Source organism: Phytohabitans aurantiacus (assembly GCF_027923225.1).
GTDB classification, from domain to species: Bacteria; Actinomycetota; Actinomycetes; order Mycobacteriales; family Micromonosporaceae; genus Phytohabitans; species Phytohabitans aurantiacus.
Genome location: NZ_BSDI01000072.1, coordinates 1 through 45,052 on the forward strand (window position 1 = coordinate 1; position 45,052 = coordinate 45,052).

Sequence of the window (45,052 nt, forward strand, 5' to 3'; positions counted from 1 at the left end):
TTGGCGGAAAGGATCATGCCAAGACGACCGCTCCTATGTGGACCCCCACCCCCGAACACGACAAAAATCACAAACAGATCCTTAAATCCCCAGCTTTCCAACATCTATCTGGATCGGTTCGACCAGTTCGTTGAACAGCAACTGATTCCGGAGTACCACCGTGGCGGGCGTCGCCGTACTCACCCCGCGTATCAAAGCGTCGAGAACCAGATCGCGAAGGCGAAACGGCACGGTGACCGGGAGGCGGTGCGGGCGCTGCGGCGTCACCGCCGCACCCTGCCGAGCCAGGACCCGAACGATCCGGGATATCGACGGCTTCGATATGTGCGCTACTGCGATGACTTCCTGCTCGGGTTCGCCGGTCCCCGGCGCGAAGCCGAACAGATCAAGTCGAAGATCCGGGCGTTCCTGCGTGAGGACCTCAAGCTGGAACTGTCCGAGTCCAAGACGTTGATCACCCACGCCACCAGCCAGGCGGCGCGGTTCCTCGGCTACGAGATCAGGACACAACACGCCGATACGAAGATCACCCGGCGTCGCCGGGCGGTCAACGCCGCGATCGGCCTGTTCGTGCCACGAGACGTCATCCGGGGCAAGTGCGCCGCCTACATGAGCAAGGGAAAGCCCGCGTTCCGGGGCCCGCTGCTGCATGATGATGACTTCACGATCGTCGCGAAGTACGGGTCGGAATACCGTGGGCTCGTCCAGTACTACCTCCTCGCCCAGGATGTGTTCCGCCTGGCGTTGCTGCGCTGGGTCATGGAGACCTCGATGCTCAAGACCCTGGCCGCGAAGCATAAGTCCTCCGTCACGAAGATGGCCCGCAAGTACAAGGCGAGCATCGACACCCCCGACGGTCCCCGGGCTGGCTTCCAGGTCACCGTGCAGCGAGACCGAGGCAGAAAGCCGCTGGTCGCCCGCTTCGACGGGATCCCCCTCAAACGACAGCGCACCGCCGTCATCGCCGACCACAAGCCGATCATGGCCACCGTCCGACGCAACGAGCTGATCCATCGGCTCCTGGCCGGACAGTGCGAGCTATGCGAAGGGCGGATAGGGCTGCAAGTCCACCACATCCGCAAACTCGCCGATCTCGACAAGCCAGGACGGCCGGAGCGGCCTTCGTGGAAACGCCTGATGGCCATGCGTAAACGTAAGACCCTCGTGGTCTGCGAAGCATGTCACCAGGACATCCACGCTGGACGGGCCACAGCCATCACCCGGACATGACCACTGGAGAGCCGGATGCGGGGAAAGCTCGCCTGTCCGGTTCGGGAAGGGGCCGACGGAAAAGGACCCGAACCACGGGCACCTCGCCGGCGGCCCACTTCACTCTGAGGGGGGCCACGCGCAGCAATGCGCGTGGCCTACCCGGCCTGTCACCGCACGGATGCATCGGCAGCCCTCAGCCGAGGCCTTCCAGTGCGCGCGCCTCCTCGACGGGCAGGTGGATGTCGCGCGCGATGGCGAGCGCTTGGTGGTGTAGTGCTCGTGCCTGGTCGGGCTGCTCGATGAGTCGGTGCAGGGTGCCGAGGTGGTTGAGGGCTTCGGACTCGTCGTCCAGTGCGCCGGCCTCGCGGAGCATCGCGACTGCCCGCTGGAGGAGATCCCGGGCGTGGTGGTAGTCGCCGGTGAGGTACCGCACCGCGCCCAGGCGGGTCAACACCTTCGCCTCGCAGGGTGGGGAGCCGATGGTTCGGAACAGGGCGCGGGCCTGCCCCAACAGATCATTCGCGCCCGACAGATCCCCGGCCAGGTGCCGTAGTAGCCCCATCTCGCTCAGGCTGAGTGCCTCACCGTGCCGGTCTCCCAGAGCCCGGCACAGGGTCAGAGCTTGGTCCGACAGATCGGCTCCACCAGCGAGGTCTCCGGTCAGCCTGCGCAGGATCCCGAGCTCCCGCATGGTGATCGCTTCGCCTCGCCGGTTGCCGATCGTCCGGTGTGTGTTCAGGGCTTGCTCCAACAGATCAGCCGCACCCGGATAGTCTCCGGTCAGCCTTCGTATGATCCCCAGCTCGCGGAGGGTGTTGGCCTGGCCACGCCGGTCGTCAAGGGATTGATAGTTGACACGGGCCTGCCCGAGCAGGTCTGTCGCGCCCTGATAGTCGCAGGTCAGCCGCCGCACGAATCCCAGCTCGTGCAGGGTGTTGGCGAGACCGCCCCGGTCGTCGAGGGCGCGGTACAGGCTCAGGGCCCGTCTCAACAGGTCCACCGCCGACGGATATTTCCCGACCAGCCAACACGCGACGCCCAGTTCGTGCAGGGTGTTGGCTTGCCCGAGCCGGTCGTCGACAATTCGGTACAGGTCCAGGGCCTGTCTCAATAGGGTCCTCGCCGCCGCATAGTCTCCGGTCAGCCGGCGCACGATCCCCAGTTCGTACAGGGTGTTGGCCTGGCCGAGCCGGTCGTCCAGAGCCTGATACAGGTTCTGGGCCCGGCCCAACAGACCATCGGCGTACGGATAGTCCCCGACCAGCCATCGCAAGACCCCGAGGTCGTGCAGGGCGTTGGCGTGCGCGTGCCGGTCACCGCGTGCGTGGGCGGCGGTGGCGGCGGCGTGATGCAGGTCCGCGGCAAGACTCCAGGGACCGTCGGTGTGGAGCAGGGCGGCGATGCCGGCGGTGAGCCCGACGGTGTGGGGGTGCGATTGGTGAGTGGTGGTGTGGTGAACGCAGGCCAGGAGGTTGAGCCGTTCGGTGCGTAGCCAGGTCGCCGCCTCATCCCAGTCGTCGAGGTCGGGTGCGGCGGCCGATGCGGTCGCCGGTGCGGCGGCGGGACGGGTGTAGCGGGTGAGGCGTTTGTCGGCGCGGGCAGCGGTGTCGTGGTAGTAGTCCAGCAGCCGTTTGATCGCCTGTTCACGGACCTTGGGCGGGTCCTGGGTGGTCGCCAGTGTGTGGCTGTAGTCGCGGATCAGGTCGTGCATGCGGTAGCGGCGGTAGGAGGGTTCCTCCAGCAGGTGGTCGTTGTACAGGTCGTCCAGCTCTCGCAGCGCCTGCTCGTACGGGACGCCGGTGAGCGCGGCGGCGGCGTAGCCGTCGATGTCGACGCCCGGATGCAGGCCGAGCAGGCGGAAGAAGCGTTGCCGGGATTCGGGCAGGTGGTGGTACGACAGGTCGAACGCGGCTTTGACGGTGTGGTGTTCACCGGCAGCGGTCAGCCGCCGTCCCCGAATCTCCGCGACCAGCTGCGGCACGGTCCAGGAAGGTCGTCGGCTGTAGAGCCTGGCGGTGATGGCGATCGCCAACGGCAGGTATCCGCACACCTCGACCACCGCCTTGACCGCGTCGACCTGACCGCTGGCACGCGGCGCCAGGCGCAGAAACATGGTGATGGCGTCGTCCGCGGGCAGTGTGTCCAGGTACAGGTGGGTCGCGGTCAGGTCGGCCAGGCGGCGCCGGGAGGTGATCAGGACCAGGCAGCCGGGGGTGCCCGGCACCAGCGGGGAGATCTGGGCGGTACTGGCGGCGTTGTCTAGGAGGATAAGGGTGCGGGAGTTCGCGAGGCGGTCACGCCACATGCTGGCCCGCCCGTCCAGGCTGTCGGGCAGTTGACGGGGATCCACGCCGTCGGCGATGAGCAGATCGGCCAGGGCGTCGGTGGGGGCGGTGGGTGGTTGGTCGAAGCTGTGGGCGTGCAGGTCGACGAACACCTGCCGGTCCGGGAATCGTTCGGTGAGTTGGTGTGCCGCGTGTATGGCCAGCGTGCTCTTGCCGACGCCGGGCATGCCGTCGATGGCGTGGATGGCCAGCACACCACCGCGCTGAGCCGCGTTCGTCACGGTGGCGGTGATCGCGCCGAGCTCCTGGGTGCGTCCGGTGAACGCGATGGGGTCGGCCGGCAAGGTGAACCGCGCCGCCCGTCGCGGCCCCGATTGCGGAGCCGACTCGGTAGGCAGCAGCGTCAGTGACTGGCCTGGCGCGCTGAGCAGCCGCTGAGCGAGCTGATGGACCTGCTGGCCGGGTCGGGCGCCGACCATGGCGTGCATACGCTCGGCGGCACGGCTCAGCAGGGCGGGAATATCGGCATGCCGGCCCGCCCGGGCCAGGGCGTGCAACCCCAGCACGATCATCTGGTCGGTGGGTACCTCCTCGTGCAGCAGCCGCGCCACGGTGGTGTGGGTTCGAAGGTGGTCGCCGGCATGCAACTGCTGAGTGAGTAGCTCGTGGACGGTGGTGTGCCGTTCCTCGTGCAGCCGTTGACGCAGTCCGTCCCCACCGCCGCGGACGTTGGCCAGGGGCGACGCGGTCCACAGGGCGAGGGCCTGCTCGTAGACCTCGACCGCCGCGGCGTGTTCCCCGGCGACGGCATGTGCGCGAGCGGCGGCGACGAGTTTGCGGTGGCGCTGGTAGTCGACGTGCTCGGGATCGACGTCCAGGATGTACGCGCCGCTACGGCGGGCGTTCGGCAGCATCGCACGGCTTCCACCGGCCGCGGTCAACGCCCGACGCACTGCACTGACATAGTCGACCAGAGTTCCGGTGGCGATGTCACCGCTCTCACCGATGAGATCAAGCAGCCGCTGGACCGGAACCACGCGACCCACCTCGATCGCCAGAGCGGCGAGCAGCAGGCGCTCGCCGACCCGCTGCGGCACCACCGGCCCGCGTGGACCGTCGAGGACCACCTCGCCGAGAATGCGGATCTCCACCATCAGCAACCCCCATGTACCGATGACCCATCGATCCTACGGCCGCGTGGCGAAGTTCCACGACCGTCGGTCTACCTGCCGACCGGGCTGTCGGGTCAACTGCCGACCGTACCCGCGCACCCTTTGCGCCTTGGGCCTCGCAGCCTATGTGGACAGCGGGACCTGAACGCTCTATGTACCTGATCGCGGCAGAAGGGGGAGACTGTGCGAACAATCTGGCATAGAACGGCGGCCGTGGCGACGTCGATGGTGGCGGTGTTGGCCACCTCGGTGTTGTCCGGCGCAGGCGGTGCCGACGCGGCGCCGCCGGAGAAGGGGTCGCATCCGCTGGATGCGGCGACCATGGCGATGCCCGAGTTCGAGGACCTGGTACAAGGCTATCGGGCAGCCAACCCCACCATCACCGTCGCCGAGATCCGGCAGCGGGCAGCCGGCCAAGGTCGACGGACCGAACTCGTCGAGCGCCTGTCCAGCGAGCACGCGGACACGTTCGGCGGGACCTGGTATGACCTGGCTACCGACACACAGCACCTTCAGGCGACCACCGCACAGGCCGCCACCGAGTACGCCACCGCGGCGGCCGCCGCTGGGGTGCGGGCGAATACGCAGGTGGTGCGGCACACACTGGGACGCCTGGTCGAGGAGTTCACCGCCATCCGGTACGGGCGGCATCCGAAGCTCGGCCCTCAGGCCGCCACCGATGCCCGACTGGACGTCCCGGGCAACGCGGTGGTGGTCGAGGTCGACGATCCGGGGTCCATGCCGGTGCCGGGCGGCGTGGTCAGGTACGGGCAGCGCCGGGCCGCTCCGGCAGCCGAGCCGACCGCCTGTATCGATCGTTGGAACTGCGGTGGACCTATCAGGGCCGGCATCAACCTACGGCACCGAAGCGACGCGTCGGATGTCAACGTCTGCTCGCTCGGGGCGACCGCGACATCCGCGGACGGCACGAGCCGGTGGGTCATCACGGCCGGGCACTGCGCGGGCACGGCCGTACACACCAGTTGCAGCGTCGCGTCGCAGTGCTGGCGTCACGGCGAGCAGGACATCGGCCCCATGCGGGAAACGGCCTGCCCCCAGGACTTCCCGGTGGCCTGCCAGCATGATTACCCTTTCATCGATGTCGGTCGCATCCGGATCGACAGCACCTACTGGAAGAGCTTCAGCCAGGGATGGATGTTCAACGGCATTGACCCCACCACGGCGGTGGAGATCGACGGTGCCATCACCACGTTCACCCAACTGTCCAACATGGTCGGGCAGAGCCTCTGCATGAACGCGATGTGGAGTAACGAGGGTGCGAACTGCGGGCCGCTGTTCTCGGCCGCGTCGGGCACTTTCGCGATGCCCGAGGTATGGAGTGTGCGGGCCTGTCGAGGCGACAGCGGTGGCCTGTGGTACCGGCCGTCTGGGGGAATTCGGACCGCCGTGGGCATTCAGTCATCGGCTACCCTTCCTTACCCTGGCGGGCCCGACTGCCGTAGGGCCACCGGATCATCCTGGTTCGGCGCCTTCCCGGACATCAACGCCTTCTGGGACGCCTACGCGGGAGCCGGCGTACTGCGCATCGACACCCGCTAAGGTGGATCGCGGTCAGGTCGGTGGATGCCCGCGTGGGGTAGAAGCCGACCTGATGTGCGCTTCGGGCGGTTGAGCCAGCTCTGCAGCGCTGGTTCGCTGTCGAGGTGGTCGTATCGCAGCACACCGCCGGCGGATTCCTCGATCGTCCGATCGCACCGCCAGTCGCCGGGTCGCCGCGGAACCTGCCGGCGGTGTCGACAAATATGTGCCAGGGTCAGCTCGCCGGGTGCCAGTGGTGGCTGGGCGTACAGGATGATGCCTGAGCTGGGTGCAGGCGGGCGCGTACCGCGGCGGTCCGGGTCGTCGGCAGAGGGTCTCCCTGCCGTAGCCGGTCACGTGCACTAATCGTTGGCTGGCGGCGGCCTACCCGGTGCTGGCTTTGGTCGGGTCGGGGAGAAGACCTGGGCTGAGCGCTGAGAAGTCCTGCCGCGAGCAGCAGGGGACGACCGTGGTCACCGACTGCGGCTGCGCGCCCGGCACGACCTGGTAGAGGGTCCGGTGTTTGGCCTGGTGGTCTTGGTGCCGTACAACACTCAACGTTGTTGAGCTTCATGGTTCGCGGCGGTGTCGGTAAGGGGCTTGGAGGCGTAGCGATCGAGCCTGAGCAGTGGGTGGGCGCTCCCCAGTCCTCGAAGAGATCCGGCGCCGACTTTGCCGATATGATCTTGCCGACGGCGTGGTCGGCATCCGCAAACACGACCACGCCGTCCTCACCAGGCCGCTGATCGGGTGTGGCCAGGTGCGGACGGCTCGTTCGACGTGTCGTAGCCGTGGGTAGCCAGGATGGTTAAGAGTTGTGCCTCGCACGCTTGTTCGTCTAGATCGCGCCAGTGGTCCTGGTGCGGGCATTGCCAGCTCGGCGGCTGCTCAGCGGCCAGACAGGTCCGAGTACCCAGCTGCCGGTTGACGGCGGCCGCCCGTGCTTCCGGTACGGACAGACCGAACAGCAGGCGACGACCCGTGGCCCATCTACCGCCTGCTGCAAGCGACATACACAATTTAAGGAACGACGCACTACTGCTCGTCGCAGAAGACGTCATGCGTCCTCGGCCGGGGCAGGATGTAGGGCCACCAGGACAACTGCGTCTAGCAGCCGGAAGTAGTCCGCTTCCTTGAGGTCGTGGTTGGTGATCCGCGCGATGCGGGCAAGTAGTTCGAGGAGCCGTGCCGCGGTTGTGACCGGGTCTTCGGCGAGCGTTTCAGAGATGAGCAGGCAGTCTCTGCGGAAACGGGAGGTGCGGCCCACGCGTACGACGGCGGAGGACAGAGGTACGGTAACCGGCTCGGCCTCGACTGTGTTGTCGTCCATGAACTCGACCCTTGCCCGCGTACCCAGGGCTCCAGCAATCCGGTTCACTGCGTCCATGGTCGGATTGCCGCGGCCGTTCTCCAGGTTCGCTACGTAGGGCACAGACAGTCCGGCCTCGGTGGCTACCGCTGCCACGGTGCGTCCGCTCGCTGCCCGCAGTGCACGCAGGCGTCGTCCTAGCTCCTGTTTGTCCACCGGGCGTCCTCCCCTCATGTCTCCCCAGAATAGGTATCGGGATACCTATTCTGGGGAGACAGTTGGAGGAGGAGTGGAGTGATCGAAGCGCTGCGTTTGCGTGACTTCCGCCTGCTGTGGCTCGCTCGGCTGGTCAGCCTGCTTGGCTCATGGCTGCTGATCGTGGCGGTTCCCGCCTATGTCTTCGCGCTGACGGGCTCGCTGGTGGCGACTGGTCTGACGCTAGCTGCGGAGTTCTTACCCTCGGTGCTGCTTGGCCCGATTGCCGGTGTTCTCGCTGACCGGTGGGACCGACGAAGTGCCATGCTGGCGACACCGGGGCCGTGGGAGCCGCGGCTGGAGACGCGGTGGGGCACCGGCGGCGCGAGCTGTATCGATCTCAACCCCCGCCAAGACAGCGACAACGAACTCTTCCTCACCTACGCGCCCGACAACCCGGTCAGTCCCCACACCCAACTGGACGCCGACCTGGACTTCATCGCACACGCCCGCACCGACGTACCCAAACTCATCGCTGAGGTCCGCCGGTTACGTGCACATCCCGACCAGAACCCGACCGTGTCCGGGTAGGAACCACCAACAACCGTCCACCGGCCAGGAACTTGCGTCCGAGCGCACGGGTAGCGCCACTTCCATAGCGACCAACACTCTTCGACACATCGCCTGTGCGTCAACACATGGCACCGGTAGGCCGCTGGCGAGGTGCCCGTGCGGGTCCTTTTCCAGCGGCCCCCGGCCCGAACCCGCCGTGCCAGTTGTCCCAGCAACGGGCTCTCCAGCGACCATCACGTAGAACCGGTCAACGACCGGGCCTACGCAGGGGCATCACGGTCCGGCTCGGCGTTCGGCATTTCGCCTACCTCCCGGGTGGTGACGCCCGGTCACCTGGCCTGCTTCGCCCTGTGTCCGGCTCTCCCGGACTCCTTGGCAGGTCGTGACTCCTGCGACTACTACCAGGCCTCCGTCGCCATAGGACTCGCGTCCCGTAGGCGATCCCACGTTCGTCCTTGTCGTACGTGTCGAGCGGAACGTAGGTGGCCCACTCATCTCCTTGAATGCCCTCACTGGGCATCGCTCCGTGCTCCGGAGGTTGCGTCGGCAAATCAGCGATACCAACGCAGGACACGGCACCGGTCCAGACGTCTTTCCGGTGGATGTCGGCTTGCATCTGCTGGAGATTGGGCTTCAAGCAATCCAGCTTTCACCATATTCCGCGGGTCCCGCGGCACCCCGCACCCCGTACGCCTGGGCACGGCCACCGCTTTCCTGGCATGCTCTGGTCCCCTTCACCTTTCGGATCCAGGTAAGCCATCAGACCCAGGAACCTCCCTCCGAGTTCCTCCCGGCTGCACCGGGGATACAACAAGGCGCCTCGTGGCGCACCTGATCTGCCGATGTCAGTGTGTTGATCCTGCTGCACGTGCGCACCTCGCGGTCGCTGATCGGCGTTGGATCTGGGATCGGCGTCGGCACAATGGTGGCCGTGGAGGAACAGGTAGCGGGGTTGGTGGCGTCGGCTCGGCGTGACGGTCCGTATCTGGTGGTGGCGCTTGATGGGTTCACGGTTCGGTTTCTGCTCGGTGACGACGATCCGGCACCGACGGACGACGCGGAGAGTGAGGTCGCGGGAGCCACGGGCCTGAGCCGTGACGGCCGTCGCGGTAGCTCGAATGTGGATCTATCGCGGTACTCTGTGCGGCATGGATACGACGGCTGCGAAAGACGAGCGCGAACCCGACTCGACGTCACTGGCGCCTTTGCCCGATTCGACCCTCGCCGGTGAATGGACGGTTCTCGCCATCATCGGGGCCGTCGTCACGGGTCTACTCATCTGGCGTCGGCGGAGTCGGCGGGCTTAGCGGCGAACCGGCCCGAGGGTAGGAGGCGTTGCCGCACTGGTTGTCTGTCCAGAAGATGTGCTTGACGCGGAGACGGTCTGCGTCCTGGAACAGTCCGAGGATCCGGCCCAGCGCGTAGCCTACTGCGTCTCAGTCGGTCCAATCGTCGAGGTCTCAGCAAGCGCCATGATGTGCGGTATGAGCGAGCGGCACAGAAGGCTGACCAGCATCCTCTTCTGTCGCGATCCGGGTGTGCGGCGCCGGCCCTGCAACGGCTTACGCCGTCGACCGCGATTCTTCGTCTTGCCACCAAGCCACCGTCCTGACGGCGAACGTGGCGATCTCTGTATCGGTCAGCTCAAGACCGAAGTGGCCCTCGATCTCCTCACGTAGGAAGCCCACGACATCATCAACGTTCGCCCCGGAGGCGAACCTCGCCAGCAACGGCCCGAGCAGGCAGTCGTACTCGTCGTCGCCGGTGTAGAACTTCCCAACACCGATGAAGTCCCACTCGTTCAGCATCTGGCGTACGACCCTCATCCGGGTGCGAATCGGGTGCTGCATCACGCCATGATCCATGACGCTTGTCTTGGTTCGCCGCCCCCACGCCACGGAGATCTGACGGCCTACTCTCATGCCGCCCGATAGTGCTCGGCAAACGGTGGCTGGCCGTCGGCCCTGGAGCGTGATCAGCTACTGTAGCTTGCCCGGGTGGCTATCCAGGTGTTGGAGGGTGCGCTCATCGAGGTGGCGACGGCCGGTGTTGCGGGCCAGGACCGGCGTGCCTTTGGCGAGTTCGTTGGGCCGCGTGGCGAGCTGGCGTCGTACGCGTTTGGCTGGACCACTGGCTCGGGTCCGCACGTCGCCCGGTTGTCTATCGGGATCGGTGCCGGCAATCCCGGCGGTGGCACGTTCCACGCCCTTGTCTTCGCGAACGAGGACGGCCACGCGTTCTCGCTCACCGACGAACCGTTTGAGCGGGTCCCGCAGGGCGGTCCGGACCTGACCGCGGACCAGGCGCGCGTCCACGAGGATCTGCCGTTCGTCTGGTGGGTCACCGACCACCTCATGCGGCACGATCGACGAGCATGGTGGATGCGGCACTGGTTGCTGGGCACCATCTGCGTCCAGACGGTCGAGGTCTTCGAACGCCGCGAGCCTGTCCTGCTGGTCAGTCACGACGCGGACGGTGGGATCTGGCAGTTGATCGGCGCTTCCGACGCCGACGGCAGTACCGGCAAGGTCGGACACCTGCACCACGCCGTCGACGAGGACCCCAGCCTGATCGACGTCCTTGACCTACCGCCGGGGCGCGCAGCGGTACGCGCGGGCGTTGGAGAGCCCTGGACCGGCGGCCCGTAACCCGCGCGTTTGGCGGTCTCGCCTCCGGCCGTCTTCGTCGACCGGTACCGCACGGCGTTGTCCGTCCAGGCTGGGTCCAGCCACGGCCGCCCAGGTGCCGGGGATACGGCTGCGGCGTCGGTGCACCGCAGCCATCGAGGTCATGAAAGGACACGGTGTGTGGTCTTGGCCGCCGATGCTGAGCAATGCCTGTGGCGGGTGGGTGCTTATCGCGACGTCGCGGACGTAGCCGTCGTGGGCGGCGATCTTCGCCAGTCGGCTGCCGTCACGCAGGTCCCATCGCAGCAGGTAGCCGCGGTCGGTGCCGGGGGGCGTTGGCCGGTGGGGACCGGCGTGCGGAAGAACCATCAGTCGACGCGTGTCACCAGTCCGATGCGGCCATGCAATCAGCGGCGCACGATCGAACCCTCACCGGGTTTGCTCGACCTGTCGTCAGTGGGTCATGAGCCGCTGGCGCCAGTTCCCGGTGAAAGCGATCGTTGGCGGGTCAGCCGAGCAGGCGCGCTGCCCGGATGTGGTGGAGGTGGATCAGGATGTCGTAAGTCTTCCCGAGTGAGATCAGTTTGTCGGACTCGGGCCAGCCTGTTCCGATCGAGCGGGTCGGCCGGGACTCTCGCAGCCAGGCCCGTGCCTGCGCGGTGAGGCCGCGCATGTCGAGCAGGTAGTCGCGCGGAGGCACTTTGTCCAATGTGTACTCGTTGCTGCCGGGTGCCGCCGGGCCGACCGTGAACGTGCCCATCTCGTCGTTCTCGTCCTGTGCGTTGAAGGAGCCGCTGTCGAACGTGAAGCCGATGCTGATGTAGCGGGCGCCCATCCGGTCGCGCAGGAAGGCGCCTTGCATCCGTGGATACTGTTCAGGATCGGCCGACACGTACCCCACGTGCGCGTTGTGGGCGGAGAGCAGAATCTTCGCACCGGTCTGCTCGTGCCACCAAGCTGTGTTGTCGGCCATGACCTGGTCCCGGTAGCGCATGGCGGGCGCCACCTGCGCCGGATCGTCCAGGTCGAACGCGTACAGGATCGCCACTTGGGCGATGGCTCGCGCGTGCTGGACCGTCCACATGTGACGCGTCGTGCCTGGGCTCACGGCCGCCAACGCGTCCAGTGCCCGCTGTGCCTTCGCCGCGGAAGCCTGCCGCTGTGCCAAAGGCCGCCCGGGATAGGTTGCCATCCAGGTCCCGGCGTCGGTCGCGGGACGCACGTCCCGGTACGCGTCCTGAAACTGCGGCAGCAGGCTGGGATGGTGTTCGCGGACGTAGCCGGTGACCCNATCGAACAGTTCCGGGCCGGCATACCCGAGGTCGTTGCCCATGAACTGTAGCCGCGGACCGTACCGGGCGTTGTAGTCGCGCATCCACGCGATGAGATCCCGGTACTCGGTGGTGCGCCAGAACTGGTAGGCGCCTTGGAACTCCTCACGCATGATCTGGTCCGGGTCGCCCTTCCCGTACAGCACATACTCGTTCAGCCGGATGCCTCCGCTCCAGCCGGTCTCCAATGCGAACGTGGTGAACCCCTTCTCCTCCACCAGGTAACGGAAGACCCGATGCTTCATGGTGAAGAACTCGCGGGAGTTGTGGGTGGCCTCACCGAGCCCCACCACGGTGGCGTCGCCGACCATCCCGCCCAACGGCCGCAGGTCGCGCAGATCCCCGTGCGGCTCCAGGCTGTGCAGCGGTCGCGCGTCCCGGCCGAGCGCGGCGACGGGATCATCCGTGTGGCCGTGCGCCGCGACCGGCTGCGCGACGACCACCACCGCCGCCAGGCAAAGCGAAGCCAAACCCAGCAACGGACGTCGTATTGACAAGGATGCCATCGATCCCCCAGATGGTGTTTCTGAAATGGAATACGAACATCCACCAACGTGCCCGCGCCGGAGCGCAGGGGAAATGACACGACTACCCGTATCCGAGGTAGTGACAGCACTACCTGACAGTCAAGTGATCCAGGCATCCTCCGGCGGAATCCGTACCGTGCAAAAGCTCGGGAACCTGCATCGGTCGAGCCGCGCCGCGGCGGCCAGGGCCGCGCCGGCGGTGAATAACCTCCGGCGGCGCGTATCAGGGCAACACCAGCTCTTGGCGCAGAACAATCATGTAGGCAGAGTGAAACTCGGTCGGACACGTTACCGAGGTTCATGATTCAGGGTCTGGGATTTGTCGGTGGTGAGGTTGTTGTCAGGGTGGTGCGAGGCCTGTGGCGGCGAGGAAGTTGTCGACGAATCCGGGGCGGTATTGCATGCGTTTGAGGCGGTTCTTGGCGGTGCGGGCGAGGTCGGTGATGGTGCCGGCGGTGAGGTTGGCCAGGCCGCGGCGTAGGTTTGACCAGACGTTCTCGGTGGGGTTGAGTTCGGGGGCGTAGCCGGGTAGGACGTAGGCCCGTAGCCAGGATCGGGATGCGATCAGTTGGCGCATCGCGGCGGAGCGGTGGCCGGGTAGGCCTGTACCGTGCCAGAACTCGTCGCACCGTAGGTGAGCTGCGGTTTGCCGTCTGGGTGGATGATGCCGGGGTGGTGTTCCGGCTGGTGTACCTGGCGCTGGTTCAGGTCTTGGGTTGGCTGGTCTTGCTGACGCGTGGTGATGCGGCGAAGACGGCGGAGTTGCTGGTGCTTCGTCATGAGGTCGCGGTGCTGCGCCGTCAGGCTGGCAAGCCGCGGTTGGAGTGGTCGGATCGGGCGGTGATCTCCGCGCTGACGCGGGTGTTGCCGACGTGGTTGCGTGCCTATCGTCTGGTCGCCCCGGGCACTTTGCTGGGCTGGTACCGGCGGCTGGTTGCGTGGAGGTGGACGTATCCGAGCCGGCCGGGCCGTCCGCCGGTCAGCCAGGAGGTCCGGGATCTGGTGCTACGGCTGGCGCGGGACAACCCTGGATGGGGGGTACTGGAGGATTCGGGGTGAACTGGTCGGCTTGGGGTATCGGGTTGGTGTCGGCACGGTCCGCCGGATCCTGGCTGACCGGGGTATGGGTCCGGCGCGACGGGGAGCTGACACGGGTTGGCGGCGGTTCTTGCGTGCCGGGCGAAGGGATTGTTGGCCTGTGACTTCTTCCATCTTGACACGATCGTGCTTCGCCGAATCTATGTGCTGTTCGTGATGGAGGTGGTGACCCGCAGGGTGCACTTGGTCGGCGTTACCGCGCATCCGACGGGGGAGTGGAGCGTGCAGCAGGCCCGAAACTTGGTCTTCGACCTGGGGGAGCGGACCGCGTTGTTGCGGTTTCTGGTCCGGGGTTGGGATGCGAAGTTCACGCGCGCGTTCGATGCGGTGGTTGCTGGTGAAGGTGTGCGGGTGGTCAAGACGCCGCCGCGTACGCCGCGGGCGAACTGCTTCGCGGAGCGGTTCGTGCGCAGTGTCCGGCAGGAGTGCACCGACCACGTGTTGCTCTACAACGAACGCCACGCCCACCAGGTGCTGACCGACTATGTGCGGCATTTCAACGAACACCGTCCGCATCAGAGCCTCGCGCAGCGTCCGCCGCTGAACGAGCCAGAGCGGGTGATCGACCTGAACACGTCGATCCATCGAAGACGAGTGCTGGGTGGTCTGATCAACGAGTATCGGCGAGCGGCGTGACCAGGCGCATCGTCGCCCGTGACCTGCCGCGCAGGGTTTTGGCACGGTACACGGTCGGCTCCGCCAAGCCGGGTTTCCGCTGTTCGACGGCCCGTTGCGACGTGTCGCGGTGGCCGTACCGCCGTGGGCGGGGCTTGGCCCTGGGGGCGGTGAACGGGTTCGACTGCGGATTCACCAGTCGCTCGGCCATCACTGCGGCGGCAAGTACCGAAACACGTGTAGGCCACTGTCGCCGACCGCGCAAAAGGTATCTGATGTGCACCAGCAAACCCCTTGGACCTCGCACGCGATCCGCATCGATGCAACGTTGATGCCTGAACTCATGCTCCACACTCGAAGCGTCGCATCCTTGCTCCCGGTCACTAACCAGCGTTGGTCCGGCGATACGGCACAACATGTAACAGCCCGCGCATGCCCAGAGAATACGCCGACCCGGGTGTTAATGGTGGTCGATCGAATCTCTTGCACTCGGGCGGTGCCATCGTCGCCGCCGGTCACCAAGTACCTGTCGTCTGGCGAGAACGTACAACACAATACCGGAGAGTCGTGCTGGTCTAGGACGGCGAGGAGCTCACCAGACGGCTTCCATAAGCGCGTCGTGCGATCCCAGCTTGTCGTGGCGATTAGGTCGCCGCTGCGAGAGAACGAGCAGGAGCTGACCCAGTTGCTGTGACCGGCGAGCACGGCAACCTGCTCGGCTTGGGGCAGCCGCCACACTATCGCGGTTCCGTCCTGTGAGGCAGTGACGACCATCGTGGTGTCGGGTGCGAAGCAACATCCTTCGATGGGCATCGTGTGGCCTTCGAGCACGTGTAACAGTGAACGAGATTCGACATTCCAGATTCGGGCCCGATGATCTAAACCTGCGGTGACAGCAAGGCGTCCGTCCGAAGTGATGTCACACGCAAGGACCGCGCCGCCGTGTCCGTCGTCGAGCACTCGGCTCCGTTGGGGCTCGGAAACCGACCAGACACGGGCAGTGCCGTCACGTCCACCGGTGATGAACGCCGCGGAGTCTGCGGTGGCGGAACAGGAGGTGGTTCTGGCACGGCGGGCGTCGGAGGTACCATCCCGAGATTCGCTATCGAGCCTCCAGAGTCGCGCCGTCTGGTCCCAGCTACTGGAGAGAATTCGGCTTCCGTCGCTGCTGAAGGAGCAACTGGACACCCACCAACTGTGCCCCTGGAGAACACTATGTGGCCGACGGTTGTGCAGATCCCAGACCCGTACGGTCTGGTCATCGCTGACGCTAGCCAGCCATCTTCCGTCCGGCGATACTGCGCACTCGTTGATCGGTGCTGTATGGCCGGTGAACTCGAACGTTAGGCGGAGGTTGATCGCATCCCAGACCCGCACCACGTTGTCCTGTCCGCCGGTAATGATTGTTGCTCCGTCGGGCGAGACGACACAGGTCGTCGCGCGGCCAAGATGTGCGCGCACGGTCTGTAGCCATGTGCTGGTTGCGATCTCCCACTTGCGCATCCGACCGTCGGCGCCCGTCGTGACGATCCAGGCCTCGTCGGGGCCGATCGCGCATGCCAGTACCGGTTCGGCGTCGATCTGGAGTTCCCTTATCTGTCTTCCCGTCGTGACTTCCCAATGTCTCGCCGAACCGTCGTCCCCGACGCTAACGATGGACGTGCCATCTGGACCGAACACGCAGGCGTTCGCCGACCCGACGTGGCCGGTGAGTGTGAATCGAAGCTTTCTCGCGATTGCGTCCCAGATCCGGATCGTCCCGTCGCGGCTCGCACTACAGATCATGAGGCCGTCGGGCGAAAACGTACAATCGGTGACCGCGTCGGTGTGTCCGCTCAACTGGAAGCGCTGTTGACCGGTACTGCGACTCCACACTCGGATCGTGTTGTCCAGGCCGCAGGTAGCGATGCTACCGCCATCGGGGGAAATAGCGCAGCCGACCAGCGCGGTGCTGTGGCCCACAAAGACGCGACGCAGCGACTCATGATGGTCGGGTAGCGGCCAATAATTCTCAATTCGCAGCTGTTGCGCAGAGAATTCCTTTCGATATTGCTCAACCAACTTCCTGGTGTGCTGGCCGCCCTGCAACCGGCTGATAATCAGATCCCCGTGCGAGTATGCCGGCGACAGCCGGCCGAGGACATGTGCCTCACGAGCCAGCGCGCTGCGCAGCTCGCGTGCCACCTCACTATCGACGCGCGCCAAGTCAACCTCAACCGCAGCGACGTCATAACGTCGACTCTTCTCCGCCGCCCACCGTAGATCCGCGACCAGCATGGCCAGTTGGTCGACTTCGCCAGCCTCCGCAAGGTGGTAGCACAAGTGTTGCCAAAGGTAGTCCTGGTCCGGGGGCATTCGCCACCAGGATTTGACCAAGGGGTCACTTACCTGTCGCTCCTCCGGTTCCAGAATGTGCTGGGCGGCGTCGAGCAAAGTCTGATTCAGCGTCTCGAGCCTGTCGGCACCGCACCGATGACGTAGGTACAGCCGAAGCACGTCATGCAGACGTATGGTTTGTTCTGTCCGCTGGTACGCCGCAAGTAGCGATAGGTCAGCGAGGTCCTCCATCAAGCGCGTCATGTCCGAGCCGGGCAGTGGTCCAGTCTGCTGCCACAGCATTGCAAGCGTGCCTTGGGGTATGTCCACGTCCTCCGCAAAGATAGCCAGTTCCAGGTAGCGTTCGCGGTCCCGCGGATCCAATAAAGCCAGGCTTACCGCCATGGTGGCCTCGACGGCACGATCCCGACCGTGCACGACGCGAACATCAAGCGCGGTCGGGCCTTGGTGGGCTAGCCGGTCGACGAGTTCCTGAGCGGCCGACCCGGCGTCGGTGCCGTTGCGGACGGCTCGTCGGAGAGCGCCGTTCGCAAGCGCCAGGAGTAGGGGCCAACGTCCGGTGATCTCCAGGAGTTGCCGTTGCTGTCGCCACGGGATGCCCGGAAGGCCCACACTCAGCAGGGCCTCGGACTCTTGCTGTTCCATCTGATCAACGTGAACCAGGTCGGCGTCATCGGGAATGAGCCCAGGTATGCGGGTGGTAATCAGCCGGATGCATTGTCGTCCGCCTACCAAAAGTGGCCGAAGCTGGTTGTCGTCCCACACATCGTCGATGACTAGAAGCGTCGGTGGTCCATCCTCCAGGAGTGCACCAAGATTGTGGCCCGCCTGCTCGGGGTCGACGAAACCGGGACGCGTACCGGTCAAATGCTCGCACAGATCATTGATCGCGCTGGCCAGATCAGGTCCGTGCCGATCCTGGCCAATAGTGATCCATAAAAGCCCTCCGGGGAACAGCTCACGGACCTCGGACCGAGAACAGACGTAAGAGGCCAGCGTTGTCTTGCCAAAGCCGCCGGCGCCGTGCAGAGCCGTCGTAACGGCGACAGTGCCACCCGGCCGGCCAGCCAGCTTATTTAAGAGGGCTGCGGTGAGTTCGGGACGGTCGATCGGCCGTCTGCTCAGAGCCGGCGTCATCCATGGGCGTCGACGCTGAGTCGTTGATTGGTAGTGGTGAATCTCAATAGTGCCGCTCGGCGCGTTGTATTGTGCTGCGTCACCTTGGGCGAGGAATGCGGATGTCAATCCGCTCTCGCCGGACGCCGCAGTCACTGCCCCTCCGGCCTCATCGCGCCATGATGATGTACTGTGATCGCTCCGTGCGGTGCGTTGTACTGGTTGGCATGATCGCTGGCGACGAAGTGCTGCACCCAAGTCTGTTGGACCGCAGGCAGGTCCTGCCGTATCTGGTCGGCCCACGCTCGTAGCGCCGCTTGCAACTCCGGATGTTCCTCAAGCAGATCCTTGAGGCGGTTAACCCACACCATAGCCAACCTCTGCCGTTCCGCGTCGCGGTCAGCCGGCGAGGCGGCCTCGATAGCGGTGGCGGTCTCGTCGCTCCAGCGGGCGATCACGTCCGTCCGGCGCCCAGCCCTCGTGAAAAGCGCGACTAAGCCCGCTCGTGCCTGAAGCCAGGCATCGTTTGCGGCCGCGCCAACCAAGGCCGACGCGCCCGCTGTCGCTAGGGAGGCCAACCACTCTGCCACCACGGGGCGACTCCCTCCATATCGTCGCTTCCGGCACCGACGATGCCGCCGGCCGACCGACAGTCTGACCTCTCCAGCCATGGTTGCGCAGGTTGGCAACCTCGCTTGTCGGTGATCTGTCAGGACGCTGACGCAGCTGGGGCCTCGGCCGCCAGCAGCAGCCGTGCCAGCCCGGTGTCGGGAACGCCTGGGAATAGCCTGCGGCGGCGAGTGGTCGCAGGAGCCGACCCGCCGCTCGTCCGCATGTCTACTCTCCCCGTCGTCAGTGGACGGACGAGGAGGAACGCGTTATGGGTGACTGGGACGGAGTGCGGCTGTGGGGCGGCGGTGATGTGGCGCAGGTCAGGGAGCAGCTGGCCGCCGGGTCCGATCCGTGCGAGCTGTTGGGCGGCGGCTACCAGACCATGCTGCATTCCGCGGTCGGGTTCGCCTCACCCGACGTTGTCGAGGCGATGGCCGGCGCTGCGCGCACGCTCGACTTGCTCGTCGATGGGCGGTCGGCCCTGTGGGTGGCGGTCTACGAGGGGCGGCATGACAACGCTCGCGTCCTGGCGGCCGCTGGTGCCGACCCCTGGCTGGCGATGATGGCGGGGTGGTCGCCGGGGCGGCTCAGTCTCGCCGGATCCGAGTCCGATCTATTCTCCGGTCGACCGGCGGACGCCCGCCTGACCCGGCCTGAGGCCGAATCCGTTGCCACCGCGCTATCGCTGCGGGTCACGCTGACCGAGTTCTATATGGAGGGCACCGGCCTTCCGTGTGTCGCGGGCATCGACACCGCCGAGGCGATTCGGCGGCTGGATGGCACGTCGATGTCGGAGCGGGAGCTACCCGCCCACTACGGGGCGACGTGGATGAGGACGAGGACTTCGACCCCGACGAGCAAGACGAGGACGACTGGCGCTGGCTCTACGACGCCGGCGACGGCAATGGTGATTTGTACGTCGGTCGCCCGTCCGTGTGGGGGTACGGTATCGATCTGGCCGCCGACACGAACCCCCACGCATCGGTGCGTTCATGAGTCGGTGCACGTCGGGTTTCTCTTGGTGGTGGGCTGTCCTTGTCCGTCACCGGCGGGGAGAGGTCGACCGCCGGCGGGAATCGATGGGATTGAACGCCCGAACGGTGGATCCCGCGAAGGCGAAGGCGTCGCTCCATTGGCGCCCCCCGTTTACCCCCGAAAACCCCTGCCTACGGGCGACAATCAGTGACAAGACGTGACTAGCAAGGAACCCCGTTTGCGCTGCTCAGTGCCATGATTCGACAACCAATGACAAGCCTGAAGCGGTTACGGTTGATAACAAGTCCCCATGATCCGTCAGATACGCCCTAACATGCCGCGACCCGCGCGCTTCTTCAGTGGTGTTTGATCATGTCTCTGGCCTGGGTTGCGATGTCGTCTACTGAGGAGAAGGGGACGGTGACGGCGATGTCCCATGTTTCGTCGTCCTGGCCGACGAGGATGGCGACGTTGTTTTCGCTCGATGCCCAGTACACCGGAACGCCGGCGCACGTCCCGATCGCTAAGGAGCGGCGTGCGTCCCAGTCGGCGTCTCGGATCTGTGCCAGACTGACGAAGTCGCGAAGTAGGCCTCGGATGTTCAACTCCCACGTGTCGGTCTGCAGCTTGATGTGGGTCTGGTCGGTTCCGGGCGCTACGTCGAAGGTTACGTCTACCACGCGTGGATGATCCCACCTGGTGTGGTTCGGTTCGTGAGACCTGGCGGCGTACGGAGCTTTCGCGTCCACTCTTCTGCCGCGGACAGCGCCCGGTAGTACCGGCTCCGCAGGGGTGGTCGTGCGCCTACGTCATGATCGTAAGATCAAGGGACGTGGAGCGAAGGGGTGTGACCTGTGGGTTGGTGGCGCCGGCGTGGCTTGCGGCGAAGCCTGCAACGGCTGCTCAAGAACACCACTAACGGTCGCACCGGCGCGCGGTTCGCACACGATGAACCGTGTTCGTGCCCGACGCCGTGGTCCCATATCGAGAGCACCGCGAACGGCTTCCCGATGGCAGCGGTGAAGTCCGAGCATTACAGCGTCATGACCAACCCAGATCTCGGGCCGCTGGTGGCACGCTGCACCGTGTGCCATGCCCACTACCCGTACCCGTGGGTGGTGGACACAACAACCGGTCCGATGCCGTTCGGGTTCGACCAGCGATCGCAGTGAGTCGGCAGCTTCGTGCGGTGACCAGCAAGCGTTACCGCACAACCAAAGTGCACTCATTTGCCGCTGGTCGAGCGGTGGGCGCTGTCGCTCGCACTGGGTTGTGTCGGGCGGCACCTGCGACAGGGCATGCTGGTAGGCGTGGGGTTGAACCGGCAGGTGGCGTCGCGGCTGGCGGAGCATCGTTTGGCCGAGTGGCGGCGCCTGGACTATGCGCAGTGGCGGCTGATGCTCGATGACAGCGAGTCGCGTCAGGTTGTCGCGGAGGACGGCAAGCGCTACAGCGTGGTGAGTTCGGCGGTGGACGACGGTGACGGCCGGATTCGTATGTTCGTGGCCGTCGATGACGGCGGCTGGTCGGCGTTGGCTCCACTGCGCCAGGACGAGATCATGCGGTCCGATGGATCGCTGCTCGACTGAAATCCTGCTCGGTCGCCGGTGTTTGTCCGCGTTACGCCTTAATCGTTCGCCCTCGGTCTCGCGCAGCGTTTGTCGATGTGTCGATGCCCGACCGAGTGATCTTGGCATCCTCATCTGATAGGTTGTGCCGCCATCCGCAGGTCAATGTCGGTGCGGGTGTGGCAGAACGCCCTCAAGGTCGAATTGCCGTGGTGTCGTTCGGTCACCGTGCTGAGAATGGACCGGTGACGGATCCCAGCGCCAATGAGCTCGTCGGACAGCTGACCCTTGCCGACTCCATGCTGGGCGAGGTCGTCGGCGACGTGCGAAGGATCCTCGCTTACGCTAACTGGCCGGGCACTGTGCGTGAGCCTATGGCCGGCACGACCACCGGCAAGGCGGCCGAGAGACTCGCGAAGGAGCTCGGACACGAGGCTGCATTGGCTAGTGCTGCGCTCGTGAGCTGGATCGCGCAGGTGGCAGAAGTGACAGAGCATCGGAATCGAGTTGTGCACGCCATCGCCCTCAACCAGTGCATGAACTGCGGTGAGGCCACGATGTTCCGGCACCCGCGCTCCGGCGATGACGTCGACCGGTCGCCGGAGGCTGTGGCATCCGTCGTTGGGCGCTATAAGGCGCTGCGGGCCGATGGTCTTGCCCGCGCCACAGAACTGAGTGAGGCGGTCAACCAGCGAATCCTCATCGAGGCGAAGAAGATCGCCAACGCGACAGGCGAGATCCAGAATCCGCCGCAGATCTACCCCCACCATGTGGAGCACCTGTGCCCAAGGTGTACGGGCGAGCGGGGCAGCACGGTCGTACACCTGGGCACAGCCGTCACTGTCATCCCGACGGAGAGGTGGCAGGCGTTCCGTGACGGCTACTGGCCGCCTCGGGACAATACGTAGCGAACCAGCGTATGCGTTAACTCGCTCACTGTGCGCCGCTGGCGTCCGGAGCCGCTGCTGGCGTTCATCGCTGAGGGTGACGCACCGTGATGCATGGCTACTTCTTCCGCTACTTCCGGTGTCACACGTCGCAGTGAGCTTGTTCTGCAGGTGGCGTCGGCTGCGTACCTGGGCCGCTACCGCGGCCAGACCCGGATCCACACCGAGTCCGACCTTCGGGTCTTCCTGCGCTGGTGTACCGCGATGGAGCTCGACCCGCTCGCAGCGGTTCGCGCGGACATCGAACGGTACGTGCGCTGGTTGGAGGATGTCCGCTGCTACCAGCCGTCGACGGTGTCGCGGCGGTTGTCGGTCGTGGTCGGTTTCTACCGGGTCTGCGTGATCGACCAAATCTTGCCGCACTCATGTTGGACGGCGCGTGGGATGAGGAGGTGGAAGCCGTCCGGCGTCGTTCACGGTGAGCATGTAATCCGGGCCTGCCGGCCTTCGTGCGCGGCGTCACGGTGAGCATGAAGGCGGTCGGATGGTCGATGGCAGCGGGCAGACATTGTCAGCGCGGCGCCGGGTCGTGCTCACGGTGACGCCTACCGGAGACCGGCTCGGTCCGTCGAGTGTGGACAGTCATGTGCGGTCCGGGCCAACGCGAGTTGGCCCCTGGGCGGGTCGGGTTGTGGTAGGCAAGGCTCCTACCTCGACCGATACGATCTTGCTCGGGCGGCGTGGTCGTCAACCGCAAACACGGTCACGCCGCTTCCCGAAGGCCCTCAAATGCCGAATTGAGGATGCGGAAGCATGGAGCGATTCGGTATTCAGGTCATGTGCCGCAGTTGAGCCTTCCCACTGAACGTGTGCGTCGATCGTTCCTTGCTGCCATGGCCGAGTTCCGCGGCGAAGGCCGGGGCGACCTCGCTGATCACACCATGATCGGGAGAGAGTTACGCGAGTTCGGGCGCTGTTGGGTGACGCCCGAGGGTTTCGCCGAGTACGTCGGCTGGTTACGCGCGCAAGCCTTGGAGGATTCGCTCAGGCCTGAGGGCTACGTGCCGTCGACCACGCTGTGGTGGTTCCAGGATGACGACTACCTGGGCCGCCTCGCGATCCGGCATCGGCTGACCGCGCAGCTGCTCGATTTCGGCGGTCACATCGGATACGACGTGCGGCCGTCCGCGCGGCGCCGTGGCCATGCGACTGCCATGCTCCGCGCCGCGTTGCCCGTGGCACACGGTCTGGGCATTGCATCGGCGTTGGTGATGTGCGATGTCACCAACATTGCCTCGCGCAAGGTGATCGAGACCACGGCGGGATCTTCGAGGATCAACGCGGCGAGAAGTTGCGGTTTTGGGTGCCCACAACTTGAACTCGAGCTGCGGCGCGATACAGGCGCGTCCGCATCTGCCGCCGACAGTGCTCTGCGCAGGGTCACAGGCTACGGCTCGGGGGATCGGTGCGTTTCGGGTCGCTGCTCGTGCGAGCGCTGAGGAAGGATTTGTGGCTGTTCAGGCTGCTTCGGGTGTGTGCCTTGCTAGGAATTCGTCGATCGCCTGGCGGATTAGACCTGAGCGTCCGGCTTTGTCGTTGCCGGCTAGCTCGTCCAGTCGTTGGACGGCGGCTGACGAGAGTCGTACTCCGGTTACGATCATTGGCACGTTCTCGGGGTTTGGTGCCGGGCCGAGGTCTGGACCGAGGGCGGCGTCGCGTAGCAGTTCTGAGATGTCGCCTCCGCCGTCGAAGTAGGCGACTAGTTCTTCCCGGCTCATCGTCCTGGGGTCCCGGTGCGCTGTCATCGCGTTCCCTCCATCCACTGCTTGACCTCTTCGGGGGTGGCTGGTCGTACGGCCAGGATGGCGTAGCTGTTGACTGCGGCTATCCGCTCGCACAACACCACGATGACCCGGGCCGAATCGGCCAGGCCGGCCACCGCGAGCAGGAGCGTCCCGACGTGGTTTTCGATCCGTTGGGTGGAGAACAGCGCCTCGATCGCCTCCCGTTCGGACACGCCGTGTCGTGCCGCGCTGGCCTTACCGGCTTCCGTCCAGCCGTACTCCCGGTCGGTCACACGACCCAGCGTACAACGCGTAAAACGTTCAGGCGCGTCGTGTCGGGGCGACGGCGGCGTGGTGGCCGTCCACGATCGGTTGTCGGCGGCAGAACGTCCCCGGCGGACCTAGCGGCCTGGAGGTAAACAGCGACGCCCACGCGTCCGCCGCCACTGTTAGGTCGGTGGGCTGGCGGGGTGACGGCCAGCGCGGTGTGCGGTACGCGGCGGCTTGGCGGGCAGAGAGCCGGTGCTCGCGGGGCGATCGGATTCTGGGCGCCGATACGCCGCGACGGCGGACGGCGTCGCAGATCAGTCGTGGGCTGACGACTTGGTCCGCCGGCGCAGTAGGGGACCGAGACGCAGCCACGTCACACCAACGGCGGTGCTGCCGATGTCACGTTCGCCGTAGGCGGACCATGCTCGCTCCGGCCTGCTGGCGGCGCTGCCTTGGCCGGTAGCCCAGATGCCCGTCTCTGCTCGTCTGCATGGCTGTACGCCGCGGACACCAGCGGCAGATCCCGGGTATGCATCGCCTCGGGTTGAAACCTCGGGCGCCCGCAGAATCGGGGTGGCAAGCGAACGAACTCGTGGAAGCGCAAAATTTCACCGGCGGACGGACGAGAGGCGGTGTGGGTTCGAACCCCTACGGACGAGGCGACAGCGCTCGCCAGATCCCGGGATCGCGACTTCGGCTGGCCAAGGGACAGAGGGGGCCGGCATGGAGGCTCGACCTCAAGGCGGGATTCGAACCCACACCGCAGGTTCCGCCGATGGACGCCCCCCGTTTACCCCCCGAAAACTCCTGTCAACGGTCGACAATCGGTGACAAACGGTGATCATCGATCAACTGTGTATGTGCAGCTCAATGCCGAAGTTTGACAACCAATAATAAGCCCGGAATCGTCGCGGTTGGTAACAAGGGGTCGTCGGTTCGAATCCGGCCGTCCCGACAGCGCGAGGGTTTCCGCAGGTCAGCGACTTGCGGGAGCCCTCATTTTATTGCTTGGCATGAATGCCCGGTCTAGCACGCCGCTGTTGGACCACAAAACTCGGGCAGGTTGCCATGGCGTTATTGGATCTTCAGAAGCTCACCGGAGGGCTGTCCCGGACCTGGGCCGGGTTCCTGCGGGATTGGGATCGGTCACTGCGTTCCGGGAACTACCCGGAGACCACCCGGTACAACTATCTGCTCGCCGGCGCGCAGCTGGCACGGTATCTGGGGGAGTATTCGCCGGACCCGGACGCCGACGACGGCGCCGACGACCCGTGCGCGGTCACCAAGGCACACGTCGAGGCGTTCCAGGCGTGGATGGTCGAGACCCGGTCGGCGTCGACCGCGTTGAACAAGTACAAGTGCCTGCAGCAGTTCTTCCGCTGGTTGCGGGACGATGAGCAGGCCATCGACCGCAACCCGATGGAGCGGGTGCGGCCGCCGAAGACGCCGACCAAGCTGGTGCCGGTGATGCGGGAGGCGGACACCGCGAAGGTGCTGCAGGCGTGTCGGGGCAAGGGGTTCGTCAGTCTGCGCGACGAGGCTCTGATCCGGTTGTACGCCAACACCGGCGCCCGCTTGTCGGAGGTGGGCATGCTGCTGGTCGCCGACGTGGACATGAACACCGAGTCGGTGCACTTTCACGGCAAGGGAGCCAAGGATCGGCGGGTACGGTTCGGGCCGAAGACCGCGCGGGCGCTGTCGCGGTACCTGCGCGCGCGGGGCAACCGCAGGGGCGCGGCGTTGCCGAATCTGTGGCTTGCTGACCGTGGCGCGGCACCCTTAACTCCGAACGGCATCAAGATCCGGCTCAAGCGGATTGGCGCCGCCGCCGGGGTGCCGGATCTGCACGCGCACCGGTGGCGGCACAGCTTCGCCCACGAGTGGAAGCTCGCCGGCGCGGACACCGGCGACCTGATGCTGCTGCTGGGCTGGGCGTCCGAAGACATGCCGCGCCGCTACGGGGCCAGCGCGGCCGCCGAGCGGGCGATGGAGACCCAGCGACGCATCGGCATCGGCGAAGGGGTGTAGCTCCGAGGGCTGATCGACACGATGGGCCCTGGGTGATCGCGTCGTTACCGATAGGCTGCCGCGAGCTTGGCGAGGAGGGGACATGATGACCGAACTGGGGGCCGGATACGGCAACCGGCTGCGCGAGTACGTTTCGCCGGTGAGCGAGAACTACCGGGCGTACTTCGTCGACGAAGGGCCGAACTCCCTGGTGTTCCTGCCGAACGACGGCGTCGTCAAGGCTGGCCTCATCGGACCGACGGACCCGCTGCAGCGGCTCATCGGCCACGGCGAGGTGGACTGCTGATGGCCGCGCGACGCACCCGCCGCACACCGTTACCCGCTGCTTTGCCCGAGCGGCCGACGCCCTGGTACCGGTCGACCATCGTCAAATGGGCCGCCGGATTCCTGACGGCGCTGGCCGTCGGCGTCCTCATCGCGGTCATCGAGCACCGGTTCGTCACCGACGCCCCGCCGCAGGCCGCGCCGACGTCGCCACCCGCGGCCACCGCATCATCCGGCGCACCGTCCCCGTCCGGCGGCGCGTCCTCGCCCGCGGGCGAGGTGCCGTTGACCGTTGTGGTCACCGCGAGCGGGCACCCGTGCGCCGGCGGCTGGCTGATCGGCAAGCCGCCGGCCGAGATCCCGGCACCCGCGGTCGGAGGGAACGACCCGACCGGCTGGGACGGCTGGGCCACCGGCGCCGGGGCGGTGCGGGCCGGGACGCAGTTCGTCCGACTGGACCTGCAGGGCGTTGGCGAGGCCGAGGTGGTCATCCACGACATCCGCCCGGTCGTGGCCGCGCGGAGCCGCCCAGCCTCCGGCACCCTGGCCAAGGCCGCCTGCGGCGGCGACAAGATCTACCGGTACGTCAACGTCGACCTGGACCGCAGCCCACCAGCCCGAAGCTACGAGCTCGACGAGGACTGGGTGGACTTCGTCCCGCCGCAGGAACGCTGGCCGATCAAATTCCCATACGGGGTGTCGCTGAAGGAGTCCGAGTCGATCCTCGTCATCGGCAACACCGAGCAGAACGACATCCGCTGGCGGATCGAGATCGACTGGACCTCGCGCGGCGGAAAGGCACTTACCTCGCCGACCTGGCCGGACAGCCGTTCCGAGTGACCGGGCCGGCCGGGGCGACCGCGATCTGCCTCTGGGGACCCGAAGGCGGGCTGATGGCAGACTCCTCGCCCGGCTGCCCGGCTTGACCCTCCACAGGACTAATGAGCCAGCACCGCCGCTGACCAAGACCGCCTTCGCCCCCAGGTACCGATCGACCCGACTTTGATCCGGTACACCTGCGCGTCCGCCTTGCGCAGCACACGGCGGCGTGCGCGAAATGCGCAAAGCGGGTGAGCACCAGTATCGGCGAGACATGGCTGCCGGTGGACCGGATGCGCAGCAGTGCGAGAGGGCGGCGACACGCATCTGGCTGTCCAGCGATGTGCGTGGGAAGCGAGAGGATGGTGGGTGTTGCTCGGACTCGGAGGTTCAGCGGTGAATGGCGGGTTGCTGGCTCTTGATCGGCGGCAGGCGGAGATTCGTCGGCTTCTGGCACTTATGGGTGGTTCAGTCGCCGCGCTTTACGAGGACGCCTGCCGGCTGCTGATGACTGAACCGCCGCTGGCGACTGCCTCCCATGTTGTGGGGCATTTGGCGAGAGAGATCGAATCGGGGCTGCGAGACCTGCTGGAGGCTATGGTGCCCGCCGATCGTATGGCGGCGCTGGAAGCTCTCCCGCGCAAGCCTGATCAGCGGCGTCCGTCGTGGAAGAAGGTCGTCGACGAGATCTGTACAGCATTGGGGTTCACCGCCGAGGACGAGGTGCGCGACCTGTGGAAGTCGGTGCTCTGGGCGCCTGTGGCTCACCGGGACACGCTGCTTCGTCCACGTCCGGTCGATGAGGAGTTTCTGGCTGCGTGGCGGGACTTCGAGACGCTGCTGACTCGGATCGGGCGCCAGTACGAGGCGACGTACACGGCGGCACTGCCCATGGTGGACGAGCTCGCCGCTCTCGAGGAGCCGACTAAGGCCGACCTGAGCCGGCTACGCAGCCAGGTGCCGCACGGCGTAGTGGCGCTACGTCGATTCTTCGAACGAGCCAGCATCGGTTGGTTCCCGCGCTTGCGGTCAGCCGGCTACTTCACCGACCCGCCGGCGCTTCAGCCCAGCCAGGACGGTCTGGTCACCTACACCGCGTGGCCGGCTGGCCGGTACTTGGTGCGTATAGCCGCCGTGCCGTCGCTCGCCGACGCCGTCGTCGACATTGCCCTGCAACTGGAGACGAACAATCCCGAAGCGTGTGAAAGCGTGGCCGAAACTGCCCTGGCGCTGCCGCCCGCGGCGGCGGCAAGACTGGCGCCGCAGCTGGCGACCTTCCTCAAGCAACCAGTGATGTGGGGGCTTCCGGCCAAGGCAGGCCAGGTGGTCGTTGCGCTAGGGGCGGCGGGCGAGGTAGACGCCGCCCTTACAGTGCTTGACTGCCTGTTGCCGACGCAGACCCGTCCACGCCGGAGCCGCACCTACCTGCCACGTGACCTCATTCCCCGTGCCTTTCCGCACCTTGGCCAGCCCGGACTGAGGTTGCTGGCCGACCGCCTGGTGAGCATGGACACCGCTACCATTGCTACGGGCGGTTCGTTGAGCCGCTCAACGATCTGGCGACCGGCAATCGAAACGGACCACCACCGTACCGGCCCGGACGTGCTGGTATCAGCGCTGCGTGACGCCGCCATTGAAGTAAGTATCGCGAACGGAGCGGCCGCCGCACTCAAGGTGCTCGACAGGTACGAACCAGCGCTGTTCCGTCGGTTAGCGCTATACGTGCTCGCGCAGGCGCCCGACGCCGACCTGATCTCGGCGCGATTGACATCGCGCGCCCTGTTCGACGATGCCGAAACGTTCCGCGAGTACAGCCAGCTGCTCCGCAGTCACTTTCCCACCTTGCCAGCCGCAGCGCAGGAACAGATCGTGGGCTTTGTCCAAGCTGGCCCCCTGCGGGATGTCGCGCCCGAGTACACCGATCGGTGGCGGCTGCGCCAACTCGCCCGGTTCGACGCCGCCCTACCCGCCAACCAACGAGCCACGTTCGAAGACCTGGTTGGACGGTTCGGACCGCCGACGGAGAGCGACCGAGGCCAGACACTACAGTTCGTCGGCCCCACCGCACCAACGGACGCCGCCGCGCTTTCGGCGATGAAAAACGACGACCTGCTAGAGATGCTGGCCACCTGGAACCCAAGCCCAGCCTGGGACGCTCCCAGCCCAGAAGGGCTACGCCGAGAACTTCAGGTAGCCGTCGAACAGGATCCGGCGAAATTCGCCGCGCTCGCCCCTAGATTCGCCGACCTCGACCCAACGTACGGACACGGGCTCCTCGCCGGCTTGACCAAAGCCCTCAAGACTGCGCCAGCAAGTCCGGCAACCGACGCAGCCGGTACCGTCAGCGACACGAAAACGGATGGTGACCCGCGCGCAACGGGCATGTTCGCGTGGGCGCCGGTCTTCACCTTCGGCCAGGCCGTGCTCAACGGACCACGGCTCCTGCCCGGACGTCCCCCGACCGGTGACGGTGACCGCCACCCGGGCTGGATCTGGTGCCGCCAACAACTTGCCGACCTTCTCGCTGAAGGACTGGACCGCGATCAGATCCCGCCCGCGGACGCCAACGTCGTTCTGGACCTGCTAACCCAGCTCACGCAGGATCCCGAACCGGACCAGGACAGCGACGAGAGCAACGACCCCGCCACCACCGCAATCAACACCGTCCGCGGTTGCGCATTCATCGCTTTGATGCACTACCTGGTATGGCGGCACCACCACCGCGCCACCGCCCAACCAGCTCAGCTGGACACCCCGGTCCGCACGATCCTGGAGGCTCATCTCGACCCGGCCATCGAGCCGACCGCCGCCATCCGAACGATCTACGGCCAATGGATTGGCGCGCTCGCCGTGTGCGATCCACAATGGGCACGCGACCATGTAGAAAAGATCTTCGATCGTTCGCCCGGATCGCTCGGAGCCGCAGCGTGGGAGGCCTTTCTTCGGTTCAACCAGCCAACCCTGCGCACCTACGAGCTACTCGCCCCGTGGTACCTGGATGAAATTAACTCTCTGTCACAGGCACCTGCTGCGACGCCCACCGAGTCCGAGTCCAATAGTGACGACGATGGCACCGCGAGTCACCTTGTGCGCCACCTCGCCGGCCTCTACAGCCAGGGCATTGTCACCCTCGATACCGATTCGCCGCTCGCGGCGTTCGTCGAGCACGCGCCAGTAGCCTTGCGCGGCAAGCTGATCGAAATCCTTGGCATCATCCTGCACAACTCCGAGGATCCGCCGCAGAGCGCCATCCAGCGCCTTCAAGCCCTGTGGGAGTGGCGGTTCGAACAGCTGCGAGCGACCCCTGACGCTGACCTCGGAGAACTTGCCGGGTTCGGGTGGTGGTTCGGTTCAGGCAAACTCCCCCTGGACTGGGCACTGCCCCAGCTGCAGGCTCTGCTCGAATCCGGCGGCATCGTTGACCCCGACGAACTCGTTGCGGGCCAACTCGTCACCTACCGCACCACTCACCCAGACCAAGCGGTCACATGCGTCGCGCTGCTCATCGACGCCGCGACCGACCCCTGGTTCGTCACCGGCTCACACGACGATCTACGGGTAGTCCTTACTGAAGGCCTCCAAACGGGAAACCGCGCTACGCAGAAGGCAGCACGCGAAACCCTCAACCGGCTCGTCGCACGAGGTCACGCATCGTTCGCAGATCTCCTCGCGGGGTAGCCCAATCCACCGGGTCGTCGATGTCTGCCGGGACGGTCTCGGAATGGCGGCGCGGGGCGCCGGACCGGTCCGGGCCGCCATTGGTCATGATCGGTACCCGCACGTCGCCTAGCCGCCGGCGCGGGTCTTCGTAGAGCTCCAGCCGGTGCGGGTGGTTGCCGGGGTCGGGCGCGCTGGCGACCAGCCGCCAGCGTGCCCGTTCGATGTAGGCGGCCCAGCCGATCCGCTCGATCGCGGCGCGGCGGACCTCACTGTTGGGCGCCGGTGGATGGCCGCGACATCCCCGCCCTCGACAAGCGCGGCCAGCACCTCGGTGCCGTGCAGGTAGTGCACGGCGTAGCCGTCGGCCCAGCGGACCGCCGGCCCGTCGTCCCGGTGCAGGCGGTAGCCGCCGGACGGCAGCCCGCCGGTGTCCGGGCTGCGGACGAGCTCGATGTGCAGCTCGACCGGGGGCCCGCTGACCACGACGAACCGGGTGTGCGGCCACCACCAGCCGACCCGCCCGGCTGCGGCGAAGGCCCTGGCCAGCGTCGCCTGGTCGGCCGGCAGCCGTGCGCCGTCGTGCCCGACCAGCCAGGACGCTGCCGCTAGCAGCCCGTCCGGGTCGTCGAACGGCTGGACCGGAAATCGCCGTCGCGCCCCCGGGGTAGCCGTGGCGCGCGAGGGCCCCGGCGGCCGGTCACCGCGCGGGTTCGTGACCGGCCGTGACGGGTGGCCCGCCGCGACCGTCGACGGCTGGGCCGGGGACCTCCGCACGCTCCGCCCCGACTACTTCTTTCAGCCTCAACCGCTACGTGTTCTACGCCACCAGGTCAAAACAGCGCGGCGGGCGACCCTGCCAGGAACCTGTTGTCGGTTCTCTGTGTTGGCGTCAAGCGACGGAGCATTCGGTGAAATTTGCCCTAGAGATGGGCGAGTATGGCGCTGACGATTTGCTCTGGATCTTCGGGCGTGTGGCGATACCGGACGAGGGTGCTTGCTGCCGCTGGGAGTTGACCGACGGGGTCGGGTAGGCCCAGTTCTTCTGCGACGCGGCGCGCGCGGCGTATCCCGGCGGCCGCAGTGTCCGTGCTGGTTTCATTTCCGAATCCCAATAGGGCGACTGCGGCCAAGACCTTGATTGCGGTGTCGGCCGGCTTAAAGGCCCGGGCCGCGCCAATCATGGCCGCTTGTTGCCAATCCGGCAGTGAATCGGGGTTGTTGAATGCGATCTTCTGGTAGAGCGCCATCAGGTCCTGGATTGGCGCGGTCTGCCATGCCCACCAGGAGGCTCTTGAGAGGACTAGGCCGCCGGCATGTGGCAGCCACCCGTCCCGCTCGGCGATCCAGAGGAGATCGTCGATGTGCAGGGCAACGTCCACGACCAGGTCGAGGGCTAGGTCGCGGTTGTCGGCGGCCGTCCGGTCGAGGATGGTGTCCAGGGCTTCCTTGCTCGATGCAGTCTGTAGCGCATGGTCGCGTAGGGCGTCGATCAGTGCGGGTGTGCCGAAGCACGCGACGCCCATCCCTCGGGCGAGTCGCCGTAGCCCGAGGTCATCGCTCCAGAGGGCGACACCTTGGTCGTGGGCAAGCTGGATCGGTTGGAGCCAGGAGGCATGCTTCGGATCTTCTCCGAGGTCGGGGAAGAGGTCGAGGTTGTTGGTGGTCCGAACGGTGAAGTCTTGTGCTAGGTCTTCCATGGCTTGCGCGCGGCGAAGTTGTCTGGTGAACTCAGCCTCGCTCAGCTCCCAGAAGATCAATGAACCACGGTTCTGGTCCCAGCCTGTGGTGCCTGGGCTGCTGGCCAGCGTGCGGATGTCGAAGGTTGCTCGGTGGATGTCTCGCATGGCCTGAGCTGGAAGTAGAAGCGTGGGGAATTGGCCTTCCAAGCGAACGCGTGAGGGCAGGCCGGTGAGTACCAGGAGCGTGGCAGGCTCAACGACTACCGGTTGCCCAATGGCCTCTGCGGCCGTGTGAACGTCGAGTTCGTGTTCGTTATCGTCTGCGGCGCCGGAGACAAGCGCGCCCAGGGTTCGCTGCACGAGCATCGTTGCGTAGCTTTGCCCTCGGATGGTTGCCAGGAGACCACGCGGAAGTCTCGCGTCGTGCGCGGCGGTGATCAGATCCTTCAAGTGGGCGGCGGCTGTCGCTGCCTCTTGCATCTGGCTCGTCATGTCGGCGATGAGCTGGTCCGGATCACCCCGAAGGACGGTGACCCCTGTTGCGTCTCCGAATTGGTCAACGAGGTCCTGCAGTGCGGCGAACGCCTGTTGATGTAACTCGGCGGGTACGGCGCCTTGAGCAATGCGGCGTCGTTCCTCGAGGTCAGCGTCGATCTCAGGCTCGTCGCTGGAAGCGGTCTCGGCTTCCGGGGCCTCCGGAACGCCCCGTGTTCCTGAGACGATGTGCCCAAGCAGGGCCGTAGACAGTCTTGGATCGTTGAAGCGGCGGGCCAGCGACAGGGCTTCTGAGGCCTTGGCCTCGTCCCAGGGGATCACCGAGTTGGCTTGGAGCCAGAGCTTCGCCTCGTCTCGAGTGTTCACCGTGGGTCGGTACTCTGCGATTGTGTTGGCGGCGCGCCGTAGTCTGCCCTGGTTCACTTGGGCGAGGACGACACGCCAAACCTCTTCAGATGCCGGGTTGGCTCTTAGAGTGAGGACCTCGGTGAGCCGCTTCTCCGCAGCATCCCAGTCATCTCGACCTGCTGCTTGCGCGGCGAGGAAGGTCAGCAAACGGGCACGCTCGGTTGGGAACCCAGAGGTCGCATCGACAGCCTCTCGAGCCGCCGCTTCTGCACCAGATTGCTTGCCCTCCAACAGGATCTGCGCCCGGGTGATGAGATAATCGGGATTACCGTTCTGCTCGTACAGCGCCAGGCACTCGCGTGCCGCGTCGGCGCGGCGGTCGGCTCGGGTGAGTTTGCCGATGAGGTACTCCGCAGCGACCGAATCGCGTCGCGCCAGGCTTCGCAGTGTCGGTAGCGCGGCGTCAAGGTCGCTCCTTGCTGCTATCAACGCTTCGACGAGGTCCAGGTAGCTGGCTGGAGCGATGCCTCTCTCGACGAGTGGCACAAGACGCGGCCGTTCGTCGTGGCCGAGGGACGCTAGCGCGACGACCGCGGTGACCGATGCCTCATAGTCCGCGTCGTCGACGGCTCGACTCAGTTCCTCCGCCCACAGGGCTACTTGGTCCTCGTACTCCAGTTGCAGGGCGCCGATCCTGAACTTCGCGATGCGGTCCTGGGCTGAATCGCCGACGTTTGCCGCTAGCTGCTCAAGTATGTCCGTGCGGCCGGCGAAGTTAGCCGCGTAGAGGGCGTTGCGACGAATGTGCGGATGATCTGCCTCATCTTGAGTTGCCGTTCCCACCGGCGCAGGCAGGCAGCGTTCCAACATCTTCTCGTACTGGCCGCTAAGTCCATAGGCTCGAATCAGTGGGAACAGGATAGGAAGGGTAGGGCCCGCCCACGCGTGTCGCTGGTCCAGAGCACGCTCAATGAGGTCAATCGCGGTAGGTAGATCATCGACATGGCGCTTGGAGGAGACCGACCGTCTAATCAGGGCCTCTGCCACGGCGACCATCGCGTGGCTGGTCGTTGGGTCCGTCTGAAGCGCAAGACGCGCGTGATTGCACATCGCATCGATGTCGCCGACACGGGCTGCCTGATCGCTAAGCAGGCCCTGCGCAACTGCGCTCGTCCGCACTGCTTCGCTGTCGCTAAGGAGCAGTGGGTTCATGTGACGAGGTTCTGCGTCGCCTTCCGGATGACCAAGCAGGGTTTTCACGACGGCGACGAGGATGGGTGCGCCGCCCGCGGCATCGGCCTGCGCAAGGAGCTCAGCCGCACGGGACCGATCGCTTTCCATGATGTTCAGGGCAGCCGCTGCGAGAAGCTGGCCGCGGCTGCCCGGCGTCGCTGCTGCGGCCCGCTCGAAGGCAACAGCACTAAGGTCAGTCAGGTCGTGTTCGGCGGCATATGAGGCGACCGCGCGCCAGGCCCAGGATGCGCCACGTTCGATCCAGCCGGGCGAAGTCGCTAGGAGAGACTCCGTGGTTCCACGTGGGTTACTCCGTCCTTCCGCGAGGTGGAGTGCGAGGATCGCAGCGTCCAGGCGTTCGGCATCAGGTCGGTCGAGCGTCTGTCGGACGGACGGTGGAAGCACCGTTACGGCGAAGTCGAATCGATCAACAGCCCGCGATTCGAGTCCGCTGGCAATGTGCGTCCACTCAGGATCGGCTTCATCCACCGTCTGCCCTCGAGGCACCACGACCTTGAAGCCCTTGCCCGTCGAGACAACGGTGCGGGCCGAAATTTGCTGCCAGTAAACAACCCCGCCGTCGACGTCAACGAGCACAACGAGAACTGGCAAAGCGTGACCGAGCCAAAGCTTTGCTTTCTTGGCGTCGAAGCGGAACAGCCATCCGTCGTCAGTCGGTTCGCTAAAATAGCTCCTGCCGCTCTTAATCTGGATGGCGAGCAGGCGCCCGGTGCCCACCTCGCCAAGGGCCTTCTCGACGTGGGCGTCGATACCTTGGTCACTCGTCTCCTGCGGCCGGAAGAACCAGCCGAGTTGGAGCGACGCCGATTCGACCAGATTGACACCACGGCGATTCGTGAACTCACTCATTCAGATCCCAGCCACTTGTCCGACTGATCATTGTATCCAGCGGTGTGTCGTGGGTGGGCCCTCGCCAGGCATCTGCCCTTCCTCAGTACCACTCAAATCGGACCATTGTCGACACTCATGCTCCGCATAAACCTGGTCGGGCTGGCGAGGAATGCTGGAGTGGTCGTTTTGGCGTCCACGCCGGTGGACCTTGTCAACAGCCTGCCTGCCACGCTCATCGATCCGGAAAGCATCGCTGCGGTCAGGCAGGGCACGCGCGCCCGGCAGCTCGGCCAAGGTCCCAACAAGAGGACGATATCGCCACCCGCGACGCCGTGACGGCCACGGCAGGGTGTCAGCGGCGTGACCGGGGTCGCAGGTAGACCTGTTGGCTCCACCGCACGCGCTGGTTGGTCACGAACACGTCACCGCCGGCTGACGGGGGCGTCAAATCCAGCCGCGGTCGCGTGCCCGGATCAGCGCTTCGGTGCGGTTGCTCGTGCCCAGCCGCTCGTAGATGTCGTGCAGCAACCGGAACATCATCCGCTCGGAGTAGCCGGCCCGCTTGGCTACCTGCGCGACGGTGCTGCCTTGGACGAGCTGCCGCAGCCAGTCGATCTCGGCCGGCGTCGGTGGGTCGCCGGTGGGGGTCGTCGACGCGGCGGAAAGTTGTGACGCCATCGCCCTCAAGACGGTGACGGGCAGTATGACCGTGCCGTCGAGCACGGCCTCGACAGCATCACGCAATGCCTTCGGAGTCGCGGCACGTGGCACCACGGCTGCCGCGCCGGCCGACAGCGCCCGCAGGTACGCCGGCACGGTGGGCTCGTCCAGCAGCGCGATCACGACGACCTCGACGCGGCGGTGGCAGAGGTCTGCCAGCAGATCCCAGTCGGGTGGCTCGCAGACACTCAGCAGAGCGACCGCCCGATCCTGGACCTCGGTCCAGCGTAGGACGTCATCCGGGGTCTCGGCCTCGAATCCGTTGTCCTTCAGGCAGGTCAGGACGCCCAAGCGAAAGACCGGCAGCGCATCGAAGACTGCCACTCGGGCGCGCATGGGACGGTCATGCCCTCCGATCGGGAGTGAACGGTCGTCTGCCGATCCTCACGCATGAAGATGGCCCTTTCCGGGACGACACGCTTGGCCGGCGCCGGTCCTGAGATGGCGGCATCCTGCCGCCTGACGTGCGTCATAGACGTGCTGACCCGGCGTTTCCTACCGTCTAGGCAAGCCCACCTCACAGCCAGTACTGGACCGATCACAGTCGGAGGTTGAGGTGTTCAACTGGAGCTTCGGCCCGCAGAGTGAGCCCGTCCGAGGCAAGAAGCCGCCCAGGTGGCCAGCTGTCGTAGCCGCGTTCGTCGCCATCGTGGTCATTGGCGGCGCCTTGTATTACCTAGCCCGCTGAGTACTGCCGAGCCCGGTAGGGGGCCCCGCTCGCCGCGATACGTAGCCGATCGACGACGTCAGTGTCGGCGTGCTTCGTGAACTGGTTGAGCAACTGCAAGATGGCCAGCACCGCTCCATGGCCGCCGGACGAGAGCGCACGCGACCGCGTGAACGCCGCTTCCGCGGCTCGCAGGAGCGCGTCGCGGCGCTCAGGCTGGACGATCGCAAGCCCCGCCGAGGCGAACCCATATGCGTCGAGCAGCAGGAAGTCGTGGGGCTCGGATCGACACAGCGACTCGGCCTTTTCGCACGCTGTCTCGAACGCAGTACGCGCTTCCGCCAGTTCGTCCTCTTGATACGCGACGACCCCGCGCAGGCTCAGACCAAGGACATTGCCGTTCGACCGGCCAGGGACGTCCACGGCCGCCCGCGCTTGCTCAAGGTCGCCGCGGATGAGGCAGGCGAGCGTCAGGATCTCGTTGGCGCTCCGGCACAGCTCCCCGTTGTTGGCCAACACACCGATCTCCGCCGCGGCCCCTGCCGCCGTCATCGCGGGCTCGGCACCACCCTCAGCGATCAACAGACGCGCTCTCAAGACCAGAAGCTGCCCCTCAAGGATGCGTTCCTTCTGGTTCGACGCGATCCGCAGACCCGCCGAAAGCTCGCTCCAGGCGGGGCCGTGCTGCCCGAGCTGGCTAAAGATCCAGGCCGTATGCAGCCGGAGGCGAGGGCCTACCCCGTCGACATCCTCGCCGCCGGCGCGCCGTAGCAGGCGCGCCGCCCGATGGGCGTGGCGCAGTGCCCGAGAGAACTGGCCGTTCCTGCCGTAGCAGGTCGCGAGCCCGCTGTGCGCCGAAGCGCGCTGACGCGCGTAGCCGAACTGGCCCCGTGTCCAGCGGAGCGCCCGCCGGTAGTGCGCCGACGCCTGCGACACCCTGCCTTGGTCGAACAACCCGGCCCCAAGCTGGATGTTGATCACTACGTGGTAGTACGGGTGAGAGTACGGCTTGATCAGCGCCTGGGCCTCGTTGAGGCAAGCGATCATGCGGTCCGGCAGCTCACGTTGTCGGTAGGCTTCGGCCAACCGGGACAGCCGGCGTACCCGCAGGTCGAAGCCCGCGTCGGCCAAGCCGGTGGCGAGCGCGTCGAGTCTCGGGATGATCGCTTCGCGGTACCCCCACCGGTTGAGGTGTGCGTCGTCGAGCGCCTCGATCGCCCGCAGCGCCTTCTCATGATCGCCGCCCCGTATGCGCAGGTCGATCTCGCTGAACTGCGCGTAAAGCTGATCGACGTCCTCCGCCGCCGCGTCGGGTACGTGTGCCCCGGCGAAATGTTCGGCCGCGAGGTGAAGCAGCGCCATGCGGCTCATCTGCCGCCACGGGCTCTGCCGATCCTCGGGCTCACCAGGTGCCAGGCGCTGCAGGAACCACTCTCCGTCGGGGAAGAAGGGCAGATAGTAGCCCTCATCCATGGGCCGGATGAAACACTTGTCACGAAGCGTCTCGAGGATCACCTCGCTCGTGCCGGCGTAGAAGTGTTGCAGGAGATCGTCAACCGCGGCCGCGTCGACCGGCCTGCCATAGGCAGCGAGTGCTTGGGCGACGCACACTTCGTCCGGGTCGAAGTCCCGCACGACCTTGTCGAACAGGAAGCGGACGACGTCCGGGTCCTTCGACCGATGCATCTCATCCAACAGCCAGCTCAGATCGCGTCGCGGGTTTCGGCGCAGATACGCGAAGACCAGCTCGACCGCCCGCGGGTTTCCGCCCGTCCGCTGGTGCAGCCGGTCCTTCTCCTCTTCCGAAACGTATTTGAATCCGAACGTACGACTGGTGTCCAGCGCGGTCAGGAGCAGGTGCGTGTCGTTCCGGTCCAGACCGGTGAGCGGCGTTCCGATCGCAATAGGCTCCGGCAACTCTCGCAGCAGCTCCTCGGGCGGGCGCTGGCTGACGAGGACAAATCTGGTCCCGTGCCCGTCCTGACGGGCGACGTGGAGAACGAACTCGTGCATCTCTCGATCGCGGAGAGCGCCTGAATCGTCCAGCAGGTGCTCGGCATTGTCGATCATGACTACGATGGCGCGATTGTCCAACGCACGAAGCACCTCGTCGGCCTTCTCCAGCAGTGGGATAGGCAGGGCGAGCAGCCGGCGCAGGCGACCGTCAAGGTTCGCGGGTGCCACCTTGACCAGAGCGCGCAGTACCGCGATGGCGGTGACCGGCAGGAAGCCGTGCGCCGGGAGGTAAACCAGACCATCGGTCCTCGGCGGGTGCTTTTCCGACGACAACCGGTTCCAGAGGCGCGAAAGGAAGCCTGTCTTGCCGATACCATCCCGGCCGGTCAGCGCCAGCAGGCGATGCGCGGGCGTACGCAGCCAGATCATCGCCACCTCCAGCTCGGTTTCCCGATCCTGGAAGCTCGGCGGCTCCTTCGGGGGCCGACCGTAGGTGCGAACTGGCGCGGCTGCCTCTGCCTCGCGGTGCGGTCGCCGCTCCCGCTCTCGCCCGCGCTCGATCCCCCGAGTCATGCCTATGCGGACGCCCACCGGGTCCTCGACCCGCTTGCGTTGAACCGCAATTCGGCGATCGACGTCACGGACTTCTGGTTGGTCGCCGGATCCCTCGGCGTCCGCCTCGCCGTCGCCTCTCACCAACTGCTCGCGTCTGCGACGCAAGCGCACGAGCAAGCCCTCGGCAGTGGCGAGGAAGTCGAGGTGCCTTTCCAGATCGGCCCAACCCTCGCCAACGCGGTCGATACGGATGCGCCGAAGCGCCACGGGCAGCTGCGACTCCTGGACAGCGGGATGCGCCAGCAACGCGATGACCTCGGAGCCGGGGCTGGCGAGATCCAGCGCGTACCGGCATACCTGGTCGCGCAGGCTTTCCGGCGTCACGACCACGATCACCACGGCTGCGGTGTCGATCGCGCCGAATGCCAACGCGTCCGGCGACGGGGGGCCGCCCGGCCAGTACTGTGCGGTGACCGGTAGCGCGGCCAGCCGGTCGCGCAGCTGCGCGACGACTGAATCGGCGCCTCCCCGCACGTATGCGACGGACACCGACAGGTGATCCCTGACGTCGGCTTCCAAGGCGCGAAGATGCTCGACCAGGCGGTCGTCCGGTACCCGCTGGTACGCCGAGTACAGCAGATTCAGCAACCAGCCCTCGTTATTGGCCGTCTCGAGCACGTCCAAGACGACCGCCCGATGGTTGCGATTGACAGAAACGAAGTCGGAGTACCGCTTGTCCACCGCCAAGAGCAGCTCGACCAAGGTGTTGTGGTTGAAACCGGCGCAGATCAACTCCTGGAGCTCCAGGAGCCGCGGACCGGACGCTCGATGAAACCGCATGGGTCCGGCGCTAACCAGGTGGCGAACTGCTGTGGTGTGCCGTCACGCGAACGCCTCCCGTACCCGGTGAGGATCGTGTCCGGAGAGTACCGCACGGAGCGACGGGGACGGCTGCCGGATTTTCGCGTCCGGGATTCACAGCTCCCGCACCCGCTCAGGCTGTCCATTGCCCCGACGTATCCAACGCCGCCCATCAGAGTCCATAAAGCGAATCTCCACTGTGACCAAGTCCTTCACGGCGTGGTCGTCAAGCCCGCGGGTCGGTGCGGCGGTTGTGACCGCCGTGTCGAGGCTCCGCTCTCCCGCGGGCTCGAGCGTCCCGACCACGCCCATAGGGACGTCGAGGTCGCGGAGCATACCGGTGCCGACGAGCCTCACCTCGAGACTCAGTATCGGTCCGCTGCTGAAGTTGTGTACCCGTCCCCGGACGCGGCGGATCTCCCCGTTGTCCGCGGAGATCTCAGTGTTGTCGACGATGACGGCCCGAGCCTGTGCCTTTTCGGTGTCGTGGCGTTCCTTCCTGGCGAGGTCCCGGTCGTACTGCGCGACCCTGCGGTCGCGCTCGGCGTCGGCGCGCTCCCTGGAAGCATCTCTGCGTGCCCTGTCGGCTTCGCGCATCTCGTGAATCAGGAGACCAGCGGTGAACACCGCGGCGAGCAGGCCGGCGACGACGGCGGCGACAGTCCCCCACGCCTGCATCCAGTCCGCCAGGGTCGGCGGGTCGACGCTTTCTGGCGGCTTGTAGTTGGCGGCGGTCCGGGCGAGGATCGCGAGGGGCACCGCGATCACCGCCGCGGCGACGAACACGACAACGACCAGCCGTCTCTTGGCCACGCCGGCAGGATGCCAGCTCTGGCCCCGTGGCGTGACCAGGTGTCGCCTAGCGGACTGGAACTCAGGCCGGGCACTGCGCGCCTACCGGATCGTGCGAGGTGCGGCCGACTGCCGGCGGTCGATCGGGGAGGTACCCCCTGAGCCGAACCGGATGCCGAGTGCGCGGCCTACCCCGGCGGGCGCAGCATCGTGTACGCCGCGCCGTGGTCCCGGCCTGGCCCGGCCTCCAATCCCGGCTCCGCGCCGAGTGCGAAGTCCCGCACCGCCACCCGGCGGGGCACCTGCCGCACCGCCGTCGAGGCAGGTACGCCGTCGCCGGCACCTGGCGACCGGTGCGTCCAATCGGGCCAACTCCTCGCGGCAGGCCGGATCGGCCACCTGCGCGTCGGCCGCCTGCCCGGTCTCGATGGCGAGCATCGGCATCTGGTCCGGGCGGACCACGTGCAGGAAGTAGCCCTGCGCCTTGACCGCGGCCCGCAACCGGTCCAGTGTCCGTATCGAGACGGGGATGTCGCCGAACGCGCGCCGGTCGGTGCGCCGCCGCGGGATCGCCTCGTTGAGGACGACGTCGTTGGGGGCGATCGGCTGCCGGCCGGTGATCTCGATGCGGGCGAGCAGGTCCGGGTCGGCCGGCTCGGGAAGCCGCGCCACGTCGGTGCGGTAGCCGGCCGCAGCCAGGGCGATGCGGGCGTGGCGCAGCGCGGCGCCGCAGCTGAGGATCAGCAGCCGCCCGTCCGGGTCGGTCACCGTCAACTGGCGTACCCGATCCGCCCGCAGCTCCAGCCCGCGCGGCCCGATCCGCCACCGCCACGGCTGGGTGTTGAACACCGACGGGGCGCGCAGCGCCCGCTGCGCCGCCTCGGCCAGCGGGTCGATCAGCGCGGGATGGTGAGGAACGACGCCACGCCCGGCTGGCGTGCCGGTCCGTTTGATCTCTGACGAATCATGGACAGAACGCGCGACACGCGGGCCAAGCCCGTCGATGGCGTGAGAGGATCAGCCCTCAACAAGCCCAAAGCGATCGCCGTCAAGGTGGCCACGTTGCGCGGATCCAACTCGCCCGGCAGGATGCTCAGCGATCCGTGGATGAGGTTTCTGACCGTCGTCGGGACCCTCGCTACCGTAGGTGCTCTGATCGTGGCGATCATCGCGCTGCCCGAGTCCGAAAGCTCGACACAGCCCAGCGCCTCCGACAGCCCTAGCGCACCTGCGCCAACCATCACAGGCACCGCCGGTTCAACGGAGCCGGCCAAGCCGTCACCGAGCACCCCGGCAACTCAACCGTCCCGATCAACCGATCGCCGTCCTGTCTCGACGTATCTGGCAGACATCGACCCGACGTCCAACGGGCCAGGCGTCCTCGATTCCTTCAATGCCCAGCTGTCCGGAACCACCTACATCCACAGTGTCCGGATGTCGTGCAGCGACTTCGGAGCCACCAGCCACGTGCCCGTCACGTGGCCAATAGCCGGCAGCACAAGGCTGACCGCCGTCGTTGGAATCCACGACGCCGAGAAGGACGCCGTCGGCGCGAAGTTGACCGTAGAACTGAAGGACCAGGACGATCGGCCGCTACGCCGACCTTTCACGGTCTCCGTCGGCCGTCCAGTACATCTCGATCTACCGGTTAAGTCAGTCGTAGCCGTCCAGGTCGTCTGCCTTCACGAGGTCGAGCATCACGGTGTCAAACTCGTGCTGGGCGATGGTGCCGTAACAGCCGAGGAGCCGTAACCGCCGGGCGGCAGCACGTTCTCCGAGTGGGATCGTGTGGGCTGAAAGGCGGATCGACCTGCGCCGGTACCCCGCAGCGGCCGGCATGCCGGAATTGGGGCTGAGCTCGGTCGCCGCCCAGGGGAGCAGGCCCAGCAAGACGAACGCCATCGACGACCCACGGCTGAGCCGACTTGGTTCCCCCGGTCGGTTGAATCTCGGCGGCCGTCCGGTGCATACCGACCGCTCACGCGACGTTGATCTCGTCGGACCCGTATCAAGGGTTCGAGGACAATGATGACCGACGACCACGAACACGACGGTGAAGGGCTGGCCGGCGACGACCAGCCGCGCGAGCTCCTGCCCGCCGGGCCGTCGATCATCCGGTCGAGCAACATCCGGCGCGGTACGCCCGCGCCCGCCGGTGACCGGGTTCGCAGCAACCAACCTCACCGACACCGCTTCGACCAGTCCAGGTGACGCGAGCTCTCTGTTATCGCCGTGCCCAGGCGGGTCAGGCGGGACGCTCACGAACGACGGCGACCCGGCAGTGTGCGTGTGCAGCAGCTGCTGGCTGATCGAGCCGAGCAGCAGCCCGCGGAAGCCGCCCCCGGGCCGCGGGAGCCAACCACGACCAGCTGCGCGTCGCGGCCCGCCTCGACCATCGCATGAGCGGCCGCGGCTGCCCAGGACCAAAAGACTGGCCTCGCGCGAGCGCTCCAGCAGAACCGCCGAGGCGCCACCGCCCGCGACGGTGCCGGTGACGGCCACCTGCGGATGGGTCTGAAACGCCACCGTCACGCGGTGTCGATCAACTTTCTGGGCGTCCTTGCGGGCGCGCCAGTCGGGCCAGCCTGGACGCTCGCCGCCCACCCCAGGGCGGCATCGACGTAGCCCGCGAGCTACGCCGGCTCATGCCCCGCGACCGGTGGCTGCTGGAACTGCTCAACGAGCATCAGGTGTTCACCACCGAACACGTCGCAGCCCTCGGCTTCGACCACGTGCACACCGCACGCAACCGGCTCGTCCTGCCGGATGGGTTTGGTGGCGTTGCCGTCCTTCAGCCGCCCGGCCACAGCGACGACGACACGTGACGAGTGCCACTGTGGACGGTCACACCCCGCGATGGTCCTCGGCATCAGGCAACCAGGCTCTTGGGGGTTACGGACCAAGGCGTTCAGCTGTCTTCGCACGCCGGTGATCGTGCTCGTGCCGCGCAGCCGTACGACGCCGACTACGACAATGGCAAGCCCAATCCCTACGCTGGTCGCGCTGCCGAGGTTGACGCTCCCAATAGCCCCACGACACCGATGCCAATATCCGCTATCCCGAAGGCGACGCTGCTACCGCCCAGGGCGAAATCGGTGCCGCGTTGAAGTAGCCGATCGGGGCACGTTCCACAGCGCCAAGATCGACGTGTACGCGAAGGCCTTGGTTCTCCGACGAATGCCTATTCCTCAAGTCGCCTGCCGCCGGTGAGCGCTCACTCCTTCGGGAAGGGCTCGCCCACGGGCCACGGGTTGCCCAGGCCAAGCCAATCAGCCGGCGAGCGCTCGGGCTCGACGAACGTCATGTCCCCGTCGGCGCCGACGACAGCACGTCGCCACATGGGGAACGCATCAACGGCGTGCACTGGCTTAGGGTGCTCCCAAATCGTGTGCCGCTGGTTGCCGACCAATGCGGGGTGGAGGTTCTTGACCACGAGGACGCCCGAGACACCACGATGATCCCAGCGGCTGCCGCGGTACCAGTAGCCGTCGGGCTTCTCGGCTATGGCGGTCGACTCCGTGCCGTCGGCGAGGATATGCGCCTCGACGACCGCCGTGCCGTATAGGGCGTTGAGCACGTCGTAGTCGCCTAGAGTCACGCTGCCCGAGGCGACTGCGATGACGAACGGCGCATCGAGCGAGCCGTAGGCTGAGCCCTTGTCGACCAACGCGCCCCGGATCGCCTCGTCGTCCTGCACTCGGCCCCCGCCACCTCCGAAGATGCCAAGCGGTCGTGCACCCTTCCTGCCGCGGGCCTCCGGCGACCTGGGGATGGCACGGAAGTCGATCTTCCAGCCTGCATCCTCGTGGATGAAGCTGGGAAGGTCGTCGCGACGCTTGCCCGCGATGGTGTGGTCGTCCGGGTCCAACCCGGCGAGCCACCGTTCCAAGCTGCCCCGCAGTTGGCGCACGCGCAACGGGACGTCGCCCTGCGTGGCGACGTCAATCCAGAGGAAGAAATTCGGGCTGTCCAACTTGTCGAGCGACTTGTACACCTCGAGCGCTATTCAGAACGTCTGATCGTCCACTGTGGTCAGGGCCACGGGTGTCACTACAGGTGACGGCGGCCGCCCCGGTGTAGATCACCTGGGT

34 protein-coding genes and 3 pseudogenes are annotated in these 45,052 nt (G+C 66.3%); 17 read left to right on the forward strand and 20 right to left on the reverse strand.

All coding sequences use genetic code 11. The annotated features are described in order from the left end of the window. On the forward strand, positions 1 to 1,230 hold a 1,230-nt coding region (locus QMG73_RS40765; protein ID WP_281904699.1), incomplete at its 5' end, for a group II intron reverse transcriptase/maturase. Between the two features lie 175 nt (positions 1,231 to 1,405). On the opposite strand, the gene QMG73_RS40770 is transcribed toward QMG73_RS40765, so the two are convergent. After that, positions 1,406 to 4,651, reverse strand: a complete 3,246-nt coding sequence (locus QMG73_RS40770) for an AfsR/SARP family transcriptional regulator (protein ID WP_281904701.1) — start codon at positions 4,649 to 4,651, stop codon at positions 1,406 to 1,408. Positions 4,652 to 4,852: 201 nt separating this feature from the next. Between QMG73_RS40770 and QMG73_RS40775 the strand changes: the two genes are divergently transcribed. Next, complete coding sequence (locus QMG73_RS40775) at positions 4,853 to 6,229, forward strand: chymotrypsin family serine protease (protein ID WP_281904702.1); 1,377 nt, start codon at positions 4,853 to 4,855, stop codon at positions 6,227 to 6,229. 1,036 nt (positions 6,230 to 7,265) lie between these two features. Here the strand turns inward: QMG73_RS40775 and QMG73_RS40780 are convergent. Then, positions 7,266 to 7,733 carry a helix-turn-helix domain-containing protein gene (locus tag QMG73_RS40780; protein WP_281904703.1) on the reverse strand — a complete coding sequence of 156 codons (468 nt, stop codon included), beginning with the start codon at positions 7,731 to 7,733 and terminating at the stop codon, positions 7,266 to 7,268. A gap of 78 nt (positions 7,734 to 7,811) precedes the next feature. On the opposite strand from QMG73_RS40780, the gene QMG73_RS40785 reads away from it, so the two are divergent. Continuing rightward, positions 7,812 to 8,303 (forward strand): MFS transporter, encoded by a 492-nt coding sequence (locus QMG73_RS40785; protein ID WP_281904704.1) that lies wholly within the window; start codon positions 7,812 to 7,814, stop codon positions 8,301 to 8,303. A 1,544-nt stretch (positions 8,304 to 9,847) separates the two neighbouring features. Here the strand turns inward: QMG73_RS40785 and QMG73_RS40790 are convergent. Beyond that, positions 9,848 to 10,138 (reverse strand): hypothetical protein, encoded by a 291-nt coding sequence (locus tag QMG73_RS40790; protein WP_281904706.1) that lies wholly within the window; start codon positions 10,136 to 10,138, stop codon positions 9,848 to 9,850. A 144-nt stretch (positions 10,139 to 10,282) separates the two neighbouring features. Between QMG73_RS40790 and QMG73_RS40795 the strand changes: the two genes are divergently transcribed. Continuing rightward, positions 10,283 to 10,933, forward strand: a complete 651-nt coding sequence (locus QMG73_RS40795; RefSeq protein WP_281904708.1) for a hypothetical protein — start codon at positions 10,283 to 10,285, stop codon at positions 10,931 to 10,933. 487 nt (positions 10,934 to 11,420) lie between these two features. Here QMG73_RS40795 and QMG73_RS40800 read toward each other — a convergent pair whose 3' ends face one another. Beyond that, the gene (locus QMG73_RS40800) at positions 11,421 to 12,749 is read right to left on the reverse strand and encodes an erythromycin esterase family protein (protein WP_456107262.1); all 1,329 of its coding nucleotides are present in this window, start codon (positions 12,747 to 12,749) and stop codon (positions 11,421 to 11,423) included. Positions 12,750 to 13,110: 361 nt separating this feature from the next. Then, positions 13,111 to 13,359: pseudogene (locus QMG73_RS40805) on the reverse strand (transposase); the annotation flags it as partial. Between the two features lie 83 nt (positions 13,360 to 13,442). Here QMG73_RS40805 and QMG73_RS40810 point away from each other — a divergent pair. Beyond that, positions 13,443 to 13,829 (forward strand): hypothetical protein, encoded by a 387-nt coding sequence (locus QMG73_RS40810; protein WP_281904712.1) that lies wholly within the window; start codon positions 13,443 to 13,445, stop codon positions 13,827 to 13,829. A 96-nt stretch (positions 13,830 to 13,925) separates the two neighbouring features. Next, positions 13,926 to 14,504 (forward strand): integrase core domain-containing protein, encoded by a 579-nt coding sequence (locus QMG73_RS40815; RefSeq protein ID WP_281904714.1) that lies wholly within the window; start codon positions 13,926 to 13,928, stop codon positions 14,502 to 14,504. A gap of 189 nt (positions 14,505 to 14,693) precedes the next feature. Here the strand turns inward: QMG73_RS40815 and QMG73_RS40820 are convergent, their stop codons facing one another. Both QMG73_RS40820 and QMG73_RS40825 read right to left on the reverse strand, forming a co-directional pair. After that, positions 14,694 to 18,092 (reverse strand): NB-ARC domain-containing protein, encoded by a 3,399-nt coding sequence (locus QMG73_RS40820; RefSeq protein WP_281904716.1) that lies wholly within the window; start codon positions 18,090 to 18,092, stop codon positions 14,694 to 14,696. After that, positions 18,089 to 18,394: a hypothetical protein gene (locus QMG73_RS40825; RefSeq protein WP_281904717.1), complete on the reverse strand. Its 306-nt coding sequence runs from the start codon at positions 18,392 to 18,394 to the stop codon at positions 18,089 to 18,091. The genes QMG73_RS40820 and QMG73_RS40825 overlap by 4 nt, the downstream gene beginning before the upstream one ends. Before the next feature lie 979 nt (positions 18,395 to 19,373). On the opposite strand from QMG73_RS40825, the gene QMG73_RS40830 reads away from it, so the two are divergent. Then, positions 19,374 to 19,544 carry a hypothetical protein gene (locus QMG73_RS40830; RefSeq protein WP_281904718.1) on the forward strand — a complete coding sequence of 57 codons (171 nt, stop codon included), beginning with the start codon at positions 19,374 to 19,376 and terminating at the stop codon, positions 19,542 to 19,544. 335 nt (positions 19,545 to 19,879) lie between these two features. Here QMG73_RS40830 and QMG73_RS40835 read toward each other — a convergent pair whose 3' ends face one another. Next, positions 19,880 to 20,203, reverse strand: a complete 324-nt coding sequence (locus QMG73_RS40835; protein ID WP_281904719.1) for a hypothetical protein — start codon at positions 20,201 to 20,203, stop codon at positions 19,880 to 19,882. A gap of 363 nt (positions 20,204 to 20,566) precedes the next feature. Between QMG73_RS40835 and QMG73_RS40840 the strand changes: the two genes are divergently transcribed. The 4 genes and pseudogenes from QMG73_RS40840 to QMG73_RS40855 all read left to right on the forward strand — a co-directional run bounded on the left by QMG73_RS40840 (position 20,567) and on the right by QMG73_RS40855 (position 23,356). Continuing rightward, positions 20,567 to 20,695, forward strand: coding sequence for a hypothetical protein (locus tag QMG73_RS40840; RefSeq protein WP_281904720.1), 129 nt, complete (start codon positions 20,567 to 20,569; stop codon positions 20,693 to 20,695). 126 nt (positions 20,696 to 20,821) lie between these two features. Continuing rightward, positions 20,822 to 21,112 (forward strand): hypothetical protein, encoded by a 291-nt coding sequence (locus QMG73_RS40845; protein WP_309299593.1) that lies wholly within the window; start codon positions 20,822 to 20,824, stop codon positions 21,110 to 21,112. Between the two features lie 224 nt (positions 21,113 to 21,336). Further along, positions 21,337 to 21,999 (forward strand): hypothetical protein, encoded by a 663-nt coding sequence (locus tag QMG73_RS40850; RefSeq protein WP_281904722.1) that lies wholly within the window; start codon positions 21,337 to 21,339, stop codon positions 21,997 to 21,999. Between the two features lie 818 nt (positions 22,000 to 22,817). After that, positions 22,818 to 23,356: pseudogene (locus tag QMG73_RS40855) on the forward strand (GNAT family N-acetyltransferase). A gap of 139 nt (positions 23,357 to 23,495) precedes the next feature. Here the strand turns inward: QMG73_RS40855 and QMG73_RS46525 are convergent. Together QMG73_RS46525 and QMG73_RS40860 are read right to left on the reverse strand one after the other, a co-directional pair. Beyond that, positions 23,496 to 23,783, reverse strand: coding sequence for a ribbon-helix-helix domain-containing protein (locus QMG73_RS46525; protein ID WP_407676926.1), 288 nt, complete (start codon positions 23,781 to 23,783; stop codon positions 23,496 to 23,498). Further along, entirely contained in the window at positions 23,780 to 24,055 is a 276-nt protein-coding gene (locus QMG73_RS40860; RefSeq protein ID WP_281904723.1) for a hypothetical protein, read from the reverse strand. Before QMG73_RS40860 ends, QMG73_RS46525 begins: the two co-directional genes overlap by 4 nt. A gap of 1,045 nt (positions 24,056 to 25,100) precedes the next feature. Between QMG73_RS40860 and QMG73_RS40865 the strand changes: the two genes are divergently transcribed. The 4 genes from QMG73_RS40865 (at position 25,101) to QMG73_RS40880 (ending at position 30,821) form a co-directional block, all read left to right on the forward strand. Beyond that, positions 25,101 to 26,060 carry a tyrosine-type recombinase/integrase gene (locus QMG73_RS40865; RefSeq protein ID WP_281904724.1) on the forward strand — a complete coding sequence of 320 codons (960 nt, stop codon included), beginning with the start codon at positions 25,101 to 25,103 and terminating at the stop codon, positions 26,058 to 26,060. Between the two features lie 82 nt (positions 26,061 to 26,142). Further along, positions 26,143 to 26,346: a hypothetical protein gene (locus QMG73_RS40870; RefSeq protein ID WP_281904726.1), complete on the forward strand. Its 204-nt coding sequence runs from the start codon at positions 26,143 to 26,145 to the stop codon at positions 26,344 to 26,346. Beyond that, on the forward strand, positions 26,346 to 27,164 hold the full coding sequence (locus tag QMG73_RS40875; protein ID WP_281904727.1) for a hypothetical protein: 819 nt from the start codon (positions 26,346 to 26,348) through the stop codon (positions 27,162 to 27,164). Before QMG73_RS40870 ends, QMG73_RS40875 begins: the two co-directional genes overlap by 1 nt. A gap of 348 nt (positions 27,165 to 27,512) precedes the next feature. Next, positions 27,513 to 30,821, forward strand: coding sequence for a hypothetical protein (locus QMG73_RS40880; protein WP_281904729.1), 3,309 nt, complete (start codon positions 27,513 to 27,515; stop codon positions 30,819 to 30,821). A 108-nt stretch (positions 30,822 to 30,929) separates the two neighbouring features. On the opposite strand, the gene QMG73_RS40885 is transcribed toward QMG73_RS40880, so the two are convergent. The 8 genes from QMG73_RS40885 to QMG73_RS40920 all read right to left on the reverse strand — a co-directional run bounded on the left by QMG73_RS40885 (position 30,930) and on the right by QMG73_RS40920 (position 42,863). Continuing rightward, positions 30,930 to 31,577 (reverse strand): DUF6745 domain-containing protein, encoded by a 648-nt coding sequence (locus tag QMG73_RS40885; protein ID WP_281904731.1) that lies wholly within the window; start codon positions 31,575 to 31,577, stop codon positions 30,930 to 30,932. Between the two features lie 146 nt (positions 31,578 to 31,723). Further along, positions 31,724 to 35,428 (reverse strand): DUF4365 domain-containing protein, encoded by a 3,705-nt coding sequence (locus QMG73_RS40890; protein ID WP_281904732.1) that lies wholly within the window; start codon positions 35,426 to 35,428, stop codon positions 31,724 to 31,726. 426 nt (positions 35,429 to 35,854) lie between these two features. Continuing rightward, positions 35,855 to 36,454: a helix-turn-helix transcriptional regulator gene (locus QMG73_RS40895; protein WP_281904734.1), complete on the reverse strand. Its 600-nt coding sequence runs from the start codon at positions 36,452 to 36,454 to the stop codon at positions 35,855 to 35,857. A 352-nt stretch (positions 36,455 to 36,806) separates the two neighbouring features. Then, positions 36,807 to 40,148, reverse strand: a complete 3,342-nt coding sequence (locus QMG73_RS40900) for an AAA family ATPase (protein ID WP_281904735.1) — start codon at positions 40,146 to 40,148, stop codon at positions 36,807 to 36,809. Positions 40,149 to 40,283: 135 nt separating this feature from the next. Further along, positions 40,284 to 40,982, reverse strand: a complete 699-nt coding sequence (locus QMG73_RS40905) for a hypothetical protein (RefSeq protein ID WP_281904739.1) — start codon at positions 40,980 to 40,982, stop codon at positions 40,284 to 40,286. 81 nt (positions 40,983 to 41,063) lie between these two features. Further along, a complete protein-coding gene (locus tag QMG73_RS40910) occupies positions 41,064 to 41,810 on the reverse strand; it encodes a hypothetical protein (RefSeq protein ID WP_281904741.1) in 747 nt (248 codons plus the stop codon). Positions 41,811 to 41,857: 47 nt separating this feature from the next. After that, positions 41,858 to 42,250: a hypothetical protein gene (locus QMG73_RS40915; protein ID WP_281904744.1), complete on the reverse strand. Its 393-nt coding sequence runs from the start codon at positions 42,248 to 42,250 to the stop codon at positions 41,858 to 41,860. 364 nt (positions 42,251 to 42,614) lie between these two features. Continuing rightward, a complete protein-coding gene (locus QMG73_RS40920) occupies positions 42,615 to 42,863 on the reverse strand; it encodes a hypothetical protein (RefSeq protein WP_281904745.1) in 249 nt (82 codons plus the stop codon). A gap of 123 nt (positions 42,864 to 42,986) precedes the next feature. Between QMG73_RS40920 and QMG73_RS40925 the strand changes: the two genes are divergently transcribed. Continuing rightward, a complete protein-coding gene (locus QMG73_RS40925; protein WP_281904746.1) occupies positions 42,987 to 43,172 on the forward strand; it encodes a hypothetical protein in 186 nt (61 codons plus the stop codon). Positions 43,173 to 43,206: 34 nt separating this feature from the next. On the opposite strand, the pseudogene QMG73_RS46530 reads toward QMG73_RS40925, so the two are convergent. Continuing rightward, a pseudogene (locus tag QMG73_RS46530) lies at positions 43,207 to 43,354 on the reverse strand (universal stress protein); the annotation flags it as partial. Between the two features lie 252 nt (positions 43,355 to 43,606). On the opposite strand from QMG73_RS46530, the gene QMG73_RS40930 reads away from it, so the two are divergent. Beyond that, positions 43,607 to 43,786 carry a hypothetical protein gene (locus QMG73_RS40930; RefSeq protein ID WP_281904747.1) on the forward strand — a complete coding sequence of 60 codons (180 nt, stop codon included), beginning with the start codon at positions 43,607 to 43,609 and terminating at the stop codon, positions 43,784 to 43,786. A 389-nt stretch (positions 43,787 to 44,175) separates the two neighbouring features. Here the strand turns inward: QMG73_RS40930 and QMG73_RS40935 are convergent, their stop codons facing one another. Further along, positions 44,176 to 44,955 (reverse strand): hypothetical protein, encoded by a 780-nt coding sequence (locus QMG73_RS40935; RefSeq protein WP_281904749.1) that lies wholly within the window; start codon positions 44,953 to 44,955, stop codon positions 44,176 to 44,178. Between the last annotated feature and the right edge of the window lie 97 nt (positions 44,956 to 45,052).

What these genes read in the sequence shown, in the direction of transcription:
- QMG73_RS40770 (WP_281904701.1), bottom strand. Translation starts at nt 4,651, where the DNA reads ATGGTGGAGATCCGCATTCTCGGCGAGGTGGTCCTCGACGGTCCACGC.
- QMG73_RS40840 (WP_281904720.1), top strand. Translation starts at nt 20,567, where the DNA reads ATGACCAACCCAGATCTCGGGCCGCTGGTGGCACGCTGCACCGTGTGC.
- QMG73_RS40845 (WP_309299593.1), top strand. Translation starts at nt 20,822, where the DNA reads ATGCTGGTAGGCGTGGGGTTGAACCGGCAGGTGGCGTCGCGGCTGGCG.
- QMG73_RS46525 (WP_407676926.1), bottom strand. Translation starts at nt 23,783, where the DNA reads ATGACAGCGCACCGGGACCCCAGGACGATGAGCCGGGAAGAACTAGTC.
- QMG73_RS40865 (WP_281904724.1), top strand. Translation starts at nt 25,101, where the DNA reads ATGGCGTTATTGGATCTTCAGAAGCTCACCGGAGGGCTGTCCCGGACC.
- QMG73_RS40870 (WP_281904726.1), top strand. Translation starts at nt 26,143, where the DNA reads ATGATGACCGAACTGGGGGCCGGATACGGCAACCGGCTGCGCGAGTAC.
- QMG73_RS40875 (WP_281904727.1), top strand. Translation starts at nt 26,346, where the DNA reads ATGGCCGCGCGACGCACCCGCCGCACACCGTTACCCGCTGCTTTGCCC.
- QMG73_RS40890 (WP_281904732.1), bottom strand. Translation starts at nt 35,428, where the DNA reads ATGAGTGAGTTCACGAATCGCCGTGGTGTCAATCTGGTCGAATCGGCG.
- QMG73_RS40900 (WP_281904735.1), bottom strand. Translation starts at nt 40,148, where the DNA reads ATGCGGTTTCATCGAGCGTCCGGTCCGCGGCTCCTGGAGCTCCAGGAG.
- QMG73_RS40920 (WP_281904745.1), bottom strand. Translation starts at nt 42,863, where the DNA reads ATGGCGTTCGTCTTGCTGGGCCTGCTCCCCTGGGCGGCGACCGAGCTC.
- QMG73_RS40925 (WP_281904746.1), top strand. Translation starts at nt 42,987, where the DNA reads ATGATGACCGACGACCACGAACACGACGGTGAAGGGCTGGCCGGCGAC.
- QMG73_RS40930 (WP_281904747.1), top strand. Translation starts at nt 43,607, where the DNA reads ATGCCCCGCGACCGGTGGCTGCTGGAACTGCTCAACGAGCATCAGGTG.